Genomic DNA, 53,786 nt, shown 5'->3' with positions numbered 1-53,786 from the left:
CGCACGAGCGCCGCGCCGAGGTGGTCGTCACGATGCTCGTCCTCGGCTTCCTGCTCCCGTTCGGAGTTCCGCCGCTCCTCGACCGATTCGGGGTCGGGCTTTCGTTTCCGCTCGCTGGCTTCGGCGTGGCCTACGCGCTGACGCTCGCGCTCTCGTACGGACTGGTGTACGGTCTCGGATTCCGGTTCTTCGTCGGACCACGTCGGCCCGAACGGTCGGAGTTCCGGGAGTGACGCGCCGACGGATTCAGAGCAGAGACGCCACTTCTTCGGCCGTCTCGTCGGTCCGCGCTCGCCACCCACCGGGTCGCTCCCCGCCGCGCTTGGGCGGGTCGATGGGCAGTCGAAGCGGGTGGAACGAGACCCGCTCGACCGACTCGGCGGCCGTCTCGCCCGCGAACTCCGCGACTTCGCGCTTCGAGGAGACTCCTCCCGAAGCCAGGTCGTAGTAGCCCGAGAAGAGTTGACAGACGACCACCTCGTCGTACTCGTCTATCTCGCCGTCCTCGGCGTAGTAGAACAGCTTCGCGGTGTTGTTCACCGGGTCGGCACGCCGCCACTCCAACTCGACCGCGACGAATCGGGCGTCGTCGGTACCCACCACGTCCACGGGAGTCCGCCGGATTCGACGCTCGGTCTGCCAACCGAGCGAGGGCAGTTGCTCGGCGAGGGCGTCCCGGAGTCGGTCCCTGACTGCCTCGGCGAACTCGCCCACGAGCTGGGCCGACTCGCGGGCGGCACCTCAACGTTTCGACTGGACGTTTCGCGTCGCCCGGGAGCCGTCGTCGGGGAGAACCATAGAGGTATGCTTAGAAAACAAAAATACTGCTCAGGTACTGCTAAAGGTTGCCGGGGAACACCGGGGCATCGACGCCCGAACGAGTCGTCGAACTGCCAGCTAGCGACTGGCGTTCCCGTGGCCGGTCTCCTCGCCGTCGTGTAAACGCTCGATACGGCTGCGAGAGACCGTTAAGCGGGGAAATCCATTATTATAATGAAAAATATTTAACATTGTGGCCGGCGTCTATTCTCCCATGGCCCGAGAAACCATAAAGCACGGAGTAGACCTGGAACAGTACCCGAACTTCATCGAGCAGGCGACGGAGAGTCCCGAAGACGTGATGCTCGGCCTCGGCGCGCGCGGCGTCGCGGAGGGGCGAGCGATGCACACGCTGGCGAAACTCGACGCGTACAGCTACGGCGGCGACGAGATACGGCGCGAGACCCGTCAGTACACCTTCCCGCTCGGCGCGTTCAAGGAAGTCGAGGCCGACGCGGGGTTCGTGGACCCCGCGGACCGGCCGGAACCCGTCGAAGTCGCACTGGCCGCACTCACGGGGTGCATCAACGCCACCCTCGGCATCGTCGCCATGGAGAACGAGATCGAACTCGACGACCTCGCAACCGAGGTCGACGTCACCCTCGACCCGCGAGTGTTCTTCGGCATCCGCGACGCCGACCACTCCGACGAGACCTACGACGACTTCACCATCGACATCGAGGTCAGCGGCCCGGACCTCACCGAGGAGGACGCCGAGACGCTCCGAGAGGGCGTACGTCGCTCCCCGGTGTTCAACCTCTTCTCGCTCTCCCACGAGATGTCGCCCGAGGTTCGCATGGAGAACGTGCCGAAAGCCGCCTAGTTGGGCTATCGCGGCTTCTTTTCGACAATACTGAACGGAGGTGTCCGTCGACACACCCGACGGAGACGGTGAGCACCGAAATTTTGCCTGCGCCTCCCGTACTGCACCCGCCATGAATGCGGAACTCTCCGACGACGACGAGGGCAAGGCCGTCGTGAACAGCAACCAGCGCATCGGTACCACCACCGATATCGCCGGCGACACCGCCTACGTGGACCCCAACTGGAACGACGTTCCGGAGGGAGTCTTCGACCAACTCGACTGGGACCGAAGCGACGACCAGTACACGATTCCGGAGTCCGCGATAAGCGGAGTGAAGGACGACGAAGTTCTGCTTCGGGACGAGTTGTCGTGAACCGATAGTCGCCTTCGAAGCCCTTCCGACGCGGACATCAGATGCCGCCGGACACCGCCGCGCCGACGTTTCTCTCGGAACCACTCGAAACGAAAGGGGCGAGACCCGATTGCCACAAACGCTTATCCTTCCGGTCGTCGATACGATTCCCATGAGCAAGGGGGGTTCCGACGACGGAGACGCAGACGAGAGTATCGTTCCAGAACCGGCGAAGAAGGTCGTGCGGACGGTGACGCCGAGCTATCGCGGGCGACCCGACGCCGAGATGACGACCATCGGAATCGCGTACGGTCTGGGGCTGGTCGTTCTGCTGATTCCGCTTCTCCCGTTCATCGTGGTCGTCTGGATTCTCTCGAAAATCACGGGGTACTTCGCTCGAAAAGCGCCGACGGACCGGGTTCCCTGACCTACTGGGTTCCGGTGCCGATGAGGTCGAAGGGGTAGCCGTTGTCGTTCTCGTCGGCGTGTTCGTAGACGACGTGGGCCGCGGCCACGTCCTGAATGGCGAGACCGGTGCTGTCGAAGACCGTGACGCCGTCGTCGTCGGTCCGGCCCTCCAGGTCGCCGACCACGATGTCACCGACTTCGCCGTAGATGTCGTCGTCGGTCAGCACGCCCTCGTGGTAGGGGACGTTGATTTCGCCCGAGTGGGTCGTCTGGGCGTGGTCGTCGATGACGAGTTTCGAGTCGAGCAGAATCTCGTCGGCGAGTTCGTGCTTGCCTTCGGCGTCCGCACCCATCGCGTTGACGTGAGTGTGCTCGCCGATGTCCTCGCGCGAGACGATGGGGTCCTCGACGGGAGTGACTGTCGAGAGCACGTCACACTGGGCGGCCTCCTCGATGGAGCCAGCGCGCACGTCGAAGTCGTCCTCGAAGTAGGCGATGAAGTCGGCGACCCGTTCCTCGTCGAGGTCGCTGACGACGACCTCCTCGATGGGTCGAATCTCCGAGACGGCCTCCAACTGGGTGTACGACTGGACGCCAGCGCCGACGATACCCATCGTCGTCGCGTCCTCGACTGCGAGGTGGTCGGTGGCGACTGCGGCGGCCGCGCCGGTCCGCTTCATCGTCAGTTCGGTACCGTCCATGATGGCCAGCGGGAAGGCGTTCTCGGGGTTCGAGTAGACCATCGTCCCCATCACGGTCGGCAGGTCGAACTCCTCGGGGTTGTCGGGGTGGACGTTGACCCACTTGATACCGGCGGCGTCCCAGTCCTCGGCTTCGAGATACGCGGGCATCGACCGGAAGTCCCCGTTGTACTGGGGCAGGTCGATGTACGACTTCGCGGGCATCTGGGCGTCACCGCGAGCGTACGCCGCGAAGGCGTCCTCGATAGCCCGGATGACTTCCGCCATCTGCGTGTTCTCGTCTACGGCGTCCTGGTTCAGCAGGAGCGTGTCCATACGTGGCTGGTCGTCCCCGTGGCCACTATAAACTATCTAAACCCGGCGAATCCCGCAACGCTCGCCGCACGAACTTCCTCCTCGGTGGACGATTCGACTCGGCAGAAGCAGGAACACGAAAACGAAATCCGTACTGTCTACGACAGCACGCGGTTCGACGCGGCAGTCGGGCGATACGGTTGAGGTCGGAAGACGGCGGAGTTAGGCGATGGGCCTATCTCACATTGCGCCGCCCATGCCGCCCATGCCGCCCATGCCGCCAGCACCGCCGGGACCGCCTGCCTCGTCGTCGCCCTTGTCGGTGGACAGGTCGCCGGCGGAGATGATGTCGTCGATTTTGAGCACGAGGTTCGCGGCCTCGGTGGCACTCGAGACGGCCTGTTCCTTGGCGTGGGCCGGTTCGACGACGCCCGCGTCGAGGGTGTCGACGACGTCGCCGGTGTGGACGTTCAGGCCGGCGCGCTTCTCGTCGGACTCGTGGGCCGAGCGCAGGTCCACGAGCGTGTCGATGGAGTCGAGACCCGCGTTCTCGGCGAGGACGCGCGGGACGAGTTCGAGCGAGTCAGCGAACGCTTCGACAGCGAGCTGCTCGCGGCCGGAGACGGAGTCGGCGTAGTCGCGGAGTCGGCGAGCGACTTCGACTTCGATGGCACCGCCGCCAGCGACGACGCGGCCGTCCGAGACGGTCTGGGCCACCACGTCGAGGGCGTCGGTGACGCCGCGCTCGAGTTCGTCGACCACGTGGTCGGTGGATCCGCGGAGCAGGAGGGTGACGCCGTGACTGTCCTCTCCTTCGACGTAGAACAGTTCGTCGTCGTCGTCGCGGCTCACGTCGCCCTTGCCGAGGTCGTCGGCCGAGGTGCTGTCGAGGTCCGAGACGACGTTGGCACCGAGGACCTCCTTGAGGAAGCCGATGTCGCTCTTCTTGACGCGGCGGACCGCGAGGATGCCTTCCTTGGCGAGGTAGTGCTGGGCCATGTCGTCGATGCCCTTCTGGCAGAAGACGACGTCCGCGCCGGTCTCGACGATTTTGTCGACCTTCTCCTGAAGCTGTTTCTCCTCCTGGTCGAGGAAGTTCTGAAGCTGGTCGGGGTCCTCGATGTTGACGCTGGTGTCCACGTCGGTCTCCTCGATCTCGACGGCCTCGTTGAGCAGGAGGATGTCGGCGTCCGCGACGCTCTTGGGCATGTTGTCGTGGACCGGGTCCTTGCTGATGACCGCGCCCTTGAGGAGTTCGGACTCGCCGGCCGAGCGACCGGTCTGAGTCTCGGTCTTGACGTATTCGAGGTCGACCGTACCGTTGACGGTGACCTGCTGGACTGCCTCGACGATGATCTCGGAGAGGGCCTCCTTGTTGAGTTCGGCGCCCTTGCCGGTCATCGAGGTCTCGGCGACCTTGCGGAGGAGTTCCTCGTCGTCGGTCGCAACGTCTTCGGCGATGTTGTCGATTTCCTCGCGGGCCTTCTCGCTGGCGAGGTGGAAGCCTTTGATGACGGCGGTCGGGTGGATGTCCTGTTCGAGGAGGTCCTCGGCGTTCTTGAGGAGTTCACCCGTGACGGCGACGGCCGTGGTGGTGCCGTCTCCGGCCTCGTCTTCCTGGGTCTCGGCGACTTCGATGATCATCTCGGCCGTCGGGTTGTCGATGTCCATCTCCTTGAGGATGGTCACGCCGTCGTTCGTGATGGTGACGTCGCCCATCGAGTCGACGAGCATCTTGTCCATCCCTTTGGGTCCGAGAGTCGAACGGACCGCGTCCGCGACTGCGCGTGCCGCGGTGATGTTGTGTTCCTGCGCGTCCTTGTCCTTGACACGCTGGGACTCGTCGGACATTACGATCATCGGCTGGCCTTGCATTCGCTGTCCTCGCTGACTCATAGTACACCCGAAGATATGATTGTGCTTCTATATAAATGTTTGCTTCCAAGACAATTGGTAACACGACGAAACGTTGTCCGGCTTGCCGGGAAATCAGCGTGGAGAAACTCGATACCGGACAATCCTCTGAGAAAGTGTGGCACAGAATCGCCGCCGCTCCGACCCAGCGGTCGTCGGGGGTTTATATGACCGTAACCGCGCTACGGGCGTTAATTTCGGCTCAGAGGCCGCCGATACGACGAAACTCCCCCGTCGAAGACGCTCGTCTAATCTGTCCGTACGAGAGTACTTCACGTCCTCCCGAATCGGTCTCTTACGGTCGTTTTCCGCTCACAGATCTGGCGAGCAGACGAGTTACTCGCCGCGTAGTTCGCAGCAAAAACGCCGGGACTGGGATTTGAACCCAGAACCCCGTAAGGGGACACGCTTTCCAGGCGTGCGCTTTGCCATTCGGCCATCCCGGCCCGGACGATGGTAGTTCCGTCCTGCGCTTAAACCCTTCCCTTCGAGTCGGCGGCCCGGGCCGAGGTATCGGCCGGCCGCGGCCGTCGAAATTCGGTCGCACGCCACGAGAGACACATCTTTGACCGTTTAACGAATAAAAGAGATGCTCAAAGAACGAAAAATATTTTCGAAACGGCGCTCTACTCGAACAGTCTTCCTTCGGCCAGATACGACAGGCCGGTCGCACCGACGCCGACGGCCAGTGACGCGCCGAATTTGACCGCGAGCGAGTAACGATACCCCGTCGCCAGTTCGTACCCCTGAAGGGCGACCAGAAAGGCGAGGACGCCGACGAGTCCCCAGAGGAGACTGGCCTTCACGCGAGGGCGCACGCGACTGCTCTCACCACGTTACTCGCTGGTGGCGATAGCCTCGATTTCGACGCCGACGCCCTTCGGGAGGTTGCCCGCTTCTACCGCGCTCCGGGCGGGCGGATTGTCCTGGAAGTACTCCTTGTAGGCGTCGTTCATCTCGTCGAAGTCGTCGATGTCGTCCATGAACACAGTGACCTTCAGCACGTTCTGCATCGTCAGGCCCTCCTCTTCGAGGATGGCCTTGACGTTCTCCAGACTCTGGCGGGTCTGGACCGCTATCTCCTCGTCGTCCAGCAGGTCCCCGTCGGGCGTCATGGGAATCTGGCCCGCGGTGAACACTATGTCGCCGTTAGTCGTCGCCTGACTGTACGCACCGACCGCCTCGGGAGCTTCCTGCGTGCTGATAATGCGCTTCATACCGCATTCTTCACGCCCTGTAACTTAAACTTGAGCAAGAACGTCTCACGCCAATATCTCCACGTCGAATCCCTCTTCGCGCAGTGCCGAGAGCAGGGTCTCGACGTGGTCCTGCCCGCGCGTCTCGAGGTCCAGTTCGACCTCGGCGGCGTTCATGCCGATGTCCCGCGAGGTCCGGTCGTGCTGGATGCCGTAGATGTTGGCCTGCTGGGCCGAGATGACGTCGAGCAGGTCGTCGAGCGCTCCGGGTCGGTCTTCGAGGACCGTGCGAATCTTGACGTACCGGCCGGTCTCGACCAGTCCACGCATGATGACCGTCGTGAGCGTGTTCATGTCGATGTTACCGCCCGACAGGAGTGGGACGACGACCTCGTCCTCGTCGTAGTCGATGGCTCCGCTCAGCAGTGCCGCGAGCGGGACCGCGCCAGCGCCCTCCACGAGGGTCTTGGCCCGTTCGAGGAGGTGCGTGACCGCCACGGCGATCTCCGAGTCTGAGACCGTGACGACCTCGTCTGCGTACTCCTCGATGACTCCGAAGGGCTTCTGACCCACGCTCCGAGTTGCGATACCGTCGGCGATGGTGTCCACCGAGTCGAGCGTGTGAACCTCGCCCTTCTGGAGCGACTGTGCCGCACTCGACGCGCCCTCGGCCTGCACGCCGACGACTCGCGCGTCCGGCTTTTGCTCTTTGACCGCCGTCGCGACTCCCGCGATGAGCCCGCCGCCGCCGATGGGGACGACCACGGTGTCCACGTCCGGCAGGTCCTCGATGATTTCGAGGCCGATGGTGCCCTGTCCGGCCATCACCATCTCGTCGTCGAAGGCGTGGACGTACGTTCGGCCCTCCTCCGCTTCGAGTTCGTGGGCCCTGGTCTGGGCGTCGTTGTAGTCGTCGCCGTGGAGGACGACCGTCGCGCCGTAGTCGCGGGTCGCCTTGATCTTCGAGATAGGCGCGTTCTCCGGCATCACGATTTTCGAGTCCACGCCGCTCTTGGTCGCCGCGAGCGCCACGCCCTGTGCGTGGTTGCCCGCGCTCGCCGTGACGACGCCCGCAGATTTCTCGTCCTCGGTGAGCGTCTTGATGCGGTTGGTCGCACCGCGAATCTTGAACGACCCCGTGCGCTGGAACGTCTCCAGTTTCAGGTGGACCTCCGCGCCGGTCATGTCGGAGAAGGTGTGACTGTAGTCCAACGGTGTTCGCCGGGCCGTCTCCTCTACCCGTACCCGAGCGTCGAGAACGTCCGAGAGATCTACCATAGCCCAAACTAGTCCCGGTGTCTCTTTAACGCTTTTTCACCTGTACTCAGCGCTGTCCGAGCAGTCAGATGTGACTGCCGGGCGTTGGAACAGGGGGAAAGGGGGAAGTGGGCGCGAAGCGTGTGACGCGCAGTTGGAACCAGACGATGCATGAACTTAAACCCCCGGTGGACGGAGTGAAAGTAAAACCGCAAGACTGCGGCGGGATAAGACGGCCGTCTGACGGACGGCACACGCTATCACCGTATGTAAATCTGGTGGCCGTTTCCTCGCTCGCCCGACGAACGACTCGCTCGTTTCGGTACACTGATTCGGCTTCCGTCGCAGGTCCGAACACGCATGGTCGAGTCCGTCCGCACCCGCCTGTTCGCCGTCTGGCGGCGCGTCCTCTCGTTGTCGTGGCCGGTCATGGCCGAGCAGACGCTCCGGACGCTGATGCGGACGACCGACATCGTCGTGACGGGCCTGTTCTCGCCCGCCGCGGTCGCCGCCATCGGTCTCGCGGACCTCTTCGCCCGACTCCCCCTCCGAATCGGTCTCGGCCTCGGGAGCGGTGCGATTGCGCTGTCGAGTCAGGACACGGGTAGCGACGCCACCGCCAACCGCGACGAGGCGATCATGCAGGCCATCCTCGTCGGCGTCCTCGCCGGAATCCCGTTCATCCTCTTCGGCCTGTTCGCTGGCGAGGCGGCCATCTCCCTGCTCGGGGCACCGCCGGGCGTCGCCGCGATGGGCGGCACCTATCTCGCCGTCATCTTCGCCACTGCACCTGCTCGCCACGTCTCGCTCGTCGCCGCGCGCTCCCTCCAGGGCACCGGAGACACCCGAACGCCGATGTACGTCAACGTCGTCTCGAACCTGCTCAACATCGTCGGCACGGTAGCGCTCGGACTCGGCGTCGGTCCCGTCCCTCGACTCGAAATCGTCGGCGTCGGAATCGCCACCGCGTTCGGCAATCTGTTCACCGCCGTTGCACTCCTCGCGGCCATCCGTGGGCCGTGGGCCGAGGCCTCGTTCGCCCGGCCCACCGACACCACCATCGCCAAGCAACTCCTCGAAGTCAGCGCCCCGCGAATCGCGGAGGGCCTCGCGGCCACCGTCGCGGAGTTCCCCTTCAACTCCATCTTGCTCGCGTTCGGCACCGAAGTCAACGCCGCGTACCAGATCGGTCGCCGGATGCACCAACAGGTCACGAGTCCCCTCTCGCGGGGCTACCACGTCGCCTCCAGCGTCGTCGTCGGACAGGCGCTCGGCGAGGGCGACCCCGACCGCGCCCGATTCGACGGGTGGGCGAGTTCGGCGCTCGGCCTCGTGACGGTGGGGTCCATCGGTCTCGCGCTTTTCTTCGGCGCGGAGTGGTTCGTCCGCCTGTTCACCGACGACCCCGCGACCCTGGAGTACGCCGCGGACTTCGCCCGCATCTACGGTCTCGTCTCGCCGTTCCTCGTCCTCTACGTCGTCCTCTCGGGGGCCTTGCAGGGCGGGAGCGACACCCGGACGCCCTTCGTCGCCCGGACCACGGGGATGTTCGGCTTCATGGTCGGCTTCTCGTGGCTGTTCGGCGTGCGCCTCGGATTCGGCGTCGAGGGGGTCTACGCGGGCATCTTCCTCTACTTCGTCTGGGCTCTCCTCGTCGTCGCGGCCGGGTTCCAGTGGGGCGGATGGGCGGCGAAGGCGGCCGCGATGATGGAGGAGCGCGGAAGCGTGGAAGAAGCGTCGTGACGAACCCGGAACTCACACCGAAGTGGTGAGGCTATCGACGACTCGATAGCCTCGAAAAGGGAGACACCTGACGGGAACTTCTACCGCTCGTCGATGGGAACCCACTCTTCCTGCTTCGACCCGGTGTACTTCGCACGGGGTCGAATCAGGCGGTTGTCCTCGTACTGCTCCAGCACGTGGCCGATCCAACCGCCGACCCGGGACATGGCGAAGATGGGGGTGTAGAGGTCGATGGGGATTCCCATCTGGTAGTAGGTCGAGGCCGAGTAGAAGTCCACGTTCGGTGCGAGACCCTTCTCTTCCTGCATGTACTCCTCGATGGCGACCGACATCTCGTACCACTTGGTGTCGCCCGCGGCCTCGCCGAGTTCCTCGCTCTTCTCGCCGAGAATCTTCGCGCGGGGGTCCTTGACGTTGTAGACGCGGTGGCCGAAGCCCATGATGCGGTCGCCGCGTTCGAGGGCGTCGTCGACCCACGTCTTGGCGTCCTTGCCGCTCTCGTCGAGTTCCTTCAGCATCTTCATGACGTTGGCGTTCGCGCCGCCGTGGAGCGGTCCGGCGAGGGTGCCGACCGCGCTGGTGACCGCGCTGTGGACGTCCGACAGCGTGGAGGAGGTCACCATCGAGGAGAACGTCGAGGCGTTCAGGCCGTGGTCGGCGTGGAGGACCAGCGCCATGTCGAACGTCTCGGCCAGCACCTCGTCGGGTTCCTCGTCGTTGAGCATGTAGAGGAAGTTCTCGGCGTGGCCGAGGTCTTCGCGGGGTTCGACCGGGTCGTTACCGTTCCGGATGCGCTTGAACGCGGCGACGACGGTCGGAACCTTTGCGGTGATGCGCCGACCCTTCCGGAGGTTGACCTCGCGGTCGGTGGGGTCGGCCTCGGAGTCGTCGGGGTCGTAGGCCGAGAGCATCGACACCGCGGTCCGGACCGCGGCCATCGGCTTCTCGTCGGCCTCGGCGAGTTTCCGAACCGTGTCGAGCACGTCCTCGTCGATCTCGCGCTCGGCGGCCATCGACTCGGAGAACTCGTCGAGCTCGTCCCGGGTGGGGAGTTCGCCGTGCCAGAGCAGGTAGAGGACCTCTTCGTAGCTCGCGTCCCGGGCGAGGTCCTCGATTTCGTACCCGCGGTAGATCAGGCGACCCTCGTCGCCATTGATGAAGCTGAGCCCTGATTCTGCGACGACGACGCCCTCTAACCCTTTCTTGACCTCTTCTGACATACCCTGATACTTCTCGGCATGACCGGAAAAGGATTATCTTTCGTTTCGGTCTTTTCGGATTTCCATCCAACACCCTACGAACGTTTTTATCCAGAGACGCACAACACTGAGCCATGGACCCGTCCGGCGGCGAGGTGAAGTACGAACCCGTCAGCGTCAAAGCGGTGCTGGCGGAGATGAAGGACACGGCCGAACTCCTCATCGACCTCTCGTTTTCGGCGGTACTCAACGGCAGCGACGACATCGCCCGCGAGGTGCTGGACCTCGAAGCCCGGATGGACGTGCTTCAGATGCAGGCCCGGATGAGCCTCCTGATGGCCGCAAGAAGCCCGGAGGACACCGAGCAGTTGGCTCCCGTCCTCGGCGTCGTCGGCGCGGCCGAGAAGATCAGCGACGCCGCGGGCGACATCGCCAAGGTCGTCCTGGAGGACATCGGCCTGCCGGACGCGATGCGGGCCGCACTCCCCGAGGCGGTCGAGACGCTCGTCCGCGCGGAAGTCGCCGCCGACTCGTCGCTCGCCGGACGAACCTTGGGCGACCTGAACGTCGAGACCGAGACCGGTGTCCGAATTATCGCCATCCGGCGGGCCGACGACTGGATCACGAACCCGGACCGAGACACCGCTCTCGAAGCCGGAGACACCGTCCTCCTGCGCGGTCCCGAAGAGGGCGTCGCCGACGTGTACCGGCGCGCGACCGGCGCGACCTACGAACCGCCAGACCCGCCGGAACCCGGCATCGAGGACCTGGAGCGAGCGGTCGATTCCATCGTCCTGATGAAGAACATCAGCGAACTCGCGGTGGACCTCGCCTACGGGAGCGTCCTCTTCGACAGCGCGGAGGTCGCCGAGGAGGTGGTCGAACTCGAAGCCGAGGTCGACGCCCTCCAGTCGAGGTTCGAGGCGTGGACGCTCCGTGCGGCCGCCCGCGTTGACGACCCCGTCTCGCTCCGGGGACTCGTCCACCTCGCCAACGCCACGGAGGTCATCAGCGACGCCGCGGTCGAAATCAGCGAGGGCGTCCTCCGAGGGCTCGGAACCCATCCCGTCGTGGAGCAGGCCGTCGAGGAGAGCGACGAGGTCATCGTCCGTCTCACGGTCGCGCCGGACAGCGAGTTCGACCGCGTGACGCTGGGTGACCGGGAGGTCAAGACCGAGACGGGGATGCGCGTCATCGCAGTCCGGCGCTCGGAAGACGGCGAACGCAACTGGATAATCCAGCCCGGTCCCGAGACGGAACTCCGCGCGGGCGACGTGTTCATCGCCAAGGGTACTCGGTCGGGCGCGGAGCGACTGGCGGAACTGACCGGTGCGGAATACTCGGCGGAGTAGTCGATTTACTCTGACTCGGCACTAGCGTCTGCTCTCATCTCGGCGTGCACTGGCTTGGTCGCTCGACCCGGCGCGTGCTGGCGCGGCGTGCAGTTGTGCCGCGCCAACCGTGCGAGGGACGAACGACCGAGCGAAGCGAGGGAGTGAGGAGGGTGGGGAGGTGCGAGGCTGTTGCGGTGCTGTGTGGAGACTCCTTTGCTCGAGCCTGAAGCTAGCTTCTTTCCTGTCTCCAAATTCCCATCACCGTAGCCTGCGCCGACTCAATCGAGGTCGGTCTCTCGTGCCAACCGATACGCCGAAATCAGCGTCAGCACCGTCGTCGCCAGCGCACCCAGCGACGTGACGAGGACGAACGCCAGCGCGAAGTAGTAGGGCGTCGGCCGACGCGCCCCCGGCAGGAAGACGAACAGCACGAGTACCGCCGCGGTGACGAACAGGCTGAAGGCGAACCCGCGGATGGCGTTCCGCCGGACGTTCAGCGCCGCCACGAAGTTCGCTCGCGGGCGCTCGGGGACGTTCTCGGACACGTTCGAGGGTTAGGACGGCCGGATGAAAGGCGCGTCGGTTCGTGAGTTTTCGACGTGGAGACCGATTCGAGCGGGCGTGCCGCTCCTTCGGGTTTCTATACAATTGCTTAAAACTTGTTTACCTATGTATCGAACCCATTTCGTTGTCTCGTTCGGACGGGAAGCTACCTGCTGTTCGAGCCAACGACTCGTGGCGCAGAACTCGCGTGTCGAAGCTCAGTCCGCTACTCCACCCCGCCCGTTGGCCGCCGGAGAGACCCGTCGTTCCAGCGACAGCACGCCGACGCCGAGCAGGAGGCTCAGTACTACCAGCGCGGGCCAGAGCAGGGCCTCGACGCCGTAGTCGAAGAAGGCTCCGCCGACGACCGGCCCGATACCGAACCCGACTCGCTTGGCGATTTCGAGGACGGAGAGCTGCGACCCGCGCTCCTCGACGGTCCCCAGGTCGCTCGCCAGCGCGGTGATGAGCGGCGAGTGGAGAATCTCGCCCACCGTCCGGAGGACGAGGAACGCCCCGACCAACCCGACGCCGAGCAGGACGGGCGCGCCCTGCGCGAAGACGATAGCGACGAAACTCGCGGCCCAGAACCCCGCCGAGAGCGCCAGTCCGCGGGTCCGCCGCCACGACCGGACCCACGACACCACGGGAAGCTGGAAGACGACGATGACCAGCGGATTCAGCACGTAGAGGGTCCCCAACTGCTCGCTGGTCAGGCCGAAGGTCTGCTCGGCGAACACCGGGACCGTACTCTGCATCTGGGCGTAGGCGATCGCGAACCCGACGTTCAACACCGCGAGCGCCAGAATCGTGGGTTGCGTGACCGCCCGACTCCACTCGCGCAGGGTCGCGGCGAACGAGGTATCGGCGTCCTCGGCACCACCGGACTCGCCGACTCCTTCGACTTCCCCACCTCCGGCGACTCGCGGAAGCGCGACCGCGAGCAGAACGGCGACCACGCCGCTGGTCAGGCCGTCGGCGACGAAGACGGCGGTCTGGGCGAAACCGTAGAGGACGCCGCCGACGACGAACCCCGACCCGAATCCGGCGTTGCTGGCGACCTTCAGGAGTCCGTAGGCCTGCTCGCGGTCCGCGTCGGGCGTCAGGTCGGCGACCATCGCTTGACTCGCCGGAGCGAACAACCCTGCCGCGAGTCCGGCCGCAGTCGCCACCGCGACGAACGTCGGCGCGGTCGTCACGAGCGCGTAGGACGCCAGCGTCGGGGCAGACAGCGCCATGCTCGCCACCATCACGGGCTTGCGGCCGTACCGGTCGGCGAGGTACCCGCCGACGAGATTCCCGCCCGCGGTCGCCACGCTGTTGGCGAACAGGCCGGTCCCCACGAGGGTGAACGCGATGCCGACCTCGCCGTAGAAGTAGAGCGTGGCGAACGGGTAGACGATGCCCGACCCGAGGACGTTGACGAACCGCGCCGCGGCCACGACGAACACCGCGCGGTCGAACTCCCGGAGGTCGGCGAACGAGGCCCGAAACGACATCTATCGGTGGTATTCTCGGTCGGGTGAAAGGAGTTCGGGAAGCGGAAGCGTCGAGCGTCCGAGGCCGGTGAGCGGTCGGACCCGGACGGCAGTTCGACGCGGTATACGAGGTGTTTAACCTCGAATCCGGGCGTGGAGGCCCCGATGAAGCGGTTACGGCGGAGTGACACCGTCGAGGCGACCCGCGAACTTACCCGACGCATAGGAAAGCCGCTGGCGGCGCTGGCTTCCAGTATGATAGTCTCCCTGCCCTGGAACGTGCTCGCCCTCGTCGTCGTCGGATGGCTCGGCACCCTGTTCCTCGTCTGGTCGCTGTTGTACGCTGGCCGACGCCGGGAACGCGTCTCGAACCGTTCGAGTCGTCACTGATACGCGGGCAAGTCCTTCCCGAAGACGAGGAAGTAGCCGGTTCCGACCAGTCCGACTACGGTCGCCAGGCCGAACGCCAACTCCGGTGAGAGACCGTACAGCCACCCGCCGATGGCCGCGCTCGGGATGACCACCGCGTTCCGCGCGAGGTAGTACGACCCCACGACGCGACCCCCGGCGTTCTCCTCGGCCGGGCCGACGATGAGCGCCTTGTGCGCGGGCAGGCCAGCGAACCGGAGGCCGGAGAAACCGAACAGGAGCGTGACCGACGCGGTCTCCGAGAGGGCGACTCCCGCCACGGTCAGGCCGCCCTCGGGCGCGTTGACCAGCAGCGCGGGGAACACGGCGTAGACGACGAACCCGAGCGCGACGACCGGCTTGAGACCGAACCGCTGGGCCAACTTCGAGACCGGAATCATCACCAGCAGCGCGACCGCCATCTCGACCGCGAGGAGCACCCCGAAGAAGGCGTCGGGTCCGAGGAGTCCCACGACCGGAAGCCTCGCGCTGACCTCCAGCACGTTCGTCACCACGAGGACGACGAAGACGTAGACCATCCCGTTGGCGAACCGGACGAGGGTGTCGCCGACCAGCAGCGGTCGCAGGGTCTCGGGCATCCCTCGGAGGTCCGAAAGCACCTGCTGGACGCCCTCGAACGACTTGCCGAACGAGTCCTCGCTGGCGTCGTACAGGAGATACTGAACGACGGTCGCCAGCAGGCCGAATCCGGCCGCGACCGCCAGCACGTACCGGAAGCCGACCTCGAACTCGTACATCGCCAGCAGGCCCGCCGCGACGAGGGGGCCGAGAAGGAACGCGGTCCGGCGGAACGTCTCGGTGCTGGCGAACCCGGTCGCCAACTCTTCGGGCGGGACGCTCTGCTTGACGATGGCGAAGGTCGCGCCGAGTCCGAACGACTTCCACGCTTGGGCGAGCAGGAGACCGACGAAAATCCACGCCCATCCCGGAACCGGCAGGAAGGTGAACTCGGGCGCGAGAAACCACAGCAGGAAACCCAGCGTCGAGGCGAGACCGAACGCGGTCAGCGCGGTCCGGGAGCCGATTCGGTCCGAGATGGCCCCGCCGGGGTAGGGGTAGACCGCGCCGATGAGGTTGCCCAGACTCCCGTAGAAGCCGATGACGAGACTCCCCGCGCCGAGGACTTCGAGATAGCGGCCCATGTATCGGCCGGTCATCTGGAAGCCGAGACTGAACGCGAACATCGCCAGCGAGAGGACCAGCACGTCGCGCTCCAGCGCGAGGAACTGCCGAAACGCGGCGAAGGGGTCTGCTCGCTCTCGGTCGGTCGCCATACGGGAGTGATTGCAGGCGGCCGTCAAAACTCTCGGGGTCGGCCGTACGGTCGTCCACACTTCGCCGAGACCGAACCGCTAAAGGGCGTGTAGGCGTCCGTTATGGGTAATGAAGACGCTCGGAACGGCGAGTGCGACCCCCGGCGAGATGGACACCGGGCGGTTGCAGGTCGGCGAAACGCGCGATGGCGGTGACTTCGGTCTCCCCGTCGCGGTCATCAACGGAGCGGAGGACGGGCCGACGCTGTACGTACAGGCAGTTAGCGACGGCGACGAACTGAACGGACTCGGCGTGATTCGGCGGGCCGTCCCCCAGATTCCGCCCGAGGACCTCTCCGGAACGATTCTCGTGGTCGGCATCGTCAACTACCACGCGTTTCAGGTGGCCGAACACCGCAACCCCATCGACGACACCAAGATGAATCGCACCTACCCCGGCGACGAGTCGGGGACCTCCAGCGAACGAATCGCGGCAGCCACCTTCGCGGCGGCCTCGCGGGCCGACCTCATCCTGGACCTCCACCAAGGTTCGACGAGTCGGATGCTCAACGAGGTCCGAGTGCGGTGCGGCCAGCGCCACCGCCTCCACGACGAGTGTCTCGAACTCGCCAAGGTGTTCGACTGCGGTCACGTCCTCGACCAGAAGGGACCGGAGGGCCAACTCGCTCGGGCAGGCCCGGACGAGGGCATCCCGACCATCGACCCCGAACTCGGCGGATGCGTCGGATGGGACGAAGAGAGCATCCAGTACGGCGTCGAGGGCGTGTTCAACGTCCTGCGCTACTACGGGTTCCTCGACGGCGAGGTGACGCTCGATTCCCAGACTCGCGCCACTGGATTCGACCGCTACGGGTCGCCCTCGGGCGGACTCGTCCGGTTCCGAAAGGACCTCGGCGACGTGGTCGAGACCGGCGACGTGATATTCGAGGTGACCGACCCCTTCGGCCAGTTGAAGGCCGAGGTGACGGCCGACGACGGCGGTATCTTCTGGCGCTCACGCCGACTCCCGCAGGTCGCCACGGGCGAGTACGTCTGCTCGGTCGGCACCGACGTCGACGAGTTCTGACCGATGTCGGTGGACCTCTCCTCCCCGTCCGACCTCTCGTGTCCCGACTGCGGCCGAACCTACGACGCCGGCCCCGACGAACCGTGGCGGTGCGACTGCGGCCACCCCCTCGAATTCGCCGACCGACCGCTGCCCGAGGGTCCCGCGCCCGACTTCGCGGAAATCGACACCCGTGCGGGCCTGTGGGCCTTCGAGGAGTTTCTGCCAGTTTCGTCACGGGTCTCGCTCGGAGAGGGGTTCACACCGCTCCAAAACGCGGACACCGCCGATTGGAGCGAGAACGTCCAGTTCAAACTGGAGTACGTCTTCCCCTCCGGGAGTTTCAAGGACCGCGGCGCGACCACGACCCTCTCGCGGGCCGCCGAGCTGGGCGTCGAGAAGGTCGTCGAGGACTCCTCGGGCAACGCGGGTGCGGCCATCGCCCAGTACGCCGCCCGCGCCGGAATCGACGCCGACATCTACGTCCCGGCCGACGCGAAGGAGTCGAAGTTGGCGGCCATCGAGCGCGTCGGCGCGACCCCCGTCCGAGTCGAAGGCACTCGCCAGGACGTGACCGACGCCTGCATCGAGGCCGTGGAGTCGGACGACGAGGACAGCGAGGACTGGTACGCCAGCCACGCGTGGAATCCGGCGTTCTTCGCGGGCACCGCCACCTTCGCCTTCGAGGTCGCGGCACAGCGCGACTGGGAAGTCCCCGACGCCGTGGTCACTCCCTTGGGTCACGGCACGCTCTTCCTCGGGGCCTACCGGGGCTTCCGCGCGCTGAAGGAGGCCGGGTGGACCGACCGGATGCCCCGCCTGCTCGGCGCGCAGGCCGCCGGGTACGCGCCCGTCGCCGAGGAGTTACACGGGAGCGAAGCGAGCGGAGGCGACAACTCGGTCGCCGACGGCATCCAGATTCTCGACCCCGCGCGGAAGGACCAGATTCTCGACGCCGTCGAGCAGACCGACGGGGACGCCATCGCGCTCGACGCCGAACCGGTCGCAGACGCCCTCGACCGCCTGCGCCGCGGCGGGTTCTACGTCGAACCGACCTCCGCGGTCGCGCCCGCCGCGCTCGCGGAACTCCGCGAGCGCGGCGTCCTCGACAGAGACGACGAGGTAGTGGTCCCCCTCACCGGGAGCGGTCTCAAAGGATGACGGTTCGCCCTGCCGACTACTGCCCGGACTGCGGAACCGAGACGACCGCCCGAGAAATCGAGGGCCGAGAGAGACGCTACTGCGAGTCCTGCGCCCGGCCGGTCTTCCAGAACCCCGCGCCGGGTACCGACGTGACGGTCGTGGACGACGACCGCGTTCTGCTGGTCGAGCGGGCGGCCCCGCCCGGAACCGGCGAGTGGACCGTCCCCGGCGGTCACATGGAGGCCGACGAGCATCCCCGAACCGCCGCAGTGCGCGAACTCCGGGAGGAGACGGGCGTCTCGGCCGACCCCGACGACCTCACGCTGATCGGGACGGACCTGCTCGACCCCTTCCGCGGCAAGTACGTGGTCAACGTCGGGTTCGCCGTCCCGGCGACCGACACCGCGGGCAAACCGACTGCGGAGTCCGACGCTTCGGACGTCTCCTTCTTCACGCCCGACGAGTTGGACGGCGACGAGTACGAACTCCGACCGCACGTCCGCGACCGGGTGGATGCGGCGCTGGACGCGCTCGACTAGCTACTTCTCGGGATGAGTCGGCGCGTCGAACCCGCCGCGAACGAGCGGCTTGGCGATGTGCCTGCGCGCTTCCGGCGGAACCTCGTACCACCCGATTTCGAGGTTGCGGTCTACCTCGCGCTCTACTTTTCCGTCTGCCGTGGTCTTGCAGTCTCGGCATCGGTAGCCCTGCCCGGCCCCGGCGCTCTCCATCGATCGGCCGCAGTCCGGGCAGTCGGGCGTGACGAGTTCGGTCCGGTTCAGGTCGCGCACGGCGAACTTTTCGAGTTTCAGGGTCCCGTCCGAGACCTCGCCGCAGGCCGCGATGCGGTCGCCGGGCCGGAGGTCGCGCACGCGGTCGCGGAAGCGTTTGGTCGGTTCGAAGGCGGCACACTGGAGTTCGTCGCCAGTGTCCCGACTTTCGAGCGGGAAGAAGACGTGGCCGCCGCGCCGGGTTTCCGGTTCCTCGGCGACCCTCCCCGTCACCCGGTAGGCCCGGCCGTCCTCGACTTCCGAGAGGTCGGCGGCGTCTCGGAGGTGGGCGTCGGTGCCCTGGTTCGTCACGAACAGCGCCCGGCGCGAGACGGGTTCGCTCTCGATGGCCCGTGCGACTCTCCGGACCGTCTCGGGGTCGTCGCCGCGGACGCCGTGGAGGATGGGGCCGGGCGTGTGCGGGACGCAGACGAGTTCGCCCGTTTCGCGGTCCACGGTGTCCCACGCTTCGGGATACCCCGCGTTCGCGGCCTCGAACACCGATTCGGCGTCCACGTCGCGCGGGGTTCCCACTCGCTCGGGGTCGCGGTAGGAGATGCACTCGTAGGTCCAGTCGTGACCGCCTCCATCGCCTCCGCGGCCGCCTTCGCCGAACGCCGACCACGCGCCGACTGCGGCCAAGGCTCCGATTTTCCCCCGGCCCATCTTCCACCCGGCGTGGCGGTAGTCCGCGGCATCGATTCGCTCCTCGGCGTCCTCGACCGCGAGGTGGTCCCGGACTGCTTCGCGGGCGAACTCGGCGACCGCTTCCGGAACGTCGTCGGGGTCGCCCGGCGCGACGACCAGCCCTGGATTCGTTCGCGGGTCGTCGGTCTCGGCGACTGCGGCGACCTCCTCGCGGGCGATTCGGAAGGCCTCGTCGGGGGCGGCGCCGGTGTGGACGGCGAGCGCGGCGTTCCCGCGGGTCTTGTGTTCGACCGCGGGGTTGAGTCGGACGAGGAGCAGTCGCTCGACGCCCGCCCGTTCCCCGACTCGCTCGGCGATTCTGGTGGCGAGATAGGTCGTACACATCCCCAACTCGCGGGAATCGGTGTCGTCGACGCCGATGACTGTCACTACCGTCGGTAGGAGCGTGTCGGATTAACGACTTTCGGAGCGTCGCGTCTTCCGTTATCAAGGTATCGCTCGTCTCCCGGCCAATCGCAAGCAGTCGGCGGGGTAGAGCCAGCACAACGCATATATAGGGGAATCACTTACATGCGGATATGTCCCGGTCTGCACTGGTCGGGAACGTGACCGCAATGCTCGAAGACGCGGGCTTTACCGTTAGCGACCGGTGCGCAATCCGACCCAAGAGCTTCGACGTGGCTGCGAGACGCGGCCGCGACCTGCTCTTGCTGAAGATTCTGGCCAACGTAGACGCATTCGACGACGCCACCGGTCTAGAGATGCGACGACTCGGGGATTACCTGAACGCGACCCCCGTCGTCGTCGGTCTCCGGACCCGCGACGAGGACCTGGAACCGGGAGTGGTCTACTTCCGCCACGGCGTTCCGGTCCTGAGTCCCGACACCGCCATGGAACTGTTCGTGGAGGGAATGTCGCCGCTGATCTACGCTGCACCGGGCGGTCTCTACGTCAACATCGATGGCGACGTGTTGCGCGACGAGCGCGAGGAACGCGACTGGAGCCTCGGCCGTCTGGCCTCCGAACTCGGCGTCTCGCGGCGCACCGTCTCGAAGTACGAGGACGGCATGAACGCCAGCGTGGAGGTCGCGCTCGAACTCGAAGACATGTTCGAGGGCGACCTCACCAGCCCCGTGGACGTACTCGACGGGGCCGACAAGGTCCGCGAGGACGACCCGACGCCCGACGACCCCGAACCCGAGAGCGACGACGAGCGCATCGTCACCGTCCTCACCCGCGCCGGCTTCGAGGTCCACCCGACGGTCCGCGCTCCCTTCAAGACCGTCAGCGAGGACAACGACAGCGAGGAGAACGTCCTGACCGGCCACTCGGCGTTCACCAAGACCGCCGAGAAGCGGGCCCGCATCATGGCTTCCATCGGCCGCGTGGCGAAAACCCAGTCGGTCTACTTCGTGGACGAGGCCAAGCGCGAGAACGTGGACGGCACGGGCCTGGTCGAGCGCGAGGAGTTAGAGGACATCGACGACCCCGACGAACTGCGGGACTTGATTCGGGAGCGGAGCGAGAAACCGGCCTAGCCGGTCCCCGGTCGCGTTTTCGACCTCGGTTTCGAGAAGAGACCTTTTCGTTTCGACGTAGGAAGAGCCGTTACGCCGCGCCGTCGCCGTACGTCTCTTCCAGATACTCCACGATGTCGTCGCTCTCGGGCATGCCTTCGACGCCGTTCTCCTCGTCCGCCAGCACGGGGACGCCGCGCTGGCCGCTGACTCGCTCTACCTCGTCGCGCTCGGACTTCGGACCGGCGACCACGTGGGACTCGTAGTCGAGTCCGAGTTCGTCGAGTTTGTCTACGACTTTCGCGCAGTACGGACAGCCCTGGAGTTCGTACAGTTCGAGGTTCGCCATGTTCGTCCGTAATCACTTCGCGGGGAAGAACGTGATGGTGCCGGAAGGACGTGACGTAATCTCGGACGGAATTAAAAGTACGTCTTTAAGACGCTTTTTTATTTGCAAAGACAATATTATAATTTCTTTACTCGCCATCCGTGACGCTGTGACCCGTCGGGATAGCTACCGCCGACGCCACGGAGTCTACCGCCCGGCACCGCACCGCCACCGCGGGCCTCGTCCCTCCCCAACCGCTCGCGGTCCTCGGTCACTGCGTTCCCTGCTGTCCTCGCCCTCGCGCGGTTGGGCGCGGTGCGCGACTGCGCACCGCGCCAGCACGCACGGGGACGAGAGCCACACCGAGTGCGAGGGGAGAACACACGGCCGCCGTCTCGGTTCTCACTCGGTCGGCCGTCGCACCCGGTTCACGGCCTTCGAGAGTCCACGTCGAATCCGCCGTCGCTGATACACCGCCTCGCCGAGACCCCACGCGACCACGGCGAGTCCCCCGAGAAGCGCGCCGAGGAACTCCCAACTCGTCATCCAGACCGGGCGAATCCACGGGGTGACGTGGGCCCAGAGCCGGGCGAACTCGCTGGCCTGCGACTCCAGTACGGTCCCCTCGAACGTCTCGGTCAGCCAGAACGAGACCGTCTTGGTGTCCTTGCCCTGAATCTTCAGTCCGCTCCCGCTGAGGTTGTAGTCGCCGGTCGCTCCCGCGTCGCTCATCGTCGGGCCGCCGGGTTCGTCGCCGTAGGGGATGCGCTCTACGTCGTAGGGTGCCCACGGCGCGTGGAACTCCCAGACGATTTCGCCGGTCGGCGTCACCTCGAAGACGCGGTGGTGCATCGTGTCCACGACCAGCGTGTTGCCGTTGGGCAGGCGGTCGGCGTCCCGCGGCCAGTTGAGTCCCCGCGTGCCGATGCTCCACGTTCGGGTCCACTCGCCGGAGCCGTTCCGGGCGTACTCCACGACGCGGTCGTTCTCGCTGTCGGCGACCAGCATCGTGGGCGTGCCGTTCTCGCTTTCGAGGTACATCGGATTGTGCTGCTCGTACAGCGTCTCGTGGTCGCCGTCGCTCCCGAGGCGCATCGAGACGTTTCCGGTCGAGCGATTCACGACGATGACCTGGTCGAAGTTCCGCGGCGAGACCAGATACTCGCCGTCGCCGATCTTGTCCACGTCGTTGACGTGGGTCCAGTCGTTCGCCCCGCCGCCGCCCGACTCGGAGTAGCCGTGTTCGGCGAACTCCCACTCCCAGACCGTCTCGTCGGTCGTCGTATTGTAGACGAAGATGCGGTCGCCGCGGTCGGAAGCGCGCATGTTGGCGACCAGCAGTTGGTCGCCGTTGATGAGGTCGACGTCGTGGGTGTCGTGGATGGGGAGTCGCTCGGTCCAGACGCGCTCCTGCGTTTCGGGGTCCAACTCGTAGACCAGCGTGGCGTTCGGCGTCGTCGCGGTCACGAGCAGGTTCCGGTTCTCGAGCGGGTCCACGTCGTAGAACCATCGCGCGTCGAATCCGGACCCGTCGTGTACCCACTGGACCTCCCCGCGAGGGCCGACCGCGACGAGGCGCGCGGGCTTGTCCTCGTTGGCCATCCCCTGGAAGTGAAAGCCCTGAATCGAGACGACCGTCGTGCCGTTCGCGGGTTCGTCCACCGACGCGCGGAGATTCGTGGGGTCTTCGGTCGTGGCGAAGTACGTCGCGCCCGAGATACCTGCGGGTGCGACCAGGGCGACGACGAGGAGCGCAGTCGCACCCCGGACCAACCACCGTCGGGGGACGGGACGAGAGGGGACGTTCATGTCACTCTCCACGAATCCGAGTCAATTAAAAGCCAGTCAGACGGGCAATCGCTCGGCGAACGCTTCGACACCCTCGTCGTCGACGCCGTACCCCGTCACCCGACGTCCGTTCCGCGTGAAGGTGGTGTACTTCGGCGACATGACGCCGATGACCTTCGCTATCGGAATCGAGACGTAGTCGTACTCGTCGGTCGCCACCTGGTCGAAGCCGACCACCCAGTCCCAGTCCTCGATGACGAACGCCGCGTCGACTTTCGTCGCCTCCTCGTCGGCGTAGTAGATGTTCGCTATCGGTTCGTCTCCCGGCCCGTCCGTATCGTATTCGTCCATTGTCGAAAGATAAAGTCGGCAGCTAACGACATAAAGGTTTCCGAGGCGAGAGAACGACTCGCAGGCGACGAAATCGACGGAACCCGGTCGACGAACGGCCTCAGACGTTCCCTTGGAGCAGGCCGCTCGTCCGGACGAAGAAGTAGAAGACGAACAGGGCCGCGAGAACCCAGTGGCCGAGCCGGGTGTCTTCGACCTCTCCCGCCGCGAGTTTCACGATGGGGTAGGAGACGATTCCGGCCGCGATACCGTACGCGATGGAGAACGTGAACGGCATGACGAGGATGGTCATGCCCGCAGGGACGGCGTAGGTGATGTCGTCCCACGCGATCTCCACGACGTTCCGGAGCATCACGATGCCGATGACGACCAGTACGAGGTGAGAGGCGTAGGTCGGCACGGCGACCGCGAGCGGGACGACCGCGAGCGAGGCGAGAAACAGGAGTCCGACCACGAGCGCGGTCATCCCGGTCCGGCCGCCCTCCTCGACGCCGGTCGCGGACTCGATGTACGTCGTGACCGTCGAGGTGCCGAGCGCACCGCCGACCGTGGTGCCGACGGCGTCGGCCATCAGCGGCTTGTCGATGTCGGGGAGGTTACCGTCCTCGTCGAGGAAGCCAGCGACCTGCGAGACGCCGGTCAGCGTCCCGGCGGTGTCGAAGAAGTCCACGAAGAAGAACGTGAAGACGACGAGCGCGAACGAGAAGCCCTCGATGTTCTGGAGGCCGGTCACGAATGCACCGGCCAGCGGCGCGATGTTGTAGCTCGTGGCGTCGTAGGTGATGGGTGCGGTCGAGGTGAGCGTCATCGGCGCTTTGAGCGTGATGCCCGGCGGCGCTTGGTCGGCGGGGAACGCCGAGTAGCCCATCGCACTGGCGGTGTACCCCATTATCGTGGTCAGCACGATGCCGACGATGATGGACCCGGTGACGCCGCGGGCGTAGAGCGCGAGAGTGAGGAACAGTCCGACGACAGAGACGATGGCGACGGGGTCGGACGCGAACACCGGATTGAACGTGAGGAACGTCGAGGCGTCCCCGGCGACGACTCGCATCTCCTCCAGACCGATGATGGCGAGGAAGAGACCGATACCGGCACCGACGGCGAGTTTCACCGGTTCGGGAAACAGTCGAATGATGTATTCGCGGGCCCCGACTGCGGTGAGTCCGATGAAGACGATACCTTCGACGAACACCGCGGCGAGCGCGGTCTGCCAGCTGACGCCGAGCGCGCCGACGACGGTGAACGCGAAGAACGCGTTCAGGCCGAGACCCGGCGCTTGCGCGAACGGCCGGTTCGCGTAGAACGCCATTATCAGCGTGGCGACCGCCGCGGCGATGAGCGTCACGACCGCGAGCATCTGGAACGTCCGCCCCGGTCCGACGCCAGCCGGTTGGATGGCGTTCGAGAGGATCGCCGGGTTGACGACGACGATGTAGCTCATCGTCAGGAACGTCGTGATACCCGCGATTATCTCCGTCCGGAGGTCGGTTCCGTGTTCGTCGAAGCCGAAGTACTCCGCGAGCGCGCCGGTCGTGCCCGAGTCGGAGTGGGAGTCAGTTGTTTCTTCGATCCCCATGTTGCACGACTGGGCATACTCTCGAAAGCGTACTTAAGGATTCTCATCGAAACTCGGCATTGGTGCACAAATATGCATTGATTCCTCGGTAACAACGGTAGAAGAACGAAAAGATTGCATAGACGTGCGTATCACCGACGCCGAAACCGGCGGTCACTGCTCGTACGTCGTCAGCGCCCCGACCGGAGCGTCGGTTCGGCCCTTCGCGCGGTCCAGACCCTCGTCTCCGGCGGCGATGAGCGCGAACACGCCGCTGACCGTGGCGTCGGCCCGGTCCACGATGTCGAGCAGGAGTTCTTGGGTCTCGCCCGACCGGATGAGGTCGTCCACGACGAGGACGGTCTCGCCCGAACCGATGGCCGAGGCGGGCAGGTAGTAGGTGAGTTCGATGCCCGACTGGAGGCGCTGGCGCGACTCGATGAACTCCTCGACCGCGGTCTCCTTGGACTTCTTGGCGTAGGCGACGCGGGCGTCGAAGTATCCCGCCATCGCCGCGCCGAGGGTGATGCCGTCGGTGGCCGCGGTCAGCACCACGTCGGGTCGGTCGAAGTCGAAGGCCTCGGCCGCGACGGGTGCCACGAGGTCGAGGAACGACTGGTCGAAGACCACGCCGGAGTTGTCCACGTACCCCTCGTCGTCCACCCGAATCCGGGCCTCCAGTTCGGCGGCCAGTTCGTCGCGGCCGACGCCGCCCACGATGTCTCTCGCTCGGTCGACGCTCGGCAGGACGTGTCCGTTGACGTAGCGGTTCAGGTCGCCCGCCGGGAGACCCGTAACCTCGGCGAGTTCGTCGTACGTCCGGGTCTCCTTCAGCATTCGGAGGACGGCGACCGCCTGCAACTGGAGGGTCGCCTTCTCTGCTCGGTTCATATCCCCGTCCGATGTACCCCACGAACTTGAATATCTCGATAGCCGGGTGAGGGGATTTCGGCAGAAGTGCGCAATCGTGGACGTGCCTCGTTGCGTAATCGTGGGCACTCCCGGTCGCGTAACCCGACTACTCGGCGTCGAGCAGTTCGGTCGCGGTCAACAGCGATTCGAGTTCCACGTCGTACTCCGCCAGGTTCTCGGCCGCGCCCTCTTCGCGGTCTACCACGACGAGGACGCGGTTCACGGTCGCGCCCGCGTCGCGCAGGGCTTCCACGGCGTCGGCGGCGCTCTGGCCGGTCGTGGCGATGTCTTCGAGGACGACGACCTCCTCGCCCTCGTCCAGTCTGCCTTCGACGAGGTTGGCCGTGCCGTACTCTTTCTTCTGCTTGCGCGCGATGACGTAGGGGTTCCCGGTCTCGACGCTGGTGACTGCCACGAGCGGGACCCCGCCGAGCGCCACACCCGCGAGTTTCGTCTCGCTTGCGTGCCCGTCGCCACGTTCTAACCGCTCGGCGAACGCCTCCGCGATGAGTTCGAGGCAGTCCGGGTCGGTCTCGAAGAGGTACTTGTCCACGTAGTAGTCGCTGGTGCCGCCGTGGGAGAGCTCGAACTCGCCGTACTCGACCGCCTCTGCCTCCCGGAGCGCCGCGATGAGTTCGTCGTTCGTCATTGTCGAAGAGTCGGGACGGCGGGAGTGATAAGCCGTTTCGTTTGGTGCGGGCCGGTCGGACGTCGCGGGGCAGGTGTCGGTCTGGCGTCGGTCGGTCGAACGCGCAGGTCAGTCGTCGGCCGTCTCCACGTCGAGCCACGCGTCGGCCCACGTCTGGAGCTCCTCGAAGACGGGGCACAACTCGCGGCTCTTCTCGGTCAGACTGTAGTAAGTGGCGATGGGTCTGTCCTCGACTCGCCGGTTCACGAGACCGGCCTCTTCGAGGTCGTCGAGGACGCGCGAGAGCGTCCGGGAACTCGCGCCGGTCGAGCGTTCGAGTTCGTTGAATCGCTTCTCGTCGCTGTCGTACAGGTCGTGGAGGACGACGAGTCGCCACTGCGAGCCGATTTCTTCGATGGCCTCGACAACCGGGCACGCGCCGGAGTTCTTTTCCTCGACAGTGTCAGGCTCCGAATGGATTGACGACATTGGTGATAGCTACTGACTGTATTGTCGCCAAATACACAAATAGGTTCCGATGCGAAGTAGGTTACGTGATGAAACCAACTATCGAAGCTCCAGTGCGGAGTCGTGCGACGATTACCCTTCTCGCGGGGGTGACTGCCTGATGGCGGTCGAAACTATCAGTTCCGTCGCGTTTCTGGTCGGTCGGGTGCTGTTCGGCGGCGTCCTCGCGTTCATGGGCCTCAACCACTTCCTGCAAGCCGACCAGATGGCGGGCTACGCCGAGGCGAAGGGTGCGCCTGCCCCCACGCTCTCGGTGTACGCCTCGGGCGGCCTGCTCGTTCTCGGCGGCGCGTCCATCGTCCTCGGAGTGTTTCCGCTCGTCGGCGCGGCCGCGCTCGTCGCGTTCCTCGTCGTCGCGACGCCGATGTTCCACGACTTCTGGTCGGTCGAGGACCCCGAACGGCAACAGCAGGAGATGACCGACTTCCTGAAGAACGTCGCGCTGGTCGGCGGTGCGCTGGTTCTGCTGGCGGTCAGCGGCGGGTCGTGGCCGTTCGCGCTCGGCACCTGAGCGACCCGGTCGCGTTTCTCGCATGACTATACATTTCTTTAGAAAACAAATATATCCCTTAGACACAGGCAGAAACTCATTAATCCTCGCTACAGTGCTATTTAGTGGTGCGGTCAGGGTTCGCTACAGCAGTTCACCGCGAGCGAACGAGCGCCGGAGGTCCTCCGAGCCTTCGGCGCTTTGCGCCGAGGACGCAGCGAGCGAACGCGCCGGCCGAGGAACCCTCTCGGCCTCGCGCCGTCGGCGCGAGGCTGAGGGGGTGACGACGGCTTTTCGGTCGAGCCTCATAGCGAGCGCAGTCGCCGACGGCGACTGCGCTCGCAAGAAAACGGTCGCTGTTCACCAGGGCTCGTCTTTCAACCCGAGGGCGTAGGCGATGCCGTTCGTCACCAGATGCAGGAGCGGCGTCGCCACGACGACGGCCACCAGCACCGGCACGGTGAACACGTCGCCGAACCAGTTGGGGTCGGCCAGAAACGCCAGCAGCAGCGAGAAGACGACGAAGTCGAGTTGGTCGAGTCCGGGGAACGCCGCGCCGCGCTGGCGACCGGTCCGGCGCTTCAGAAACGAGGCCGCGATGTCGCCGGCCATGGCGCCCGTGGGGAGCGCGACCATCACCGCGAGCGGGAACGTCGGCAGGCCGACCCCGAACAGGTCCGAAGCGGTCGGTTCGACGGCGTTGAGCGCCAGCGCCAGCGCCGCGCCAACGAGGATGCCGACCGCGGTGCCCCGCCACGTCTTGCCGTCGCCGAGGAGTCGTCGCCCGTTCCACGTCCGCCCGCCGTCGATGGGCCGACCGCCGCCCGCCAGCACCGCGGCGTTGTTCGGGACGTACGCGGGCAACATCGCCCACAACGCGATTACGACTATCTCGTAGACACCCATGTGACGACACGCGAACCGACGACCCTTAAGAACCGGAGATTCGCTCTCGCTCGGAGTGTCGAAGTATTAGGTGCGTCGGTCGCGTACCGAACCCGTGGTTCGGGAACTCGAACCGATGGCAGTCCTCGTGGGAACGACCGTCTTCGCCTACTGCCTCTGGCAGTTGGCCTTCGACCCGCTTCACGGGCCGCTACCCGGACGAACGCTCCCCGTCGTCGTCCTCGGAATCGGGGTCGTCGCGGGACTCGGACTGATGGCGTGGGGGTACCATCGACTCGGCGTCCTGCGCTCCTCTTGACCCGCCGGCGACAACTGTTACCCCTCTCTGTGGCGTAGCCCGTGGCGAGTCGTTCGCGCTATGTACCCCACCGGCCACTACGGCGTCGCGCTGATACTCGCCGCCCCGTTCGCGTTCTTCCTGGGTCGGAAGACCGGAACGGTGTTCTCGTCGTTCGTCCTGCTCACCGCCGTCCTCCCGGACCTCGACAAACACCTCCCGGTCGTGACTCACCACGGAGTGACGCACACGTTCCTGTTCGCGGTCGTCGCCGGAATCGCGGTCGGGGCGGTCGGTGCCGCGGCCTTCTGGGCGTACGTCGCCTCGTCGGCGACGTCTCGCTGGTCGAACTTGACCCCGAAGCAGGTGTTCACGTGGGCCACCGCTGGCGCGTTTCTCGGCGTCGCCAGTCACGTCGTCGCCGACGTCCTCGTTCTGCTCCCCGGCACGCAACCGGTGAGTCCGTTCTGGCCGGTCTTCGACCGAAAGCTCTCCGTCGAGGTCGTTCCGCTGGGGGCTCCGGTTCGGAACGCTGTGCTACTGGTCGCGGGATTCGTCGCTCAGACGCTCGCGTTCCGATACGGCCCGGGTTGAGACGGCTTCGAAAAAACGAGCTTTCGGACGCGGATCGACCCGGACTAGTCAGGTTCCGTCGTCGCCCGCCGTCTGGTTCGTCGCCGTCTGGTTCCCCGCGGTCTGATTGCCGCCCTGGGTCGTCGCCTGCTGGACCGGAGTGAACTGCACGCCGACCAGTCCCAGTTCCGCCTCGTCGTCGAACACGAGGTCCTCGTCGAGACCGTCCACGTCGACGTCGAACCCCTGCGTTCCCGTCCCGAACTCGTACGTCTGGCCCTCCTGTAAGTTAGCGTTCTGCGGGACGAACAACATCGCGTACGCACCCTGCGAGTACCGATAGTTGATCACCCGCGTGTCGAGTTGGTTGCCCTGCGCGTCGGTCTGGACGGGTGCCCAGCCGAGAGCGTCGGAAGCGACGGTGAAACGCGCACCGGCGGAGAACTGGCTGTTGAGCATCACGCCCCGAGTGGCGTCGCCGTCCTGAGCCGCGACGCCGCCGAACCCGGAAAGGCTCAGCGCCAGTCCGCCGGAGGCGAGGGCGCTCCCCTTCATGAACGTTCGTCTCGACGATTCCCCGATGAGTCGTTCGAGCGTGTTCGTGTCGTCTGTCATGATGTGTGTCGTAGTGGCCGAAGTCGTTCTGCGACGCTACGCCGGGTTGAACGTGACGTTGACGAAGTTCACCCCGTCGCCGTCCGTCTGCTCCTCGATGTCCTCCCAGTCGCCGCCGAGCGTGTATCGCTGTCCCTCCGACACTTCGGCGTCCTCGTACGGGAACAGGAAGGCGAACTGGTTGGCCGCGCCGACGTACTGGACGATGCGCGTGTTGAACGAGGTGCCGAACTGCCCCTCGCCTGCTCCTTGCGGTGCCCAGTCGAGTGACGGTGTGACGACGACGAACTGCGCTCCCGGCTGGAACTGGTTGTTGAACATGTACCCCTCTCCTCCGGCACCTGCGTCCTGCAGTGCCGTCGCTCCGTCAGAAACGATGTTCGAGTTAGCACTCTCTGTCATGGTAACCTCTCGAATAAACGCTGGTTCGCGAACGATGCGGGTACATCTACGCCGCGCGACGCGGAAAACCACCGCGACCGTTTTCGTCGTAAAAAGTCCGTTACCGCCCGCGTTGCACTCTTGTCGCCTCAGATACGGCATCCGTCGCATCTCTCGTCGGCGTCCTGAACACTCCGAATTAAGCTAAACCTTCGGCGGCAGTCACTCAGCTAGTGGCGACTTTCGAGCAGCCAATTCTCACTTTCGCCCGCCTCCCTTCGCTCTCCCCGCCCACGCACCTGTCGTTCCAAAACGCGGTTTCGCGGTCGAACCGCTCCGCCGACAGTATCTCGGATGCCCACTTTATAAGACGGGCGGATGCAAAGACCCGACCATGATACCTCCCATCGCGAGCAAGTTCGTCGCCGGAGAGTCACCGGCCGAAGCCATCGACCACGCCCGGGAGTTGAACGACCGGAACGTGAAGGCCATCCTGAACCTCCTGGGCGAACACTACGACGCCCGCGGACCCGCCGACGAGGACGCCGAGGCGTACCTCCGACTGGTGGAGGACATCGAGAGCGCGGACGCCGACGCCTGCATCTCGGTCAAGCCCTCGCAGGTCGGTCTCGACGTGGGGGTGGAGGTGTTCCACGAGAACGTCGAGCGCATCGCCGACTACGCCGCCGACCACGACGTGTTCGTCTGGATCGACATGGAGGACCACGACACGACCGACGCCACCCTCGACATCTTCGAGAAACTCGCCCGAAAACACGAAGGCGGGGTCGGCGTCTGCGTGCAGGCGAACCTCAAGCGAACCGACGAGGACCTCGAACGCCTCGCCGACCTCCCCGGGAAGGTCCGACTCGTCAAGGGTGCCTACGACCCGCCCGCAGAGGTCGCACTCAAGGAGAAGTCGGCGGTCAACGCCGCCTACAAGGAGCAGCTCGAGTACATGTTCCAGCAGTTCGACGGGGGTATCGCGGTCGGAAGCCACGACCCGGAGATGATTTCGTACGCCGAGGACCTCCACGACGAGTACGGCACCGACTTCGAGGTGCAGATGCTGATGGGCGTGCGCGAGGACGCCCAGTACGACCTCGCCGAGGAGTACGAGGTCTGGCAGTACGTCCCCTACGGCGACAAGTGGCTCTCGTACTTCTACCGGCGCGCGATGGAGCGCAAGGAGAACCTGCTGTTCGCGCTCCGGGCCGTCGTCGGTCGGTGAGGGCCTTCGGCGGACGTGCGTTCTCGGTCGGTGAGGGCCTTCGGCGGACGTGCGTTCTCGGTCGGTGAGGGCCTTCGGCGGACGTGCGTTCTCGGTCGGTGAGGGTTCTCGCCCCCGCCACGCAAACGCGCTCGCGGCAGCGCTCGTCGGATAACACCTAGTTTATGGACCTGCGGTCGGATACTCCCGACAAATGTCCTCGTGGAAACGGGATGCGGCCAGCGGCCTCATCGTCCTCCTTCCGATACTCGTCACGCTCTACATCGTTCACTGGATGTTCAAGCAGATAGCCAGGATTCCGATTCCGGGCGTGGCGGACCCGGTGTACAGGGTCGTCCTGACTATCGTGGTGTTCACGATGCTCGTCCTCAGCGTCGGCTACATGATGCGGACCGCGGTCGGGTCGCTCGTGGAGGGCGGCATCGACGGCATGATGAATCGACTCCCGGGTCTCCGGGTGGTCTACAACGCCTCGAAGATGGCGGCCGAGACGGCGCTCTCGGACTCGACCGACCTACAGGCCCCGGTCAAACTGGAGACCTGGGAGGGGATGCGTATGACCGCGTTCAAGACGGGCAAGACGACCGAAGACGGCCGCGAACTCCTCTTCCTCCCGACCGCACCGAACATCACCACCGGCTTCGTCGTCGAGGTGGAACCGAGTCGGTTCGAGGAGACCGACGAGAGCGTCGAGGACGCGCTGACCCGCGTCCTCAGTGCCGGATTCGGCGAGACGAGCGAGGCCGGGATTCCCATCGACGTGCAGGACGAAAAAGAGACGCAGTCGCCACCGCCGCAGTGAACCGACCGCGGGTCGGACTACGAACGGTCGGTACGGGTTTCTACTCTTCGACGTACTCGAACCACTCTTCGTAGTCGTCGGTGCGGCGGTTCACCACGTCGAAGAACCGCGACTGAATCTCCTCGGTGACGGGGCCGCGGCCGCCGTTTCCGATTTCGACGTTGTCAACCTGCCGGATGGGCGTGACCTCCGCGGCAGACCCGGTGAAGAACAGTTCGTCGGCGGTGTTGAGTTCGCCGCGCGAGATGGTCGCCTGGTCGTGGACGGTGTAGCCCATCTCCTCGGCCAGGGTGATGACCGAGTCGCGGGTGATGCCGTCGAGGATGCTCTCGGCGAGCCCGGGGGTGAAGAGTTCGCCGTCCTTGACCATGAAGAGGTTCTCGCCCGGCCCTTCGGCGACGTTACCCTCCTTGTTGAGGACGATGGCCTCGGCGAACCCGTTCCGACGCGCCTCCTCGCCTGCGAGCATGCTGTTGACGTACAGGCCGGTGGTCTTGGCGTTGGTCGGAATCTGGCTGGAGGCGTGCTTGCGCCACGACGACACCATCACTTCGACGCCGTTTTCGAGCGCCTCGTCGCCGAGGTACGCGCCCCACGGCCACGCCGCGATGGCGGTTCGAGTCGGGCAGTCGCCCGGACTCACGCCGAGACTCTCGTAGCCGTAGAACGCGATGGGTCGGACGTAGCACGACGCCAGGTCCTGTTCGCGGATGAGTCGCTTGGTGGCCTCGGTGAGTTCCTCGGGTTCGTGGTCGATTTCGAGGTCGTAGGGCTTGCAGGAGTCGTACAGTCGCTCCAGGTGCTCTTCCCACCGGAAGATCGCCGGTCCGTTCTCGGTGTCGTAACAGCGGACGCCCTCGAAGACGCCGCTTCCGTAGTGCAGGCCGTGCGTGAGGACGTGAATCTGTGCCTCGTCCCAGTCGACGAACTCGCCGTCCATCCAGATCGTGTCCACGTCCATCTCGTCGAAGCTCATACGTGCAGTACAATCGAAGGCCTCCTTTAAGAGTCTTCACGGTTCGTCACGGACGATTACCGGAATCGAGACGGAGGTGACCGGCGGCCACACTACGCCACTACTTCTCGAAGACGACCGGTGCGTCGTCATCGATGGCGAACGCCGCGCGCTCGCCCGGCGAGACGGGACTGTTGCGGCCCTGCATGACGACCTGCACGTCCGAGAGACCGTCGGCCCCCGCGTCCACGACGTAGTTGGTCTGGTCGCCCTGGAAGTAGCGTTCGATCACTTCGCCCTCGAACGTCGCGTCGCCGTTCTCGGCGAGTCGGAAGTCCTCCGGCCGGATGGAGACTGTCACGTCGCCGTCGTTCACGCTCTCGGCGGCGGTGAACGAGAAGCCCGCTTCGCCGCCGATTTCGACGGTGGTCTGTCCGTTCTGCCCGGTCGCCCGGCCGTCGAGCAGGTTGGTGTCGCCGATGAAGTCCGCGACGAACTCGCTGGCGGGTTCCCGATATATCTCCTCGGGCGTGCCGACCTGTTCGATGCGACCCTCGTTCATGACGGCGAGGCGGTCCGAGAGGGTCATGGCGACCTCCTGGTCGTGAGTGACGTAGAAGAAGGCGCCCTGCGTCTTCTCGTGGATCTCGCGCAGTTCGACCTGCATCTGCTTGCGGAGTTTGCGGTCGAGACTCGACAGGGGTTCGTCGAACAGCAGGACGCTGGGCTCGTTGACCAGAGCCCGCGCGAGAGCGACCCGCTGTTGCTGACCGCCGGAGAGGTCGTCGGGGTTGCGGTCCTCGTAGCCGTCGAGGTCGACGAGTTCGAGGTACTCCGTGACGTACTGCTCGCGCCTGGACTTCTCGACGCCGGATTTTTCGAGACCGTAAGCGACGTTCTCGCCGACGGTCATGTGCGGGAACAACGAGTGATGCTGGAAGACGAGGTTGGTGTCTCGGGCGTCCGGCGGCACGCCCGCCATGTCTCGTCCGTCGATGTGGACCGACCCCCTCGTCGGGGTCTCGAACCCGCTTATCATCCGGAGCGTGGTCGTCTTGCCACACCCCGACGGCCCGACCAGCGAGAAGAACTCGCCTTCGTTCACCAGCAGGTCTACCTCCTCGACGGCGGTCACGTCGCCGAACTCTTTGCGAACACCGTCGAGGTGTATCAGCCCATCGACACTCGTTGCCATACCTCACCGTAGCACACTACTCCGCATAAACTGTTTCGGAACGGTCAGCCATTACGGTAAGTATTCTACAAGAACTGAGGGAAATTTTCATATTTCCTCCAAACTGCCGGCGTAATGTCATCAAAATGTATGGATTTGTGGGTAAGAACTAAGGTGCGGCTCTATGTGGTGATATGGCATGCCCAAGAGCTGGGACGGCAGCAGTGGCGAATCGGAGACGACGAACGGACGCGGCAGCGACCGCCGGACGTTCCTCAAGGCGACGGGTGCCGCAGGTGCCCTCGGGATGACCGCGGGGTGTATCGGGGGCTTCGGCGGCGGTAGTGGCGGTACCGCCACCATCAACATCCTGACGTGGGAGGAGTACGCCGACCTCAAGGAGGACATCGAGAGTCGCCTCGACGTGAACGTCAAGTTCACGAAGTCCACCTCGTCGTCCAAGATGTTCTCGTCGTGGAACTCGGGTCAGAACGAGCAGTACGACATCGCGGTCCCCAACAACAACTACGTCCCGAAGATGATAGACGCCGGTCTCGTGGACTCGGTGCCCGAGGACGTGGTCTCGAACTACAGCGACACCTACGACGTGTTCAAGGGATTCGCCGACAACCAGTTCACCGACGGCGGGAACATGTACGGCGTCCCGATTCGGTTCGGCTGGTACGGCTACTCCTACGACTCCCGGGAAGTCGAGGACCACGAACCTACCTACGCGAAACTGTTCTCCGACGAGTACGAGGGCAACATCGTCATGTACGACAACCACTTCAAAGCCATGAGCGCCGCGGCGCTGTATCTGGGTTACCGCGACGCGTTCGAGGGCGAGAAGGTGACGCTCTCTGACGACCAGATCGCCGAGGTCAAGCAGACGATGATGGACCAAAAGCCCCTGCTTCAGGGGTACATCGCGGCCGACCCGACCTACATCAAGTCGCTCAAACAGGGCAACTTCGTCATCGGCCAGTCCGGCCGGAACGAGATCGTCGAGATGTGGGACAACGGCACCGACTGGCCCGAGATGGCCGCACCGAAAGAGGGGTCGCTGGCGTGGTTCGAGTCGGCCGTCGTCTCGAAGGAGTCCCAGAACAAGGAGATGGCGTGGAAGGTCGTCAACGAGTTTATCGCCCCCGAACTCGGCGCGAAGCTCGGTAAGGTCGGCTACTCGCCGAGTTGTAACCCCAGTACTCAGGAACACCTCACCGACGAGGAGAACGAGATGTACGGCTCGGTCGACCCCTCGCGCCTCGAGGAGATGATCCCGTTCAAGGCCGTCGAGAACGAGGATGCCTGGATCAAGGCGTGGGAAGAGATCAAGACCGCGTAATCGGCTTTCGCTCTCATGTCTGTAGACTCACCCCGCCGGTCGGAGACGCTCCGCGAGCGGTTCGTCGGCGCGTTCGCCTCGCGCCAGACGCGGCTGTCGATAACCGCCGGACCGGGGCTCGTTTGGTTAGTTCTGCTGTTGCTCGCACCGCTCACGTTCATGGTGACGGTCAGTTTCCTGAACGTCAACGACGCCTACCAGATCGTGTGGCAACCGACGCTGGACAACTACTCCCAGCTGGGTACCGGCGACGGCGCGTTCTGGAACAGTTCGTTCTTCCAGTCGCTGTTCCTATCGTACGCCATCGCGGCGGTGACGACCGTGCTGTGTCTGGTGCTCGCGTTCCCGCTCGCGTACCTGCTCGCGCGACGTGGCGGCCGGACGTTCAAGGTCGTCATCTTCCTCGTGCTGCTGCCGTTCTTCACGATGTACCTCGTGCGGGCCTACTCGTGGTACCTCATGTTTGGACAGAACGGCGTCCTCAACAGCGCCCTGATGCGTGTCGGACTAGTGAGCGAACCGGTCGGCCTGCTCAACTACGGCGTTCCGGCCATCGTCGTCGGCCTGACTCACGCCTACTTCCCGTACATGCTGCTGTCGCTGTACGCCAGCCTCGAAGGGCTGGACTTCTCGCTGGTCGAGGCCGCGCGCGACCTCGGTGCGAGCCGATTCGACGCGCTGAAAGACGTCATCCTCCCGCTGGTCCTGCCGGGCATGATAAGCGGGAGCCTGTTCGTGTTCGTTCCGAGTCTGGGCGCGTTCATCACGCCGCAGTTCCTCGGTCAGGGGAAAGTGCTGATGGTCGGGCAACTCATCGAGGAGCGAATCAACTCGCTGTACGCGATCGGATTCGGGAGCGCGGCGTCGATGTTCATCGTCGTGAGCATCGTCATCGCGTTCGCACTCTCGTTCCGGTACGTCAGCATCGAAGACATCGGAGGTGCCTGAGATGGCGACCGAAACCGGCACCTCGACCGAGGACGCCCGGGAGACCACTCGTCCGTCGAGTCTACTGGGCCACGAGCGCACGGAGTGGCTGTTGAACCGCGGTCTCTGGTTCGTCGCGGGCGCGCTGCTGGTGTTCCTCTGGATTCCGCTGCTCGTGATGATGTTCCTCTCGTTCGCGGTGAACGCCAGCACGTTCTTCCCGTTCGAGGGGCTCACGCTGGCTCACTACACCGCGACGTTCGCGGACGGGACCCTGATGTCCGCGCTCTGGAACAGCATCCAGATAGCCACGCTGTCGGCGTGTCTCGCCACGGTGTTCGGCGTGCTGGCGAGTTTCGCGCTGGCCCGGTACGACTTCCCCTTCAAGGAACTCTACCGGACGTTCGGCATCCTGCCGATGGTGATTCCGGGCGTAGTGATGGGCATCGCGCTGCTCATCTACTTCCGGACCCTGCTCGGGATAACTCCCGGGTTCCTGACGGTGGTACTGACCCATAGCGTCTACGGGTTCCCGTTCGTGCTGTTGATGGTCACGTCGAGACTCTACACGTTCGACGAGTCGCTGGAGGAGGCGGCCCGTGACCTCGGGGCCGACCCGCTGACCGTGTTCCGGGACGTCACGCTCCCTATCGTGGCACCGGCCATCGGCGCCGGCTTCCTGTTCGCGTGGATTCGGTCGTTCGAGGACTTCATCCGGGTCTACTTCGTGAAGGGAACGATGGACGTGCTGACCACCTCGATGTTCTCGATGATAAAGTACGGAACCGCCCCGAAGATGAACGCCATCTCGTCGTTCATCGTCTTCGTCATCGCCGTCGTGCTGGCGATAGCGATGAACGTCGGCAACGTGGCCGGGATGGTGGCCGGGACGGAAGACGACTCCTGACCGACGACCACCTCCCACGTCCGCCGAGCTTTCTTCGTCCCTACCCGAGTCGGTCGATAATCGCCGAGCCTTCCACGTACGCGAGTCCGTGGCGCTCGGCGTAGGCCTTCGCGTCTTCGGGCGAGAGCGCACCGCCGGTCTCGCCGTCGAGCATCTCGCAGACGACGACCGCTGGTTCCCGACCTGCGGCCGCGGCCAGTACGATTCCGAGTTCGGTGTGTCCCTCGCGGTCGGCCAGCAGGTCCGGAGCGGCCCGGAGCAGGTGGACGTGGCCCGGCGCGCGGAACTCCTCGGAGAAGTTCACGTTCTCCGGACTCGCCGCCGCTCGGGCGAGTTCGGTAATCGTCGTCGCTCGGTCCTCGTCGGTGATACCGGTGTACGTATCGCGGTGATTCACCGGGAGCGAGAACGACGAGCGTTCGTCGTAGCCGAGTTCGTGGTCGGCGCTCGCAGGGTGGTCCAGCGCCTCCTCCAGGAAGGGCAGTCCGAACGCGTCGGCCACCTCGTCGGCGAGCGCGACGCAGACGAGTCCTCCGGCGTCGTTGCGCATCCGCGCCACGTCCTCCGGAGTGACCGCGCCCGCGGGGTAGACGAGGTCGGTCTCGCCCTCGCGGTCGGCGGCGTCGTGGACGAGGACCGGCGTCCCCTCGCGGAACGCTTCGATGGCGGCCTCGACGCCCGCGGCGGCCTGACTCATGCTCGCTCCTCGACGTGGACGGTCACGTGGTCGCCGTCTTCGAGTTCGAGCGTCTCCCTGAGTTTTTCGGGAGCGATGACCTCCAACTGGTCCTCGTCGTGGTGGGTGCGCTCGGGCGCGATGGTGTGGGCCTTCTCGTATACGTCGCCGTCCTGCGTTTCGACCACGGCGGGATAGCAGACCGCCGGACCGTAGGTTCGTTCGTCGTCCTCCCAGCCGTCGATCGGAACGGGGTCCAGCGCCTCCATCGCCGACCGGGCGCGGATGCTCTCGTCGGTGAGTTCGACGTTCAGCGTGCCGAGAAACGGCTCGTATCCCAATCGCTCCTCGAACTGCTCCATGTAGCCCGGCAGGGAGATGTAGTGGCGACCCTCGCCCATTCCGCTGGTGACCGTCCCCGTGAGGTCCACGCCCGCAGGGGTCTCGAAGATACGCCGGTAGTCTTCGTACTCGCGCTTGAGCGACCACTCGCCGTCCTCCGTGATGGAAATCCACTGCCCGTCGCTGACCATCTCGCGCTCCACGAGACCGGCGTCGTCCAACCCCTGGAGTCGCCGCGAAGCCGTCTGGTTGGAGGCGTCGAGTCGCTCGGCGAGACCTGAACACGAGACCTTGACCTCGCCCTCCAACCCACCGTCGAGTGCGAGAAGCTTGAGCGCCGCGAGTTCGTCGTATCCGACTGCGCGCGGCCGTGTCGCTGACATACGTGACACTCCGGCCGCTCTGGGTTTAAGCATAACGGATGCGGTACGGTTCTCAGAAATGGAACGGTATGCGAAGGAGCGACAGGGTGGGTCGGTCGGGGATATCGAAGTGGGAGTCGCCGACACCTATTCTTTTCCCTCGATTCGCGGCCACAGTCCTATCCCCGTCGCGCACTACGGAAAACACATGGAGAAAGTAACTCTCGACGCGGCGTTCGGCTCGTTCGACGAACACTGGTCGCCGCGCCTCGCGGCCGAACTGAACGGGCAGGCGGTCAAACTCGCCAAACTCGACGGCGAGTTCGTCTGGCACCACCACGACGACGCCGACGAACTCTTTTTGGTCCGGAGCGGGCGACTCCGCGTCGAGTTCCGCGACGACGAGGACGTGACGCTGGAGGAGGGCGAGTTGCTGGTCGTCCCGGCGGGCGTCGAACACCGACCGGTCGCCGACGACGGCGAGGTCGAGGTGCTGTTGTTCGAACCGACCGAGACGAAGAACACGGGGAACGTCGAGAGCGAAGAGACCGAAGAGGAACTGGAGCGAATCTGAGAGTCAGTCTCCGGTCACGGGGTCCCGATTCCAGAACTCGCTCCCCTTCTTCAACTTCGGCACCCACGTATCGTCGGTCTTCGACAGGAGCGCGACCCGCGAGACCGGTACTTCCTTCAGGTGCTCGTGGTCGGGCATGTGCGCCTGAATCTTCTCCGCGAACTCCACTACGTCCTCGTGGTCCAGCATCGACTCTCGGGCCACTCGGTCGCGGGACTCGCCGACGTGCATGTATGACTTGAGTTCCACGAAGTCGGGGTCGGCACGCCGGTAGAACCCGGCGTACCAGTCGGGATGGTGGACGTTCTCCCCGCCGACGAGGGTCGTCCGGAGGACGGTCCGAGTCTCGTCTTTTGCGGCCAGCACGTCCATCGTCTCGACCAACTTCTCCCAGGCGTCGTCCTCCATCGCCTTCACCACCTCGTCGAAGGTGTGGCGCTCGGCGGCGTCCACGCTGACGTAGAGTTGCGTCGGGTTACACTCCCGAAGCACGTCGGGCCGGGTACCGTTGGAGACGAGGAACGTGGTGATGTCGCGGTCGTGGAACGCCTCGATGAGTTCGGGCAGATAGGGATAGAGCGTGGGTTCGCCGTCGAGACTGATGGCGACGTGACGGGGCTCCATCGACTCCTCGAAGCGCTCGCGGGGCACGTCGTCGTTCCCGCCGAACCCGGACAGAAGCTTCTGCTGGAGTTCGATGCTGGCGTCCACGACCGCCTCTGGGTCGTCCCACTCCACGTCTCCCAGTTCGTACGCGTGGCCCGCGTGGTCCCGCCAGCAGAAGACGCACCGCTCGTTGCACTTCACCACGGGCGTCATCTGGATGCACCTGTGCGATTCGATGCCGTAGAACGCGTATTTATAACAGCGACCCTCGCCTCTGAGAGCATTAGCCGTCCACCCACAGGTTTGGGCGGCGGTGTGGTTCTCGCTGTGGTAGTCTGGGCTGTCTACCTGTTTGGGACCGTCCGATTCACTCATTGGAGGACAGATAGCGTCCAAGGGTAAAACGTTCTTTCCTCTGGGCACGTCGCTCACTGGGCCAACGCTCGGAGTCCCCGCGAGCGGTAGTGCGGAGAGATAGCTCTACTTCGTCGTCTGCCGGAGGGATTCAACACCCACTACTCGCCGGAGATGTCCAACACCACCTTCCCCGTGAGTCCGCCCGACTCGACCATCTCGTGCGCTTTTGCGACCTCCTCCAGCGGTAGCACGGAGTCGATGACGGGTTCGAGTTGGCCGCGCTCGGCCAACCGCCGGAGCGCGTCGAGCGGTCGGCGGTCGCGTTCGAGAAACAGCATGTGAACGTCCAGATTCTTCTGGTAGGCCGACCCCCACTCGCCCTCGGGTTCCAGAATCGTGACCATCCGACCGTGAGGTTTCACGACGCCGGTACTCTCCGCCAGCGTCTCTCCGCCGACGGTGTCGAAGACGAGATCCACCGGCTCGTCGAACTCCGACTCGATTACGTCCGCGAACTCCTCGGACTCGTAGTCGATGGCACGCGTTGCACCGATGTCTTCGGTCTGTTCGACCGTCTCGGGGCTCGCCGTTGCGACGACCTGCGCGCCGCTCGCGGATGCTATCTGGACGGCGTGTGCGCCGACGCCGCCAGCGCCGTGAACCAGCACCGTTTCACCGGCCTCGACCTCCCCACGGGTGACGATGGCCTCCCAAGCGGTTGCGGCCGCGAGCGGGAGTGCCGCGGCCTCGGTGTGCGAGAGGTTCTCGGGCTTCCGGGCGACTATCGACTCGTCGGCAGTGTGATACTCGGCGTAGCTCCCCTCCTCGCCGAAGATTTCGGGCGTGTAGAACACCTCGTCGCCTTCGGCGAAGTCCGTGACTTCCTCGCCGACGGCTTCCACGACGCCCGAAACGTCGTACCCGATGACCGTCGGCGGAGAGATACCCGCCCACGACCCGGCCTGTCGAATCTTGGTATCGACGGGATTGATCGACGACGCGTGAACGCGGACGAGAAGTTCGGACGCTCCCGGCGTCGGCTTCTCTACGTCGCGCTGTTCGAAGACTTCTGTCCCCCCGAAGTCGGTGATGACCATCGCTTTCATACCGAACGCAACGACCCGCTTCGGAGTATAGATTGTGCCCGACCACCGTCGGGGACGCGTCTCGCTTCACCCGTCCCGAAAGACGGCCTGAATTAGAATCATCTCCTATAATATGTGGGATTACCCGACAATAGCAACACCATAAGCGGATAAAATTGAACAAGGTTTAACCCCCCTGCTGAGGAATTGCCATCGCGTAATGGCTTCCGAAACGTACGGTATCATCAGTCTGCTGCCAGCACTGTTCGCAATCGTGCTGACGCTCGTGAGCAGACAGGTGTTACTCTCGCTGTTCGCAGGCATCTGGATAGGTGCGACCATCTTGGTGGGTTGGAATCCGGTCACCGGGGCGGCACACTCCCTCCAGTTGGTCATCGACAACATCACCGCGTCGTTCAACAGCAAACTCCTGCTGTTCACGTTCCTCTCCGGAGCGATGCTCGGGATGATATTCCTCTCGGGGGGAATGAACGCCCTCGCAAAGCGCATCATCTCTCGCATTCGGACGCGACGTCAGGCCGAACTCGGAACGAGTATCCTCGGGATGCTCATCTTCGTCGACTCCTACGCGAGCACGATGATAACCGGGTCGGTGATGCGGCCGATTACCGACCAGTTCGACATCAGTCGGGAGAAACTCGCGTACCTGCTCGACTCCACCACGTCGCCCGTCGTCAGCATCGCCGTCGTCTCGACGTGGGTCGGGTTCGAGGTCGGACTCATCAGGGAGCAGTTCGATGCGCTCGGCATCGACCAGAGCGCATTCGTGGTATTCCTCCAGAGTATTCCGTTCCGGTTCTACAGTCTCCTCGCGGTCGCACTCGTCTTCATCGTCGTCACTACCGGATGGAGCTTCGGCCCGATGAAGCGCGCGGAGAAACGGGCCCAGGAGACGGGGAAGGTCCTCCGCGACGACGCGGACCCGCTGCTGGAGACCCGCGAGGAAGACATCGTCACCCCCGACCACGTCGACTCGCGGTGGTGGTACTTCGCGGCCCCGATAGTCGTCCTCGTGGCCGTCACGGGTCTCGGACTCCTCACCTCCGGCGGGTGGCCGGGCGTTGCTCCGGTCGAGGCGCTGAAGGACGCCGCGACCGCCGACGCCATCCTCTGGGGCGTCTTCTCGGCCTGCGCCCTGCTACTCGCCATCCTCGTCGGACACGCGCGGGTGGAGTTAGAGGACATCAGCGACTCCATCTTCGAGGGGTTCAAGATGGTGATGTTCCCGGTCGCCATCCTCTCGCTGGCGTGGACCATCGGTTCGGTCAGCGAGGCGCTCGGCGTCGGTCCCTACGTCGTCTCCATCGCGCAGGGCGTCATCACTGCCGAACTCCTCCCCGCGGTCGTGTTCCTCGCGGCCGCTATCATCTCGTTCAGCATCGGCACCTCGTGGGGGACGATGGGCATCATGTTCCCCGTGGCCGTACCCCTCGCGTTCAACCTCGGGGCACCGCTTGCGGGAGCGATCGGCGCTATCCTCACCGGGTCGCTGTTCGGCGACCACTGTTCGCCCATCAGTGACACGACGGTGCTGTCGTCGATGTTCGCCGGGGCGGACCACGTCGACCACGTGAACACCCAGATTCCGTACGCCGTCCTCTGTGGTACCGTCGCGACCGGACTGTTCCTCGCGAGTGGGTACGGCGTGTCGCCGCTTCCGCTTGTCGCAGTGGGCGTCGTCGCACTCGTCGCCGCCGCGTACGGCCTGTCCGAACACACGACGGTCACGATGCCGCGCGTCTTCGGGTCGGACGCGGACTGACGAAGACGACCGCCTTTTCCTTCGCTATCGGACGACGTGGTCGTCGCAGTCGGAGAAGCCGGCGACGCGACCAACCCGTACCGATTAACACGGTTCAGAAACCCATTTACCCGCCGGTCGAAAACCAACGAGTAACATGTATCTCCAGTTCCGGGACGACGTGGAGGACGCCCTAACCTCCGCACTCGAAGCGCTCGAACTCCCGACCGACGACCTCGGCGTCGAGGACCCACCCGAGGGCGTGAACGCCGTACTGGCCTCCAGCGCGGCGTTCCGCCTCGCGGGCGAGGTCGGCGCACCCCCGCCGCAGGTCGCCGGGCAGGTCGCCGACGAAATCGACCCCAGCGAGTACGAACTCGTAGAGGCCGCCTCGGCCCAGGGTCCGTACGTCAACTTCGTGCCGAGCGACGCCTACTACGAGGGCACCGTGGAGGAGGCCCAGCGCGAGGACTTCGGCCACCTCGAACCGACCGGCGAGCGAGTCGTGGTCGAACACACCTCTGCGAACCCGACCGGGCCGGTCCACGTCGGGCGGGCGCGCAACCCCATCGTCGGCGACGCGGTGGCGCGGGTTCTCTCGTTCGCGGGCCACGACGTGGACCGCCACTACTACGTCAACGACGCTGGCCGCCAGATGGCGGTCTTCACGTGGGCCTACGAGACCTTCGACGAGGACGACCTTGACGCCGAACCCGAGCGCGACAAGGCCGACTACGACCTCGTACGCTACTACCGCAAGGGCAACGAATTCTTGGAGGAGGGCGACCCGGAAGACGTGGAGGCGGCCGAAGACGAGATTCAGACCATCATGCAGGGTCTCGAAGCGGGCGACGAGGAGACCTACGAGCGCGTGCAGGAAGTGGTCGATACCGTCCTCGGCGGGATGCGCGAGACGCTCGACCGCCTGCCCGCCGAGTTCGACGAGTTCGTCAAGGAGACCCGGTTCCTCCGCGACGGGTCGGCCGACGAGGTGGTCGCCCGCCTGAAGGAACTGGACGAGGCCGTCTACGAGGAGGAGGCGTGGCAACTCGACCTGGAGGAGTTCGGCATCGACAAGAACTTCGTGTTCCTGCGCTCGGACGGTACGACCCTCTACGCGACCCGCGACCTCGCCCACCACGAGTGGAAGTTCGACAACTACGACCGCGCCGTGACGGTCCTCGGCGAGGACCACAAGTTGCAGGCCGACCAGATGAACGCCACGCTCGAACTGCTGGGCAACGACACCGACCGCCTTCGGCAGGTCATCTACTCCTACGTCAACCTCCCCGAGGGGAAGATGTCGACTCGCGCGGGCACGGGAATCAACCTAGACGACCTGCTGGACGAGGCCATCGACCGCGCCCGCGAGGAGGTCGAGACCCGACTCGACGACCGCATCCGCGACGACGACCTGACCGACGAGGACGTAGAACGTATCGCCGAGCAGGTCGGTATCGGCGCGGTCCGGTACGACATCGTGGCCAAGCAACCGACGAAGGCCATCACCTTCGAGTGGGACCGCGCGCTCGACTTCGAGGCCCAGAGCGCGCCCTACGTCCAGTACGTCCACGCGCGGTGCTGCGGGATTCTCGAAGAGGCCGGAATTTCCCCCGTCGGTTCGGCGGGAGTCGCCGAGGAGTTCGACGCCTCCCTGCTACAGACCGAGGCCGAGCGCGAACTGCTGGAGGTCGTCGCGCGCTTCCCCGCCGTCATCGAGGAGGCCGCCGAGGACCTCCAACCGCACGTCGTCGCCACCTACACCCGCGAAATCGCCGAGGCGTTCAATACGTTCTACCGGGAGTGTCCGGTTCTGGCCGACGACGTGGACGACGACCTGCGAGACGCTCGCCTCGCGCTTGTCGCGGCGTCGAAACACGCAGTCAGCAACGCCCTGCAAGTGCTGGGCGTCGCCGCGCCCCGGTCGATGTAGTCAGACCGGAAGCGCGAACCCCGGCGGAACGACGAGGTCTCCCCCGACGAACAGAATTGCGCCCGCGGCGACGGCGAGCGTCAGCAAGACGAACAGCAGTACCCACCACAGCGAAACCGAACTCTCGTCTGCCATGCCGATAGATTCGGCGGTGAACCCCTTAGAACTTTGGCGACTTCACTTGAACAGTGCCCCGAGACGGCCCAGAACGCCACCGTTCTCATCGGATTCGTCGTCCTCGAAACTGTCAGATTCGGACGCGGAACCGTCGGACTCGCGGTCCCTCTCGGAGGAGTCGCCGGCACCGCGGTCGCCCACCGCTGATTCGGCGGGTTCGCGTTCGCCCAGGGGGTCGGTCTCCTGTTCGCCGTGGGGGCCAGTCTCGCGTTCGCTGTGAGATGCGTCGGTCGCGGAGTCGCCGCGCTCTCGGTCGGTGGCGAGCGAGCTTTCGTCGTCCTCGAACGGGACGCCGCTCACGCCGCTGTTCTCGCCGTCGTCGTTCGTTTCGCCCCACTCCGACTCGTCGGACGCTTCGGCTTCCTCGCCGGTTTCGTCGGGCGACGCCGTTTCGAGGGAGTCCCCCTCCTCGCCCGCGAGGGGGTCGTCGGCCGAATCGTCCGCCGAGAGGTCCCCGCCCATCTGAGCGAGCGGGTCGGCGTCCTCGTCTTCGGACGTTCCGGTTTCGCCGAGACGTTCGTCGCTGATGTGCTCGTTGATGAGGTCGTCCACGCTTCGGGCCTCGCTGGCGGTTTCAGACGACTCGTCGGTGGTCTCGGGGGACTCGCTGGCAGTCTCGGCCGACTCGGCACTCTCCTCGCCGAACAGGGTGCTGGTCTCGCCGTCGGACTCGCCGCCGATTGCGTCCCGGACGTTCCGGGCCGCGTCGGCGCTGAACGGGTCGTCCGTGGCTTCGGCGTCCGACGCCGGGGCGTCGGACGTTTCAGACTCGTCCGCCTCGGCGTCGGCGATTTCGGACCCGCCAACCGCTGTGTCGGTTACCTCGTCCTCGACTGCTCCCGCGTCGGCCACCTCGGACTCGGACGGCCTCGTGTCATCCGCTTGGGGGTCCTCGGCGTCGGTCGCTTCGAGTTCGGGGTCGGGGTCGGCGTCGCCGGTCAGCACTGCGGCGAGTTCGCGGTAGGCCTGTCCAGCGGGTGCGTTCGGCGCGAACGCGGCGAGCGGTCGCCCGGCGTCGATGCCCATCGGGACCGCCTCGTCCTGCGGGACGACCGCGAGTACGTCGGTGCCCAGGGTCTCCTCTACGTCGTCGGCGTTGAGGATGTCGCTGCTGCGCTGTGTCAGGACCGCGCCCGTGACCTCGCTCTCGACGCGCTCGGCGAGTTCGCCGGTCTTGGCGGTGTCCCGGACCGAGGCCACGTCGGGCGTGGCGACGAGCAGGACGCCGTCCGCGAGCGCCAGCGGGACGAGGGTGTCGTAACTGACGCCAGCGCCCGTGTCGAGCAGGACGTAATCGTACTCTTCGCGGAGGTCCTCGACGACCGCCTGTAGGTTCGCGGGGTCGGACTTGACGAACGCCTCGATGTCGGTGGCGCTCGGCAGTACGTCGATGTCACCCGGCGCTCGGTAGATGGCGTTCTCGAACTCCGCCTCGCCCGCCAGTACCTCGTGGAGGGTGGGCGTCTCTATCTCGAAGTCGAGGAAGTCCGCGAGGTTGGCCATCCCGAGGTCGGTGTCCACGACGACCACCGAGTGGTCCCGGTCGGCCAGCATCGCACCGAGATTGACGGCGGTCGTCGTCTTCCCGACACCTCCTTTGCCGCTCGCTATCGCGTATACCGTGTCGGACATGATACTCGTTGTCCCAACCGAACCGTGACACGCATATAAATTTAGTCCGTCAGCGGCGACATATCCCGGACGGTTCGCGGGGTAACTGCGGGTATCGTCTGCCGCGTGTATGACGCCGGCAGTTCGGTCCCCGCTCGGCCCGACGGCCGTGAGGTCAAAGGTTACTTACCCTCTGGAGGGTCTAGAACGAAGTAATGAGCGAGCAGGAAGGCGAGCGGTCCGACCGGAAGAAGTACGAGTTCCAGAAGGTCATCGAGGACCTGCGGGACTACGAAGGGTCCGGGACCCAACTCGTTACTATCTACATACCGCCGGACAAGCAGATAAGCGACGTAGTGGCCCACGTCACCCAAGAGCACAGCGAAGCGAGCAACATCAAATCCAAGCAGACCCGGACGAACGTGCAGGACGCGCTCACGTCGATCAAGGACCGTCTGCGCTACTACGACACCTACCCACCGGACAACGGCATCGTCCTCTTCAGCGGCGCGATCGACAGCGGCGGCGGCCGGACCGAGATGGTGACGAAGGTGCTGGAAGACCCGCCCGAACCCATCCAGTCGTTCCGCTACCACTGTGACTCGGCGTTCCTGACCGAACCGCTGGAGCACATGCTGTCCGACAAGGGACTGTACGGTCTCATCGTCCTCGACCGCCGCGAGGCCAACGTCGGCTGGTTGAAGGGCAAGCGCGTCGAACCCGTCAAGTCCGCCTCCTCGCTGGTGCCGGGCAAGCAGCGCAAAGGTGGTCAGTCCGCCCAGCGTTTCGCCCGCCTCCGACTCGAAGCCATCGACAACTTCTATCAGGAAGTCGCCGAGATGGCCAACGACCTGTTCGTCCCCAAACGCGAGGATCTGGACGGCGTCCTCGTCGGCGGTCCCTCGCCGACCAAAGACGAGTTCCTGGACGGCGACTACCTCCACCACGAGATCCAACAGCACGTCCTCGGCAAGTTCGACGTGGCCTACACCGACGAGTCCGGTCTCTACGACCTCGTGGACAACGCCGAGGACGCGCTGGCCGACGCCGAGGTGATGAAGGACAAGAAGGAGATGGAGGAGTTCTTCGAGCAACTCCACGACGGCAACAAGGCCACCTACGGTTTCGAGCCCACCCGTCAGAACCTCGTGATGGGGTCGGTCGACCGCCTCCTGCTCTCCGAAGACCTCCGCAAAGACGTGGTGGTCTACGAGTGCGGCGACAAGGAGGAGTTCGAGTTCATCGACCAGCGACAGGACACGCCCGACCACACCTGCGAGGACGGTTCCGAGGCCGAAATGCAGGAGCGCGAGGACGCCATCGAGTTCCTGATGAACATCGCCGAACAGCGCGGCACCGAGACCAAGTTCATCTCCACCGACTTCGAGAAGGGCGAGCAGTTGCAGTCTGCGTTCGGCGGGGTCGCCGGGATTCTGCGCTACTCTACGGGCGTGTAAGCTCGCGCTCGTTTCGCGCGACCGCTCCGTCTGTGGACGTTTTGCCTGCGGACGCTCTGCCTGTGGCCGTTTCGCCCGCGGTTCCTGCTCGCCCTCTGCGGTTCAGTTCGACGTTTCATCGGTCTCTTCCCTGCGGTTTCGTCGTCGTTCTTGCCCCGTCAGTCCAGCGACCGGAGGTGTGTGCGCTTCTGGTCGTACTCCCGTATCTCGGTCGGTAGCTCCTCGGGACCGAACCAGTCGAGGTCCGAAATCTCGCCGTGGTCCTCGATATCGTCCCCGGTCAGTTCCGCCCCGCCGACGACGCGGCCGGTGAACTCCGCGATCGGGACCGGCAGGAGTTCGGGCTCCCCGAGGTCGATCTCCATCAGTCGAGTGTGGAGGACGCCCGTGAGTTCGCACTCGACGCCGGTCTCCTCGAGCGTCTCCCGCCGGGCGGTCTCCGTGGGTCGCTCGCCGGGGTCGCCGGCACCGCCGGGCGTCTCCCACTCCTCGCGGACCGGACTGTACACGCAGAGGAGCTGACCGTCGTCATCCGTGACCGCAGCACCGGCGGCGTAGGGGTAGAACCGGTCGAAGAACGCCGCTGCGCTGTGCGGGTAGGCGTCGTCTTGATGCGAGAGGGGTTCGACGGTCAGCGGGTCGAGTCGGGATACGTTCTCCCAGCGGGACTCGACGCCCGAAAGGACCTCTTCGGCGCGCTCCGTGACCTCTCGGCGGATTTCCTCGCGTCGCTGGCTGTCCATACTCGACGTTCGCGGCGGCCGTCCTCTAATTTCCATCGGTCAGCGGAACGAGTTCCGAGTGTAGTGGCGCCTCAATCGCCGTGGCTCGAACTCTTCCCGACGCCGTGCCGCCAGCAAGCGGGAGCGGCCGAGAATCGAAAACGATGCTCAAAAGTGGAAATATCTCGTTCAGAAATAGATGTAGGATTGGCTCGTCCCGAATCTACGCCAGCGGCGTCCGCTCTACGACCTGCCCGTCCACGGTCGGGTACTGCTCGACGATCTCTCCGCGCTCCACGTCGCCCGCCTCTATCATCTCTTCGAGGAGCCACCACGCGACTTCGACGTGGTCGGACTTGACCGTGTAGAAGTCCTCGGGGACGCCCAACTCCTGCATCCGCTGTTCGTCGGTCCACGTCTTGCCGTAGACCAGCGTGCCGTCGTCGGTCACGTCGTCGAACTCCCGGCGGATGTTCTCGGCCATGCGCTTCAACCGGTTGCGGTGCTGGGCGGCGTCCTTGAAGACGGAGGTGCAGAAGTAGACGCGCTCGTGGTCGCCCATCTCGTCGAGGATTTCCTTCGACCCCTCGACCGCGCTCATGTGGCCGTCCTGCAGTTCGTAGCCCTCCTCCTTCATCCGGCGGAAGTTGCCGTCGCTCATCTCGAACTCGTTGATGTTGCAGAACTCGGCCGCGCCCTCGTCCAAGAATTCGAGGAACTCGGGTTCGGCGCGGATGCCGGGAATCTCGAACGCGGGCGTCAGGCCCTCCTCGCGGGCGACGTACAGAATCTCCTCCCACTCGGTGCCGTGCATGTCGCCCCAGAGGTCCAGCGGCGGGTGGAACCGGATTTCGTCCAGTCCGGCCTCGGAGAGACGGCGCATGTTCTCTCGCCCGCCCGTGATGCCGGTGTAGAGGTGGGTGTGGTGGTCCTCGCCGAACTCGTCTTTCAGCAGCGAGAGGTACCGACAGGTCTTGCTCATCGCCTCCTGGGGTTCACCGCCCGTGATGGAGGTTCCCAGTGCGTCCATGCGCTTGGCCTCGGTGATGACGTCCTCGTCGGACTCGACCTTCCGCTCGTTGGCGTACACGTCGGTGACGTTCTTGCGGTTCTCGCCGAGGGGGCAGTAGAAACAGTCCCGCTGGTCACAGTACCCGTAGACGAAGAGCACCATCTTCCCCCCTTTGGCGCACTGTTCGCATCCCTTCGATATCATTCGTTAGAAGCCTTTTAAGCGTCGAGACTCAAAAAGCGTGCGAAACAGACGGTGGTCCGACGGCCCGTCGTCACTCCTCGCAGACCGTTCGGACGAACTCACGAATCAGTCCCACGAGTTCGTCGCCCTGGTCCGTCTCGAAGACGTCCTGGCCGTGTGCCTCGCCGGGGAGGACTTCGAGCGCCGTCGGCTCCGGAGCGTTCTCGGCCATCTCTTCGGTCGTCTGCACGAAGCGGTCGCTGTCGCCCTCGCTCACGACGAACAGCGAGCGACCCTGTACCTCCGTCGCCGCCTCGGCGGCGCGTCCTGCCGAAATCCCCATCGTCCCGTCGATGGTCTCGTCGGTCGCAGCGGCGTTAGCACGGACGACGGCGTTCGCCCCCGCGCTCGCACCGACCAGTACCACGTCGTCCACGCCGACCTGCTCGCGGAGGTACCGAACCGCCGCGAGGACGTACTCCGGCGTCGTGCTCCGGTCGTCCAGATTCAGGTCGATACCGAGCGCGACCCGCCCGTCGGCGGCCAGTCTCTCGGACTGGGGCCGCCAGTCGGCCCGGTCGAAGCCGACGCCGTGCGCGAACACGACGCCACACGACCCGTCGCCGAGGAGGGTTCCCCGAACTGCCGTGCCCGCACGGGTGGCGAACTCGACTTCGCGCGGTTCGGACGCGGCCCGCGTCGTTTCGGACGCGTCCGGTTCGGTGTCGTCGGTCTCGGTATCCATCCCGCCCGTCGTGCCCGGGTCGGCTTCTGTCCCGCCCGCTTCGGTACTGGTCGTCTCCTGTTCGGTGTCGTCGGTGCTCCCGGTACAGCCCGCGAGTCCGAGGACAGATGCGATCCCGGCCAGTCGAAGGAGGTGGCGTCGCGTCGGCAGTCCGTCCATCGTGAACTCTGCGGTTCCGGGACGGCGTTACTATGCGGGAGGTAATCGGAGGGAACTGCCGCCAACCGACTGCTCGTCTCGTCGCCGAATCTTCTCGTCGCCGAACTATCCTCGGAATCATCCCCGAAAAGAGTTAAACCCCGGACGCATAGCCCCGGGTAATGCTGTTGGTCCTCTGCGTGGACCTCGACGACGACCTCGGTCGCAAGACCGACTTCGACACCCCCGTCGTCGGCCGCGACAACGTCGAAGCCGCCGCGGTAGCGTTAGCGACCGCTGACCCCGAGGACAGCGACGTGAACGTCATGTTCGAGGGCGTCCACCTCGCGGACCGAATCGAAGACGAGACCGTGGAAGTCGCCGTCGTCACGGGCACCGACGGCGGCGACATCGCCGCGAATCGGGCCGTCGGCGACGAGGTGGACGAGGTTCTCGCCAGTCTCTCGACCCGCGAGGAAGTCCAGGCGGTCATCGTCACCGACGGCGCGCAGGACGAGAGCGTGATTCCGGTCATCCGCTCGCGGGTACCCATCGACGGCGTGCGCCGGGTCGTCGTCCGGCAGGCCCAAGACCTCGAATCGATGTACTACACCATCAAGCAGGTGCTGGACGACCCCGAGACTCGCGGGACCATCCTCGTCCCGTTGGGTATCCTCCTGCTCATCTACCCACTGTCCATCGTCTCCGACCTGCTCGGACTCCCCGGCGCGGCCGTCTTCGGCGTCACCTCGGGCCTGCTCGGTCTCTACGTCCTCGGGCGGGGATTGGGCGTCGAGCGACTCCTCGACCGGGCGGCCGAGAAGGCCAGAAACAGCCTCTACGCGGGTCGAGTCACGCTCATCACGTACGTCGTCGCGGCCGCCCTGCTGGTCGTCGGCGGGGTCCGCGGCGTCGAAACCCTGGAGGCAGTCGAGACGACGACGAACGGTGCCATGGGTCCCCTCAAGGTGTTGGCGGCGCTCGTCAACGGGGCGGTGACGTGGTTCACCGCCGCGGGAATCACGACGAGTCTCGGCCAGATCACCGACGAGTATCTGGCCGACCGCTTCCGGTGGCGCTACCTGAACGCGCCGTTCTACGTCCTCGCCATCGCCGTCGTGCTGCACGCGGTGAGCGCGTTCTTCCTCGACGAGGTTCCACTGACCTACCTCGCAGTGATGCTGACGGCCGGGACCCTGCTCGGACTGACGAGTACGCTCGCGTTCGCCATCGCCGAATCCCGCCAGTCGCGGCGGGCCGAACCGAGTTAGGAGCGGTCGTCGGGTAGAATCAGTGTTCGCGGGTCACGACGAACGCCGCGAGGTCACGGAGGTAGTCGGTCGCCGTGAGGTCGGGCGTGGCCGCCCGGTCGAGCGCGGCCAGCGCGGCGTCGGACTTCTCGTGAGCGAGCGCGTCCGCCTCGTCGGCGTCCAGGTCGGTCACGCGGACGATGGACGGCCGACCCATCTCTGCGTCGTGGCCCGTGGGCTTGCCGAGTTCGTCGGCGTCGGCCGTGGCGTCGAGCACGTCGTCCCGAATCTGGAACGCGACGCCGACCTTCTCGGCGTACTCGCCGAACGCCTCCACGGTCGCGGGGTCGGCGTCGGCCGCGATTGCGCCCAACTCGGCCGCGGCCCGGAACAGCGCCCCGGTCTTCCGGCGAGCCAGTTCCATGTACTCCGTCCGATTCGTGGGTCGGGCGACGAGTTCGGTCGCTTCGCCCTCGCCGAGTTCGACCATCGCGTCGGCGACGGCTTCCATCGCCCGGGGGTCCGGTGAGAAGAGTTCGAAAGCCTCCCCGATGAGACCGTCACTGGCGACGATGGCAGGCGAGTAGCCGAACTCCGCCCACGCGCTCGCGCTCCCGCGGCGGGTGTCCGACTGGTCGATGATGTCGTCGACGACCAGCGACGCGTCGTGAACGAGTTCGACGCCGACCGCGAAGTCCACTGCCTCCTCGGTTTCGCCTCCGGCGGCCTCGCACGACAACACCGTGACGGTCGGCCGGACGCGCTTGCCCCCGGACAGCGCGACGTGACGGACCTCTTCGGCGAGTTCCGTGGGTTCGACTCGGTCGAGGGTGGCTTCGAGGCGCTCCTCGACCAGTGCCCTCCGGGACTCGGGGTAATCCATTGGCCGGGAATCAGGACCGGCAAAACAAGTACGTGACGATACCAAAGTGGCTACGACTCCCCTAACCGAGGTGGTTGCTCACCGCGGCAGCCCCGTCAGCGACGCGCTTTAGCTGCTCGCTAAATCTCTCGGTCGCACTCGTCCGTCTCCGTGGAGGGATGGATACGGTCGGTCGTTTCTACGACGGAACCGGTCACGGGTCGAACTGTTCGACCGACAGGAGTACCGAGAACGTACAGAACTCGCGACAAACGACCGAAAAAGACCGCAGATTCTACTGGAACTCTTCGATGAGTTCCGGAACGACCTCGAACAGGTCGCCGACGATTCCGTAGTCGGCGATGTCGAAGATGGGCGCGTTCGGGT

At 65.2% G+C, this 53,786-nt stretch carries 58 protein-coding genes and 1 tRNA gene (2 of these 59 running past the window's edge); 24 read left to right on the top strand and 35 right to left on the bottom strand.

Annotated elements, in window-relative coordinates; all coding sequences use genetic code 11:
- On the top strand, nt 1–233 hold the 3' portion of the coding sequence (locus E2484_RS18525; RefSeq protein ID WP_137286664.1) for a hypothetical protein. It extends 148 nt beyond the left edge of the window; only the last 233 of its 381 coding nucleotides appear in the window; the start codon falls outside the window, past its left edge; the stop codon is at nt 231–233.
- A gap of 13 nt (nt 234–246) precedes the next feature.
- Here E2484_RS18525 and E2484_RS18520 read toward each other — a convergent pair whose 3' ends face one another.
- Complete coding sequence (locus tag E2484_RS18520; RefSeq protein ID WP_137286663.1) at nt 247–714, bottom strand: hypothetical protein; 468 nt, start codon at nt 712–714, stop codon at nt 247–249.
- 319 nt (nt 715–1,033) lie between these two features.
- On the opposite strand from E2484_RS18520, the gene E2484_RS18515 reads away from it, so the two are divergent.
- From E2484_RS18515 to E2484_RS18505, 3 genes are all read left to right on the top strand, one after another.
- Nucleotides 1,034–1,642, top strand: coding sequence for an OsmC family protein (locus tag E2484_RS18515; protein WP_137286662.1), 609 nt, complete (start codon nt 1,034–1,036; stop codon nt 1,640–1,642).
- A 112-nt stretch (nt 1,643–1,754) separates the two neighbouring features.
- Nucleotides 1,755–1,997: a PRC-barrel domain containing protein gene (locus E2484_RS18510; protein WP_137286661.1), complete on the top strand. Its 243-nt coding sequence runs from the start codon at nt 1,755–1,757 to the stop codon at nt 1,995–1,997.
- A gap of 151 nt (nt 1,998–2,148) precedes the next feature.
- Nucleotides 2,149–2,403: a DUF7535 family protein gene (locus E2484_RS18505; protein ID WP_321112722.1), complete on the top strand. Its 255-nt coding sequence runs from the start codon at nt 2,149–2,151 to the stop codon at nt 2,401–2,403.
- A gap of 1 nt (nt 2,404) precedes the next feature.
- On the opposite strand, the gene E2484_RS18500 is transcribed toward E2484_RS18505, so the two are convergent.
- From E2484_RS18500 to ilvA, 6 genes are all read right to left on the bottom strand, one after another.
- Nucleotides 2,405–3,400 carry an ornithine cyclodeaminase family protein gene (locus E2484_RS18500; RefSeq protein WP_137286660.1) on the bottom strand — a complete coding sequence of 332 codons (996 nt, stop codon included), beginning with the start codon at nt 3,398–3,400 and terminating at the stop codon, nt 2,405–2,407.
- 219 nt (nt 3,401–3,619) lie between these two features.
- A complete protein-coding gene (gene thsB / locus E2484_RS18495) occupies nt 3,620–5,275 on the bottom strand; it encodes a thermosome subunit beta (protein ID WP_137286659.1) in 1,656 nt (551 codons plus the stop codon).
- A gap of 382 nt (nt 5,276–5,657) precedes the next feature.
- Nucleotides 5,658–5,739: transfer RNA gene (locus E2484_RS18490), tRNA-Ser, on the bottom strand.
- Between the two features lie 180 nt (nt 5,740–5,919).
- Nucleotides 5,920–6,111: a hypothetical protein gene (locus E2484_RS18485; RefSeq protein WP_137286658.1), complete on the bottom strand. Its 192-nt coding sequence runs from the start codon at nt 6,109–6,111 to the stop codon at nt 5,920–5,922.
- Nucleotides 6,112–6,129: 18 nt separating this feature from the next.
- Entirely contained in the window at nt 6,130–6,510 is a 381-nt protein-coding gene (locus E2484_RS18480; RefSeq protein WP_137286657.1) for a Rid family detoxifying hydrolase, read from the bottom strand.
- Nucleotides 6,511–6,555: 45 nt separating this feature from the next.
- Nucleotides 6,556–7,767, bottom strand: a complete 1,212-nt coding sequence (ilvA, locus tag E2484_RS18475; RefSeq protein ID WP_137286656.1) for a threonine ammonia-lyase — start codon at nt 7,765–7,767, stop codon at nt 6,556–6,558.
- 408 nt (nt 7,768–8,175) lie between these two features.
- On the opposite strand from ilvA, the gene E2484_RS18470 reads away from it, so the two are divergent.
- Nucleotides 8,176–9,489, top strand: a complete 1,314-nt coding sequence (locus E2484_RS18470; protein ID WP_137286710.1) for an MATE family efflux transporter — start codon at nt 8,176–8,178, stop codon at nt 9,487–9,489.
- Nucleotides 9,490–9,569: 80 nt separating this feature from the next.
- On the opposite strand, the gene citZ is transcribed toward E2484_RS18470, so the two are convergent.
- Nucleotides 9,570–10,709, bottom strand: a complete 1,140-nt coding sequence (gene citZ / locus E2484_RS18465) for a citrate synthase (RefSeq protein WP_137286655.1) — start codon at nt 10,707–10,709, stop codon at nt 9,570–9,572.
- A gap of 113 nt (nt 10,710–10,822) precedes the next feature.
- On the opposite strand from citZ, the gene E2484_RS18460 reads away from it, so the two are divergent.
- On the top strand, nt 10,823–12,040 hold the full coding sequence (locus tag E2484_RS18460; RefSeq protein ID WP_137286654.1) for a potassium channel family protein: 1,218 nt from the start codon (nt 10,823–10,825) through the stop codon (nt 12,038–12,040).
- Between the two features lie 260 nt (nt 12,041–12,300).
- Here E2484_RS18460 and E2484_RS18455 read toward each other — a convergent pair whose 3' ends face one another.
- Together E2484_RS18455 and E2484_RS18450 are read right to left on the bottom strand one after the other, a co-directional pair.
- A complete protein-coding gene (locus E2484_RS18455; RefSeq protein ID WP_170977410.1) occupies nt 12,301–12,567 on the bottom strand; it encodes a DUF7536 family protein in 267 nt (88 codons plus the stop codon).
- Between the two features lie 216 nt (nt 12,568–12,783).
- Nucleotides 12,784–14,064, bottom strand: coding sequence for an MFS transporter (locus E2484_RS18450; RefSeq protein WP_137286653.1), 1,281 nt, complete (start codon nt 14,062–14,064; stop codon nt 12,784–12,786).
- A 144-nt stretch (nt 14,065–14,208) separates the two neighbouring features.
- Between E2484_RS18450 and E2484_RS18445 the strand changes: the two genes are divergently transcribed.
- The gene (locus tag E2484_RS18445) at nt 14,209–14,433 is read left to right on the top strand and encodes a hypothetical protein (RefSeq protein ID WP_137286652.1); all 225 of its coding nucleotides are present in this window, start codon (nt 14,209–14,211) and stop codon (nt 14,431–14,433) included.
- Here E2484_RS18445 and E2484_RS18440 read toward each other — a convergent pair.
- Nucleotides 14,427–15,746: an MFS transporter gene (locus tag E2484_RS18440; protein WP_137286651.1), complete on the bottom strand. Its 1,320-nt coding sequence runs from the start codon at nt 15,744–15,746 to the stop codon at nt 14,427–14,429. The two genes, E2484_RS18445 and E2484_RS18440, sit on opposite strands and share 7 nt — an antisense overlap.
- 109 nt (nt 15,747–15,855) lie before the next feature.
- Between E2484_RS18440 and E2484_RS18435 the strand changes: the two genes are divergently transcribed.
- Genes E2484_RS18435 through E2484_RS18425 form a run of 3 tightly spaced genes read left to right on the top strand, consistent with a single transcriptional unit; the run spans nt 15,856 to nt 18,473 of the window.
- Nucleotides 15,856–16,812: a succinylglutamate desuccinylase/aspartoacylase family protein gene (locus tag E2484_RS18435; RefSeq protein ID WP_137286650.1), complete on the top strand. Its 957-nt coding sequence runs from the start codon at nt 15,856–15,858 to the stop codon at nt 16,810–16,812.
- Between the two features lie 3 nt (nt 16,813–16,815).
- Nucleotides 16,816–17,952, top strand: a complete 1,137-nt coding sequence (locus E2484_RS18430; RefSeq protein ID WP_137286649.1) for a threonine synthase — start codon at nt 16,816–16,818, stop codon at nt 17,950–17,952.
- Nucleotides 17,949–18,473, top strand: a complete 525-nt coding sequence (locus E2484_RS18425; RefSeq protein WP_137286648.1) for an NUDIX domain-containing protein — start codon at nt 17,949–17,951, stop codon at nt 18,471–18,473. The genes E2484_RS18430 and E2484_RS18425 overlap by 4 nt, the downstream gene beginning before the upstream one ends.
- Here E2484_RS18425 and E2484_RS18420 read toward each other — a convergent pair whose 3' ends face one another.
- Entirely contained in the window at nt 18,474–19,781 is a 1,308-nt protein-coding gene (locus tag E2484_RS18420) for a TiaS agmantine-binding domain-containing protein (protein WP_137286647.1), read from the bottom strand. It lies immediately after the preceding gene.
- 149 nt (nt 19,782–19,930) lie between these two features.
- Between E2484_RS18420 and E2484_RS18415 the strand changes: the two genes are divergently transcribed.
- Complete coding sequence (locus tag E2484_RS18415) at nt 19,931–20,890, top strand: transcriptional regulator (protein ID WP_137286646.1); 960 nt, start codon at nt 19,931–19,933, stop codon at nt 20,888–20,890.
- Between the two features lie 70 nt (nt 20,891–20,960).
- On the opposite strand, the gene E2484_RS18410 is transcribed toward E2484_RS18415, so the two are convergent.
- From E2484_RS18410 to E2484_RS18380, 7 genes are all read right to left on the bottom strand, one after another.
- Nucleotides 20,961–21,218 carry a glutathione S-transferase N-terminal domain-containing protein gene (locus E2484_RS18410; RefSeq protein WP_137286645.1) on the bottom strand — a complete coding sequence of 86 codons (258 nt, stop codon included), beginning with the start codon at nt 21,216–21,218 and terminating at the stop codon, nt 20,961–20,963.
- 381 nt (nt 21,219–21,599) lie between these two features.
- Complete coding sequence (locus E2484_RS18405; protein ID WP_137286644.1) at nt 21,600–23,006, bottom strand: aryl-sulfate sulfotransferase; 1,407 nt, start codon at nt 23,004–23,006, stop codon at nt 21,600–21,602.
- Between the two features lie 36 nt (nt 23,007–23,042).
- On the bottom strand, nt 23,043–23,336 hold the full coding sequence (locus E2484_RS18400) for a hypothetical protein (RefSeq protein WP_137286643.1): 294 nt from the start codon (nt 23,334–23,336) through the stop codon (nt 23,043–23,045).
- A gap of 100 nt (nt 23,337–23,436) precedes the next feature.
- Nucleotides 23,437–24,915 (bottom strand): NCS2 family permease, encoded by a 1,479-nt coding sequence (locus tag E2484_RS18395; protein WP_137286642.1) that lies wholly within the window; start codon nt 24,913–24,915, stop codon nt 23,437–23,439.
- Nucleotides 24,916–25,068: 153 nt separating this feature from the next.
- A complete protein-coding gene (locus tag E2484_RS18390) occupies nt 25,069–25,785 on the bottom strand; it encodes a phosphoribosyltransferase family protein (RefSeq protein WP_137286641.1) in 717 nt (238 codons plus the stop codon).
- 127 nt (nt 25,786–25,912) lie between these two features.
- Nucleotides 25,913–26,455 carry an orotate phosphoribosyltransferase gene (gene pyrE / locus E2484_RS18385; RefSeq protein ID WP_137286640.1) on the bottom strand — a complete coding sequence of 181 codons (543 nt, stop codon included), beginning with the start codon at nt 26,453–26,455 and terminating at the stop codon, nt 25,913–25,915.
- Between the two features lie 108 nt (nt 26,456–26,563).
- A complete protein-coding gene (locus E2484_RS18380; protein ID WP_137286639.1) occupies nt 26,564–26,923 on the bottom strand; it encodes a winged helix-turn-helix transcriptional regulator in 360 nt (119 codons plus the stop codon).
- A gap of 139 nt (nt 26,924–27,062) precedes the next feature.
- Here E2484_RS18380 and E2484_RS18375 point away from each other — a divergent pair, with 139 nt between their 5' ends.
- Entirely contained in the window at nt 27,063–27,473 is a 411-nt protein-coding gene (locus E2484_RS18375; RefSeq protein WP_137286638.1) for a DoxX family protein, read from the top strand.
- Nucleotides 27,474–27,812: 339 nt separating this feature from the next.
- Here E2484_RS18375 and E2484_RS18370 read toward each other — a convergent pair whose 3' ends face one another.
- A complete protein-coding gene (locus tag E2484_RS18370) occupies nt 27,813–28,358 on the bottom strand; it encodes a CDP-2,3-bis-(O-geranylgeranyl)-sn-glycerol synthase (protein WP_137286637.1) in 546 nt (181 codons plus the stop codon).
- 94 nt (nt 28,359–28,452) lie between these two features.
- Here E2484_RS18370 and E2484_RS18365 point away from each other — a divergent pair, with 94 nt between their 5' ends.
- Nucleotides 28,453–28,656 carry a hypothetical protein gene (locus tag E2484_RS18365; RefSeq protein ID WP_137286636.1) on the top strand — a complete coding sequence of 68 codons (204 nt, stop codon included), beginning with the start codon at nt 28,453–28,455 and terminating at the stop codon, nt 28,654–28,656.
- Nucleotides 28,657–28,716: 60 nt separating this feature from the next.
- Nucleotides 28,717–29,229: a metal-dependent hydrolase gene (locus E2484_RS18360; protein WP_137286635.1), complete on the top strand. Its 513-nt coding sequence runs from the start codon at nt 28,717–28,719 to the stop codon at nt 29,227–29,229.
- Nucleotides 29,230–29,277: 48 nt separating this feature from the next.
- On the opposite strand, the gene E2484_RS18355 is transcribed toward E2484_RS18360, so the two are convergent.
- On the bottom strand, nt 29,278–29,823 hold the full coding sequence (locus E2484_RS18355) for a twin-arginine translocation signal domain-containing protein (RefSeq protein ID WP_137286634.1): 546 nt from the start codon (nt 29,821–29,823) through the stop codon (nt 29,278–29,280).
- Nucleotides 29,824–29,859: 36 nt separating this feature from the next.
- On the bottom strand, nt 29,860–30,225 hold the full coding sequence (locus E2484_RS18350) for a hypothetical protein (protein WP_137286633.1): 366 nt from the start codon (nt 30,223–30,225) through the stop codon (nt 29,860–29,862).
- Nucleotides 30,226–30,598: 373 nt separating this feature from the next.
- On the opposite strand from E2484_RS18350, the gene E2484_RS18345 reads away from it, so the two are divergent.
- Nucleotides 30,599–31,435 carry a proline dehydrogenase family protein gene (locus E2484_RS18345; RefSeq protein ID WP_137286632.1) on the top strand — a complete coding sequence of 279 codons (837 nt, stop codon included), beginning with the start codon at nt 30,599–30,601 and terminating at the stop codon, nt 31,433–31,435.
- A 193-nt stretch (nt 31,436–31,628) separates the two neighbouring features.
- Nucleotides 31,629–32,237, top strand: a complete 609-nt coding sequence (locus E2484_RS18340; RefSeq protein WP_137286631.1) for a DUF502 domain-containing protein — start codon at nt 31,629–31,631, stop codon at nt 32,235–32,237.
- A gap of 40 nt (nt 32,238–32,277) precedes the next feature.
- Here E2484_RS18340 and E2484_RS18335 read toward each other — a convergent pair whose 3' ends face one another.
- Both E2484_RS18335 and E2484_RS18330 read right to left on the bottom strand, forming a co-directional pair.
- Nucleotides 32,278–33,213: a branched-chain amino acid transaminase gene (locus E2484_RS18335; RefSeq protein WP_137286630.1), complete on the bottom strand. Its 936-nt coding sequence runs from the start codon at nt 33,211–33,213 to the stop codon at nt 32,278–32,280.
- 100 nt (nt 33,214–33,313) lie between these two features.
- The gene (locus E2484_RS18330; RefSeq protein WP_137286629.1) at nt 33,314–34,387 is read right to left on the bottom strand and encodes an ABC transporter ATP-binding protein; all 1,074 of its coding nucleotides are present in this window, start codon (nt 34,385–34,387) and stop codon (nt 33,314–33,316) included.
- Nucleotides 34,388–34,565: 178 nt separating this feature from the next.
- On the opposite strand from E2484_RS18330, the gene E2484_RS18325 reads away from it, so the two are divergent.
- From E2484_RS18325 to E2484_RS18315, 3 genes are read left to right on the top strand one after another with little or no spacing between them, the layout of a single operon-like run.
- On the top strand, nt 34,566–35,711 hold the full coding sequence (locus tag E2484_RS18325) for an ABC transporter substrate-binding protein (RefSeq protein ID WP_137286628.1): 1,146 nt from the start codon (nt 34,566–34,568) through the stop codon (nt 35,709–35,711).
- Nucleotides 35,712–35,726: 15 nt separating this feature from the next.
- Nucleotides 35,727–36,659, top strand: a complete 933-nt coding sequence (locus tag E2484_RS18320; RefSeq protein WP_137286627.1) for an ABC transporter permease — start codon at nt 35,727–35,729, stop codon at nt 36,657–36,659.
- Nucleotide 36,660: 1 nt separating this feature from the next.
- On the top strand, nt 36,661–37,545 hold the full coding sequence (locus E2484_RS18315; protein WP_137286626.1) for an ABC transporter permease: 885 nt from the start codon (nt 36,661–36,663) through the stop codon (nt 37,543–37,545).
- 40 nt (nt 37,546–37,585) lie between these two features.
- Here E2484_RS18315 and ribB read toward each other — a convergent pair whose 3' ends face one another.
- Nucleotides 37,586–38,242 (bottom strand): 3,4-dihydroxy-2-butanone-4-phosphate synthase, encoded by a 657-nt coding sequence (gene ribB / locus E2484_RS18310; protein WP_137286625.1) that lies wholly within the window; start codon nt 38,240–38,242, stop codon nt 37,586–37,588.
- The gene (locus E2484_RS18305; RefSeq protein ID WP_137286624.1) at nt 38,239–38,946 is read right to left on the bottom strand and encodes a DUF120 domain-containing protein; all 708 of its coding nucleotides are present in this window, start codon (nt 38,944–38,946) and stop codon (nt 38,239–38,241) included. The genes ribB and E2484_RS18305 overlap by 4 nt, the downstream gene beginning before the upstream one ends.
- A 187-nt stretch (nt 38,947–39,133) precedes the next feature.
- Between E2484_RS18305 and E2484_RS18300 the strand changes: the two genes are divergently transcribed.
- Complete coding sequence (locus tag E2484_RS18300; RefSeq protein ID WP_137286623.1) at nt 39,134–39,499, top strand: cupin domain-containing protein; 366 nt, start codon at nt 39,134–39,136, stop codon at nt 39,497–39,499.
- Between the two features lie 3 nt (nt 39,500–39,502).
- Here E2484_RS18300 and twy1 read toward each other — a convergent pair whose 3' ends face one another.
- Together twy1 and E2484_RS18290 are read right to left on the bottom strand one after the other, a co-directional pair.
- Nucleotides 39,503–40,480, bottom strand: coding sequence for a 4-demethylwyosine synthase TYW1 (twy1, locus tag E2484_RS18295; protein ID WP_137286622.1), 978 nt, complete (start codon nt 40,478–40,480; stop codon nt 39,503–39,505).
- Between the two features lie 140 nt (nt 40,481–40,620).
- Complete coding sequence (locus E2484_RS18290) at nt 40,621–41,568, bottom strand: zinc-binding dehydrogenase (protein WP_137286621.1); 948 nt, start codon at nt 41,566–41,568, stop codon at nt 40,621–40,623.
- 199 nt (nt 41,569–41,767) lie between these two features.
- Between E2484_RS18290 and E2484_RS18285 the strand changes: the two genes are divergently transcribed.
- On the top strand, nt 41,768–43,330 hold the full coding sequence (locus E2484_RS18285; RefSeq protein WP_137286620.1) for a Na+/H+ antiporter NhaC family protein: 1,563 nt from the start codon (nt 41,768–41,770) through the stop codon (nt 43,328–43,330).
- Between the two features lie 136 nt (nt 43,331–43,466).
- The gene (gene argS, locus E2484_RS18280) at nt 43,467–45,242 is read left to right on the top strand and encodes an arginine--tRNA ligase (protein ID WP_137286619.1); all 1,776 of its coding nucleotides are present in this window, start codon (nt 43,467–43,469) and stop codon (nt 45,240–45,242) included.
- Here the strand turns inward: argS and E2484_RS25750 are convergent, their stop codons facing one another.
- On the bottom strand, nt 45,243–45,377 hold the full coding sequence (locus E2484_RS25750; RefSeq protein ID WP_321112717.1) for a hypothetical protein: 135 nt from the start codon (nt 45,375–45,377) through the stop codon (nt 45,243–45,245).
- 42 nt (nt 45,378–45,419) lie between these two features.
- The gene (gene minD / locus E2484_RS18275; protein ID WP_137286618.1) at nt 45,420–47,051 is read right to left on the bottom strand and encodes a cell division ATPase MinD; all 1,632 of its coding nucleotides are present in this window, start codon (nt 47,049–47,051) and stop codon (nt 45,420–45,422) included.
- Nucleotides 47,052–47,245: 194 nt separating this feature from the next.
- Between minD and prf1 the strand changes: the two genes are divergently transcribed.
- A complete protein-coding gene (prf1, locus tag E2484_RS18270) occupies nt 47,246–48,487 on the top strand; it encodes a peptide chain release factor aRF-1 (RefSeq protein ID WP_137286617.1) in 1,242 nt (413 codons plus the stop codon).
- 158 nt (nt 48,488–48,645) lie between these two features.
- Here the strand turns inward: prf1 and E2484_RS18265 are convergent, their stop codons facing one another.
- The 3 genes from E2484_RS18265 to E2484_RS18255 form a co-directional block, all read right to left on the bottom strand.
- A complete protein-coding gene (locus tag E2484_RS18265) occupies nt 48,646–49,230 on the bottom strand; it encodes an NUDIX hydrolase (RefSeq protein WP_170977409.1) in 585 nt (194 codons plus the stop codon).
- A gap of 202 nt (nt 49,231–49,432) precedes the next feature.
- Nucleotides 49,433–50,425 carry a radical SAM protein gene (locus E2484_RS18260; protein WP_137286615.1) on the bottom strand — a complete coding sequence of 331 codons (993 nt, stop codon included), beginning with the start codon at nt 50,423–50,425 and terminating at the stop codon, nt 49,433–49,435.
- Nucleotides 50,426–50,495: 70 nt separating this feature from the next.
- Complete coding sequence (locus tag E2484_RS18255; protein WP_137286614.1) at nt 50,496–51,308, bottom strand: lipase family protein; 813 nt, start codon at nt 51,306–51,308, stop codon at nt 50,496–50,498.
- 161 nt (nt 51,309–51,469) lie between these two features.
- Here E2484_RS18255 and E2484_RS18250 point away from each other — a divergent pair, with 161 nt between their 5' ends.
- Nucleotides 51,470–52,558 carry a DUF373 family protein gene (locus E2484_RS18250; RefSeq protein WP_137286613.1) on the top strand — a complete coding sequence of 363 codons (1,089 nt, stop codon included), beginning with the start codon at nt 51,470–51,472 and terminating at the stop codon, nt 52,556–52,558.
- A 19-nt stretch (nt 52,559–52,577) separates the two neighbouring features.
- On the opposite strand, the gene E2484_RS18245 is transcribed toward E2484_RS18250, so the two are convergent.
- Together E2484_RS18245 and E2484_RS18240 are read right to left on the bottom strand one after the other, a co-directional pair.
- Nucleotides 52,578–53,420 (bottom strand): polyprenyl synthetase family protein, encoded by an 843-nt coding sequence (locus tag E2484_RS18245; RefSeq protein ID WP_137286612.1) that lies wholly within the window; start codon nt 53,418–53,420, stop codon nt 52,578–52,580.
- Nucleotides 53,421–53,694: 274 nt separating this feature from the next.
- On the bottom strand, nt 53,695–53,786 hold the end of the coding sequence (locus E2484_RS18240; RefSeq protein ID WP_137286611.1) for an electron transfer flavoprotein subunit alpha/FixB family protein. Its footprint extends 859 nt past the window's final position; 92 of the gene's 951 nt are visible here — the last part of the coding sequence; its start codon lies beyond the right edge, outside the window; the stop codon is at nt 53,695–53,697.

Origin of the sequence: Halorussus salinisoli (assembly GCA_005239435.1) — an archaeon.
GTDB lineage: Archaea > Halobacteriota > Halobacteria > Halobacteriales > Haladaptataceae > Halorussus > Halorussus salinisoli.
The sequence above is the reverse complement of the archived record's forward strand: the minus strand, read 5'-3'. Positions and strand labels throughout refer to the sequence as shown.

Excerpts from the sequence above, each read along its gene's own strand:
- E2484_RS18515 (WP_137286662.1), top strand. The coding sequence starts at position 1,034 with ATGGCCCGAGAAACCATAAAGCACGGAGTAGACCTGGAACAGTACCCG.
- E2484_RS18510 (WP_137286661.1), top strand. The coding sequence starts at position 1,755 with ATGAATGCGGAACTCTCCGACGACGACGAGGGCAAGGCCGTCGTGAAC.
- E2484_RS18505 (WP_321112722.1), top strand. The coding sequence starts at position 2,149 with ATGAGCAAGGGGGGTTCCGACGACGGAGACGCAGACGAGAGTATCGTT.
- E2484_RS18500 (WP_137286660.1), bottom strand. The coding sequence starts at position 3,400 with ATGGACACGCTCCTGCTGAACCAGGACGCCGTAGACGAGAACACGCAG.
- thsB (WP_137286659.1), bottom strand. The coding sequence starts at position 5,275 with ATGAGTCAGCGAGGACAGCGAATGCAAGGCCAGCCGATGATCGTAATG.
- E2484_RS18480 (WP_137286657.1), bottom strand. The coding sequence starts at position 6,510 with ATGAAGCGCATTATCAGCACGCAGGAAGCTCCCGAGGCGGTCGGTGCG.
- ilvA (WP_137286656.1), bottom strand. The coding sequence starts at position 7,767 with ATGGTAGATCTCTCGGACGTTCTCGACGCTCGGGTACGGGTAGAGGAG.
- E2484_RS18470 (WP_137286710.1), top strand. The coding sequence starts at position 8,176 with ATGGCCGAGCAGACGCTCCGGACGCTGATGCGGACGACCGACATCGTC.
- citZ (WP_137286655.1), bottom strand. The coding sequence starts at position 10,709 with ATGTCAGAAGAGGTCAAGAAAGGGTTAGAGGGCGTCGTCGTCGCAGAA.
- E2484_RS18460 (WP_137286654.1), top strand. The coding sequence starts at position 10,823 with ATGGACCCGTCCGGCGGCGAGGTGAAGTACGAACCCGTCAGCGTCAAA.
- E2484_RS18450 (WP_137286653.1), bottom strand. The coding sequence starts at position 14,064 with ATGTCGTTTCGGGCCTCGTTCGCCGACCTCCGGGAGTTCGACCGCGCG.
- E2484_RS18445 (WP_137286652.1), top strand. The coding sequence starts at position 14,209 with ATGAAGCGGTTACGGCGGAGTGACACCGTCGAGGCGACCCGCGAACTT.
- E2484_RS18440 (WP_137286651.1), bottom strand. The coding sequence starts at position 15,746 with ATGGCGACCGACCGAGAGCGAGCAGACCCCTTCGCCGCGTTTCGGCAG.
- E2484_RS18435 (WP_137286650.1), top strand. The coding sequence starts at position 15,856 with ATGAAGACGCTCGGAACGGCGAGTGCGACCCCCGGCGAGATGGACACC.
- E2484_RS18430 (WP_137286649.1), top strand. The coding sequence starts at position 16,816 with ATGTCGGTGGACCTCTCCTCCCCGTCCGACCTCTCGTGTCCCGACTGC.
- E2484_RS18425 (WP_137286648.1), top strand. The coding sequence starts at position 17,949 with ATGACGGTTCGCCCTGCCGACTACTGCCCGGACTGCGGAACCGAGACG.
- E2484_RS18415 (WP_137286646.1), top strand. The coding sequence starts at position 19,931 with ATGTCCCGGTCTGCACTGGTCGGGAACGTGACCGCAATGCTCGAAGAC.
- E2484_RS18410 (WP_137286645.1), bottom strand. The coding sequence starts at position 21,218 with ATGGCGAACCTCGAACTGTACGAACTCCAGGGCTGTCCGTACTGCGCG.
- E2484_RS18405 (WP_137286644.1), bottom strand. The coding sequence starts at position 23,006 with ATGAACGTCCCCTCTCGTCCCGTCCCCCGACGGTGGTTGGTCCGGGGT.
- E2484_RS18400 (WP_137286643.1), bottom strand. The coding sequence starts at position 23,336 with ATGGACGAATACGATACGGACGGGCCGGGAGACGAACCGATAGCGAAC.
- E2484_RS18395 (WP_137286642.1), bottom strand. The coding sequence starts at position 24,915 with ATGGGGATCGAAGAAACAACTGACTCCCACTCCGACTCGGGCACGACC.
- E2484_RS18390 (WP_137286641.1), bottom strand. The coding sequence starts at position 25,785 with ATGAACCGAGCAGAGAAGGCGACCCTCCAGTTGCAGGCGGTCGCCGTC.
- pyrE (WP_137286640.1), bottom strand. The coding sequence starts at position 26,455 with ATGACGAACGACGAACTCATCGCGGCGCTCCGGGAGGCAGAGGCGGTC.
- E2484_RS18380 (WP_137286639.1), bottom strand. The coding sequence starts at position 26,923 with ATGTCGTCAATCCATTCGGAGCCTGACACTGTCGAGGAAAAGAACTCC.
- E2484_RS18375 (WP_137286638.1), top strand. The coding sequence starts at position 27,063 with ATGGCGGTCGAAACTATCAGTTCCGTCGCGTTTCTGGTCGGTCGGGTG.
- E2484_RS18370 (WP_137286637.1), bottom strand. The coding sequence starts at position 28,358 with ATGGGTGTCTACGAGATAGTCGTAATCGCGTTGTGGGCGATGTTGCCC.
- E2484_RS18360 (WP_137286635.1), top strand. The coding sequence starts at position 28,717 with ATGTACCCCACCGGCCACTACGGCGTCGCGCTGATACTCGCCGCCCCG.
- E2484_RS18355 (WP_137286634.1), bottom strand. The coding sequence starts at position 29,823 with ATGACAGACGACACGAACACGCTCGAACGACTCATCGGGGAATCGTCG.
- E2484_RS18350 (WP_137286633.1), bottom strand. The coding sequence starts at position 30,225 with ATGACAGAGAGTGCTAACTCGAACATCGTTTCTGACGGAGCGACGGCA.
- E2484_RS18345 (WP_137286632.1), top strand. The coding sequence starts at position 30,599 with ATGATACCTCCCATCGCGAGCAAGTTCGTCGCCGGAGAGTCACCGGCC.
- E2484_RS18340 (WP_137286631.1), top strand. The coding sequence starts at position 31,629 with ATGTCCTCGTGGAAACGGGATGCGGCCAGCGGCCTCATCGTCCTCCTT.
- E2484_RS18335 (WP_137286630.1), bottom strand. The coding sequence starts at position 33,213 with ATGAGCTTCGACGAGATGGACGTGGACACGATCTGGATGGACGGCGAG.
- E2484_RS18330 (WP_137286629.1), bottom strand. The coding sequence starts at position 34,387 with ATGGCAACGAGTGTCGATGGGCTGATACACCTCGACGGTGTTCGCAAA.
- E2484_RS18325 (WP_137286628.1), top strand. The coding sequence starts at position 34,566 with ATGCCCAAGAGCTGGGACGGCAGCAGTGGCGAATCGGAGACGACGAAC.
- E2484_RS18320 (WP_137286627.1), top strand. The coding sequence starts at position 35,727 with ATGTCTGTAGACTCACCCCGCCGGTCGGAGACGCTCCGCGAGCGGTTC.
- E2484_RS18315 (WP_137286626.1), top strand. The coding sequence starts at position 36,661 with ATGGCGACCGAAACCGGCACCTCGACCGAGGACGCCCGGGAGACCACT.
- ribB (WP_137286625.1), bottom strand. The coding sequence starts at position 38,242 with ATGAGTCAGGCCGCCGCGGGCGTCGAGGCCGCCATCGAAGCGTTCCGC.
- E2484_RS18305 (WP_137286624.1), bottom strand. The coding sequence starts at position 38,946 with ATGTCAGCGACACGGCCGCGCGCAGTCGGATACGACGAACTCGCGGCG.
- E2484_RS18300 (WP_137286623.1), top strand. The coding sequence starts at position 39,134 with ATGGAGAAAGTAACTCTCGACGCGGCGTTCGGCTCGTTCGACGAACAC.
- twy1 (WP_137286622.1), bottom strand. The coding sequence starts at position 40,480 with ATGAGTGAATCGGACGGTCCCAAACAGGTAGACAGCCCAGACTACCAC.
- E2484_RS18290 (WP_137286621.1), bottom strand. The coding sequence starts at position 41,568 with ATGAAAGCGATGGTCATCACCGACTTCGGGGGGACAGAAGTCTTCGAA.
- E2484_RS18285 (WP_137286620.1), top strand. The coding sequence starts at position 41,768 with ATGGCTTCCGAAACGTACGGTATCATCAGTCTGCTGCCAGCACTGTTC.
- argS (WP_137286619.1), top strand. The coding sequence starts at position 43,467 with ATGTATCTCCAGTTCCGGGACGACGTGGAGGACGCCCTAACCTCCGCA.
- E2484_RS25750 (WP_321112717.1), bottom strand. The coding sequence starts at position 45,377 with ATGGCAGACGAGAGTTCGGTTTCGCTGTGGTGGGTACTGCTGTTCGTC.
- minD (WP_137286618.1), bottom strand. The coding sequence starts at position 47,051 with ATGTCCGACACGGTATACGCGATAGCGAGCGGCAAAGGAGGTGTCGGG.
- prf1 (WP_137286617.1), top strand. The coding sequence starts at position 47,246 with ATGAGCGAGCAGGAAGGCGAGCGGTCCGACCGGAAGAAGTACGAGTTC.
- E2484_RS18265 (WP_170977409.1), bottom strand. The coding sequence starts at position 49,230 with ATGGACAGCCAGCGACGCGAGGAAATCCGCCGAGAGGTCACGGAGCGC.
- E2484_RS18260 (WP_137286615.1), bottom strand. The coding sequence starts at position 50,425 with ATGATATCGAAGGGATGCGAACAGTGCGCCAAAGGGGGGAAGATGGTG.
- E2484_RS18255 (WP_137286614.1), bottom strand. The coding sequence starts at position 51,308 with ATGGACGGACTGCCGACGCGACGCCACCTCCTTCGACTGGCCGGGATC.
- E2484_RS18250 (WP_137286613.1), top strand. The coding sequence starts at position 51,470 with ATGCTGTTGGTCCTCTGCGTGGACCTCGACGACGACCTCGGTCGCAAG.
- E2484_RS18245 (WP_137286612.1), bottom strand. The coding sequence starts at position 53,420 with ATGGATTACCCCGAGTCCCGGAGGGCACTGGTCGAGGAGCGCCTCGAA.